At 67.8% G+C, this 55394-nt stretch carries 58 protein-coding genes (2 of these 58 only partly in view); 26 read left to right on the top strand and 32 right to left on the bottom strand.

The features are described 5' to 3' along the window. From kce to dmpG, 10 genes are all read left to right on the top strand, one after another. Positions 1-628 carry the 3' portion of a 3,5-dioxohexanoate:acetyl-CoA acetone transferase gene (gene kce, locus AC1DF3_RS20505; RefSeq protein ID WP_478140716.1) on the top strand. 308 nt of this gene lie to the left of the window's left edge, so only the last 628 of its 936 coding nucleotides appear in the window; the start codon falls outside the window, past its left edge; it ends in the stop codon at positions 626-628. A gap of 10 nt (positions 629-638) precedes the next feature. Then, a complete protein-coding gene (locus AC1DF3_RS20500; RefSeq protein WP_478140682.1) occupies positions 639-1385 on the top strand; it encodes an SDR family oxidoreductase in 747 nt (248 codons plus the stop codon). Between the two features lies 1 nt (position 1386). Then, the gene (locus tag AC1DF3_RS20495; protein WP_478140681.1) at positions 1387-1740 is read left to right on the top strand and encodes an NIPSNAP family protein; all 354 of its coding nucleotides are present in this window, start codon (positions 1387-1389) and stop codon (positions 1738-1740) included. Positions 1741-1743: 3 nt separating this feature from the next. Next, the gene (locus AC1DF3_RS20490) at positions 1744-2457 is read left to right on the top strand and encodes a ThuA domain-containing protein (protein WP_478140680.1); all 714 of its coding nucleotides are present in this window, start codon (positions 1744-1746) and stop codon (positions 2455-2457) included. A gap of 134 nt (positions 2458-2591) precedes the next feature. Continuing rightward, a complete protein-coding gene (locus AC1DF3_RS20485; RefSeq protein ID WP_478140679.1) occupies positions 2592-3764 on the top strand; it encodes an alcohol dehydrogenase catalytic domain-containing protein in 1173 nt (390 codons plus the stop codon). Between the two features lie 167 nt (positions 3765-3931). Beyond that, positions 3932-5560, top strand: coding sequence for an acyl-CoA synthetase (locus tag AC1DF3_RS20480; protein ID WP_478140678.1), 1629 nt, complete (start codon positions 3932-3934; stop codon positions 5558-5560). Between the two features lie 935 nt (positions 5561-6495). Then, positions 6496-6855, top strand: coding sequence for an NmrA family NAD(P)-binding protein (locus AC1DF3_RS20475; RefSeq protein ID WP_478140677.1), 360 nt, complete (start codon positions 6496-6498; stop codon positions 6853-6855). Positions 6856-6972: 117 nt separating this feature from the next. Next, the gene (locus AC1DF3_RS20470; RefSeq protein WP_478140676.1) at positions 6973-7773 is read left to right on the top strand and encodes a 2-keto-4-pentenoate hydratase; all 801 of its coding nucleotides are present in this window, start codon (positions 6973-6975) and stop codon (positions 7771-7773) included. Between the two features lie 17 nt (positions 7774-7790). After that, positions 7791-8744, top strand: coding sequence for an acetaldehyde dehydrogenase (acetylating) (locus tag AC1DF3_RS20465; RefSeq protein ID WP_478140675.1), 954 nt, complete (start codon positions 7791-7793; stop codon positions 8742-8744). 10 nt (positions 8745-8754) lie between these two features. Then, positions 8755-9807: a 4-hydroxy-2-oxovalerate aldolase gene (gene dmpG, locus AC1DF3_RS20460; protein WP_478140674.1), complete on the top strand. Its 1053-nt coding sequence runs from the start codon at positions 8755-8757 to the stop codon at positions 9805-9807. A gap of 185 nt (positions 9808-9992) precedes the next feature. On the opposite strand, the gene AC1DF3_RS20455 is transcribed toward dmpG, so the two are convergent. Continuing rightward, positions 9993-10709 carry an amidohydrolase family protein gene (locus AC1DF3_RS20455; protein WP_478140673.1) on the bottom strand — a complete coding sequence of 239 codons (717 nt, stop codon included), beginning with the start codon at positions 10707-10709 and terminating at the stop codon, positions 9993-9995. A gap of 301 nt (positions 10710-11010) precedes the next feature. Here AC1DF3_RS20455 and argC point away from each other — a divergent pair, with 301 nt between their 5' ends. Then, positions 11011-11943 carry an N-acetyl-gamma-glutamyl-phosphate reductase gene (gene argC / locus AC1DF3_RS20450; RefSeq protein ID WP_478140715.1) on the top strand — a complete coding sequence of 311 codons (933 nt, stop codon included), beginning with the start codon at positions 11011-11013 and terminating at the stop codon, positions 11941-11943. On the opposite strand, the gene AC1DF3_RS20445 is transcribed toward argC, so the two are convergent. Then, entirely contained in the window at positions 11936-12916 is a 981-nt protein-coding gene (locus AC1DF3_RS20445) for an ABC transporter substrate-binding protein (RefSeq protein ID WP_478140672.1), read from the bottom strand. The genes argC and AC1DF3_RS20445 overlap by 8 nt on opposite strands. A 99-nt stretch (positions 12917-13015) precedes the next feature. Between AC1DF3_RS20445 and AC1DF3_RS20440 the strand changes: the two genes are divergently transcribed. Then, a complete protein-coding gene (locus AC1DF3_RS20440) occupies positions 13016-14323 on the top strand; it encodes an adenylate/guanylate cyclase domain-containing protein (protein ID WP_478140671.1) in 1308 nt (435 codons plus the stop codon). On the opposite strand, the gene AC1DF3_RS20435 is transcribed toward AC1DF3_RS20440, so the two are convergent. The 5 genes from AC1DF3_RS20435 to AC1DF3_RS20415 form a co-directional block, all read right to left on the bottom strand. After that, positions 14292-15668 carry an APC family permease gene (locus tag AC1DF3_RS20435; protein WP_286536023.1) on the bottom strand — a complete coding sequence of 459 codons (1377 nt, stop codon included), beginning with the start codon at positions 15666-15668 and terminating at the stop codon, positions 14292-14294. The two genes, AC1DF3_RS20440 and AC1DF3_RS20435, sit on opposite strands and share 32 nt — an antisense overlap. Positions 15669-15707: 39 nt before the next feature. Then, positions 15708-16490: an adenylate/guanylate cyclase domain-containing protein gene (locus AC1DF3_RS20430; RefSeq protein WP_286536022.1), complete on the bottom strand. Its 783-nt coding sequence runs from the start codon at positions 16488-16490 to the stop codon at positions 15708-15710. Continuing rightward, the gene (locus tag AC1DF3_RS20425; protein WP_286536021.1) at positions 16487-17572 is read right to left on the bottom strand and encodes a carboxymuconolactone decarboxylase family protein; all 1086 of its coding nucleotides are present in this window, start codon (positions 17570-17572) and stop codon (positions 16487-16489) included. Before AC1DF3_RS20425 ends, AC1DF3_RS20430 begins: the two co-directional genes overlap by 4 nt. Positions 17573-17687: 115 nt before the next feature. Further along, positions 17688-19259 (bottom strand): Na+/H+ antiporter, encoded by a 1572-nt coding sequence (locus AC1DF3_RS20420; RefSeq protein WP_478140670.1) that lies wholly within the window; start codon positions 19257-19259, stop codon positions 17688-17690. A gap of 19 nt (positions 19260-19278) precedes the next feature. After that, the gene (locus AC1DF3_RS20415) at positions 19279-19851 is read right to left on the bottom strand and encodes a methyltransferase family protein (protein ID WP_478140669.1); all 573 of its coding nucleotides are present in this window, start codon (positions 19849-19851) and stop codon (positions 19279-19281) included. Between the two features lie 133 nt (positions 19852-19984). Between AC1DF3_RS20415 and AC1DF3_RS20410 the strand changes: the two genes are divergently transcribed. Continuing rightward, positions 19985-20431, top strand: a complete 447-nt coding sequence (locus AC1DF3_RS20410) for a universal stress protein (RefSeq protein WP_286536119.1) — start codon at positions 19985-19987, stop codon at positions 20429-20431. 6 nt (positions 20432-20437) lie between these two features. On the opposite strand, the gene AC1DF3_RS20405 is transcribed toward AC1DF3_RS20410, so the two are convergent. Further along, positions 20438-20851, bottom strand: a complete 414-nt coding sequence (locus AC1DF3_RS20405) for a hypothetical protein (protein WP_478140668.1) — start codon at positions 20849-20851, stop codon at positions 20438-20440. A 202-nt stretch (positions 20852-21053) separates the two neighbouring features. Between AC1DF3_RS20405 and AC1DF3_RS20400 the strand changes: the two genes are divergently transcribed. Then, the gene (locus tag AC1DF3_RS20400) at positions 21054-22037 is read left to right on the top strand and encodes a formylglycine-generating enzyme family protein (protein WP_286536016.1); all 984 of its coding nucleotides are present in this window, start codon (positions 21054-21056) and stop codon (positions 22035-22037) included. A 42-nt stretch (positions 22038-22079) separates the two neighbouring features. Here AC1DF3_RS20400 and AC1DF3_RS20395 read toward each other — a convergent pair whose 3' ends face one another. The 4 genes from AC1DF3_RS20395 to AC1DF3_RS20380 all read right to left on the bottom strand — a co-directional run bounded on the left by AC1DF3_RS20395 (position 22080) and on the right by AC1DF3_RS20380 (position 25438). Beyond that, positions 22080-23120 (bottom strand): VWA domain-containing protein, encoded by a 1041-nt coding sequence (locus AC1DF3_RS20395; protein WP_301814273.1) that lies wholly within the window; start codon positions 23118-23120, stop codon positions 22080-22082. Between the two features lie 91 nt (positions 23121-23211). Continuing rightward, positions 23212-24423, bottom strand: coding sequence for an alanine transaminase (gene alaC, locus AC1DF3_RS20390; protein ID WP_478140667.1), 1212 nt, complete (start codon positions 24421-24423; stop codon positions 23212-23214). 111 nt (positions 24424-24534) lie between these two features. Next, the gene (locus AC1DF3_RS20385) at positions 24535-24768 is read right to left on the bottom strand and encodes a DUF2789 domain-containing protein (protein WP_286536010.1); all 234 of its coding nucleotides are present in this window, start codon (positions 24766-24768) and stop codon (positions 24535-24537) included. A gap of 67 nt (positions 24769-24835) precedes the next feature. Next, entirely contained in the window at positions 24836-25438 is a 603-nt protein-coding gene (locus tag AC1DF3_RS20380; RefSeq protein ID WP_286536009.1) for a MarR family winged helix-turn-helix transcriptional regulator, read from the bottom strand. Between the two features lie 171 nt (positions 25439-25609). Here AC1DF3_RS20380 and AC1DF3_RS20375 point away from each other — a divergent pair, with 171 nt between their 5' ends. From AC1DF3_RS20375 to AC1DF3_RS20345, 7 genes are read left to right on the top strand one after another with little or no spacing between them, the layout of a single operon-like run. Beyond that, positions 25610-26785, top strand: a complete 1176-nt coding sequence (locus AC1DF3_RS20375) for an ABC transporter substrate-binding protein (RefSeq protein ID WP_478140666.1) — start codon at positions 25610-25612, stop codon at positions 26783-26785. A gap of 15 nt (positions 26786-26800) precedes the next feature. Continuing rightward, positions 26801-27658 (top strand): branched-chain amino acid ABC transporter permease, encoded by an 858-nt coding sequence (locus AC1DF3_RS20370; protein ID WP_478140665.1) that lies wholly within the window; start codon positions 26801-26803, stop codon positions 27656-27658. Beyond that, a complete protein-coding gene (locus AC1DF3_RS20365; protein WP_286536005.1) occupies positions 27655-28662 on the top strand; it encodes a branched-chain amino acid ABC transporter permease in 1008 nt (335 codons plus the stop codon). Before AC1DF3_RS20370 ends, AC1DF3_RS20365 begins: the two co-directional genes overlap by 4 nt. After that, positions 28659-29405, top strand: a complete 747-nt coding sequence (locus AC1DF3_RS20360; RefSeq protein ID WP_286536004.1) for an ABC transporter ATP-binding protein — start codon at positions 28659-28661, stop codon at positions 29403-29405. The genes AC1DF3_RS20365 and AC1DF3_RS20360 overlap by 4 nt, the downstream gene beginning before the upstream one ends. Continuing rightward, on the top strand, positions 29402-30115 hold the full coding sequence (locus AC1DF3_RS20355) for an ABC transporter ATP-binding protein (protein WP_301814283.1): 714 nt from the start codon (positions 29402-29404) through the stop codon (positions 30113-30115). The genes AC1DF3_RS20360 and AC1DF3_RS20355 overlap by 4 nt, the downstream gene beginning before the upstream one ends. A gap of 41 nt (positions 30116-30156) precedes the next feature. Beyond that, the gene (locus AC1DF3_RS20350) at positions 30157-31251 is read left to right on the top strand and encodes a Rieske 2Fe-2S domain-containing protein (RefSeq protein ID WP_478140664.1); all 1095 of its coding nucleotides are present in this window, start codon (positions 30157-30159) and stop codon (positions 31249-31251) included. Then, entirely contained in the window at positions 31248-32213 is a 966-nt protein-coding gene (locus AC1DF3_RS20345) for a PDR/VanB family oxidoreductase (RefSeq protein ID WP_478140663.1), read from the top strand. Before AC1DF3_RS20350 ends, AC1DF3_RS20345 begins: the two co-directional genes overlap by 4 nt. 9 nt (positions 32214-32222) lie before the next feature. On the opposite strand, the gene AC1DF3_RS20340 is transcribed toward AC1DF3_RS20345, so the two are convergent. The 16 genes from AC1DF3_RS20340 to AC1DF3_RS20265 all read right to left on the bottom strand — a co-directional run bounded on the left by AC1DF3_RS20340 (position 32223) and on the right by AC1DF3_RS20265 (position 47929). Further along, positions 32223-33230, bottom strand: coding sequence for an NAD(P)-dependent oxidoreductase (locus AC1DF3_RS20340; RefSeq protein WP_478140662.1), 1008 nt, complete (start codon positions 33228-33230; stop codon positions 32223-32225). Positions 33231-33249: 19 nt separating this feature from the next. Continuing rightward, positions 33250-34227 carry a Bug family tripartite tricarboxylate transporter substrate binding protein gene (locus AC1DF3_RS20335; protein ID WP_478140661.1) on the bottom strand — a complete coding sequence of 326 codons (978 nt, stop codon included), beginning with the start codon at positions 34225-34227 and terminating at the stop codon, positions 33250-33252. A 290-nt stretch (positions 34228-34517) separates the two neighbouring features. Then, positions 34518-35948 (bottom strand): aldehyde dehydrogenase family protein, encoded by a 1431-nt coding sequence (locus AC1DF3_RS20330; RefSeq protein ID WP_478140660.1) that lies wholly within the window; start codon positions 35946-35948, stop codon positions 34518-34520. A gap of 23 nt (positions 35949-35971) precedes the next feature. Next, a complete protein-coding gene (locus AC1DF3_RS20325) occupies positions 35972-36673 on the bottom strand; it encodes an ABC transporter ATP-binding protein (protein ID WP_478140659.1) in 702 nt (233 codons plus the stop codon). After that, on the bottom strand, positions 36660-37445 hold the full coding sequence (locus tag AC1DF3_RS20320; protein ID WP_478140658.1) for an ABC transporter ATP-binding protein: 786 nt from the start codon (positions 37443-37445) through the stop codon (positions 36660-36662). Before AC1DF3_RS20320 ends, AC1DF3_RS20325 begins: the two co-directional genes overlap by 14 nt. Further along, complete coding sequence (locus AC1DF3_RS20315; protein ID WP_478140657.1) at positions 37442-38392, bottom strand: branched-chain amino acid ABC transporter permease; 951 nt, start codon at positions 38390-38392, stop codon at positions 37442-37444. Before AC1DF3_RS20315 ends, AC1DF3_RS20320 begins: the two co-directional genes overlap by 4 nt. After that, the gene (locus AC1DF3_RS20310; RefSeq protein WP_478140656.1) at positions 38389-39261 is read right to left on the bottom strand and encodes a branched-chain amino acid ABC transporter permease; all 873 of its coding nucleotides are present in this window, start codon (positions 39259-39261) and stop codon (positions 38389-38391) included. The genes AC1DF3_RS20315 and AC1DF3_RS20310 overlap by 4 nt, the downstream gene beginning before the upstream one ends. An 11-nt stretch (positions 39262-39272) precedes the next feature. Beyond that, positions 39273-40436: an ABC transporter substrate-binding protein gene (locus tag AC1DF3_RS20305; protein ID WP_478140655.1), complete on the bottom strand. Its 1164-nt coding sequence runs from the start codon at positions 40434-40436 to the stop codon at positions 39273-39275. Then, entirely contained in the window at positions 40433-41272 is an 840-nt protein-coding gene (locus AC1DF3_RS20300; RefSeq protein WP_478140654.1) for an NAD(P)-binding domain-containing protein, read from the bottom strand. Before AC1DF3_RS20300 ends, AC1DF3_RS20305 begins: the two co-directional genes overlap by 4 nt. A gap of 11 nt (positions 41273-41283) precedes the next feature. Then, entirely contained in the window at positions 41284-42642 is a 1359-nt protein-coding gene (locus AC1DF3_RS20295; protein WP_478140653.1) for an MmgE/PrpD family protein, read from the bottom strand. Continuing rightward, positions 42639-43589, bottom strand: coding sequence for an NAD(P)-dependent oxidoreductase (locus AC1DF3_RS20290; protein WP_478140652.1), 951 nt, complete (start codon positions 43587-43589; stop codon positions 42639-42641). Before AC1DF3_RS20290 ends, AC1DF3_RS20295 begins: the two co-directional genes overlap by 4 nt. Positions 43590-43787: 198 nt before the next feature. Then, on the bottom strand, positions 43788-44792 hold the full coding sequence (locus tag AC1DF3_RS20285; RefSeq protein WP_478140651.1) for a helix-turn-helix domain-containing protein: 1005 nt from the start codon (positions 44790-44792) through the stop codon (positions 43788-43790). 198 nt (positions 44793-44990) lie between these two features. After that, positions 44991-45470, bottom strand: a complete 480-nt coding sequence (locus AC1DF3_RS20280; RefSeq protein WP_478140650.1) for a VOC family protein — start codon at positions 45468-45470, stop codon at positions 44991-44993. A 102-nt stretch (positions 45471-45572) separates the two neighbouring features. After that, positions 45573-46592, bottom strand: coding sequence for a methyltransferase (locus tag AC1DF3_RS20275; protein WP_286535994.1), 1020 nt, complete (start codon positions 46590-46592; stop codon positions 45573-45575). Between the two features lie 74 nt (positions 46593-46666). After that, positions 46667-47455 carry a DUF899 domain-containing protein gene (locus AC1DF3_RS20270; protein WP_478140649.1) on the bottom strand — a complete coding sequence of 263 codons (789 nt, stop codon included), beginning with the start codon at positions 47453-47455 and terminating at the stop codon, positions 46667-46669. Between the two features lie 117 nt (positions 47456-47572). Beyond that, positions 47573-47929, bottom strand: a complete 357-nt coding sequence (locus tag AC1DF3_RS20265) for a hypothetical protein (RefSeq protein WP_478140648.1) — start codon at positions 47927-47929, stop codon at positions 47573-47575. 130 nt (positions 47930-48059) lie between these two features. Here AC1DF3_RS20265 and zwf point away from each other — a divergent pair, with 130 nt between their 5' ends. The 3 genes from zwf to AC1DF3_RS20250 all read left to right on the top strand — a co-directional run bounded on the left by zwf (position 48060) and on the right by AC1DF3_RS20250 (position 50901). Further along, the gene (gene zwf, locus AC1DF3_RS20260; protein WP_286535989.1) at positions 48060-49526 is read left to right on the top strand and encodes a glucose-6-phosphate dehydrogenase; all 1467 of its coding nucleotides are present in this window, start codon (positions 48060-48062) and stop codon (positions 49524-49526) included. 108 nt (positions 49527-49634) lie between these two features. Continuing rightward, positions 49635-49946: a hypothetical protein gene (locus AC1DF3_RS20255; RefSeq protein WP_286535987.1), complete on the top strand. Its 312-nt coding sequence runs from the start codon at positions 49635-49637 to the stop codon at positions 49944-49946. Positions 49947-50181: 235 nt separating this feature from the next. After that, positions 50182-50901, top strand: a complete 720-nt coding sequence (locus AC1DF3_RS20250) for a hypothetical protein (protein WP_478140647.1) — start codon at positions 50182-50184, stop codon at positions 50899-50901. 154 nt (positions 50902-51055) lie between these two features. Here the strand turns inward: AC1DF3_RS20250 and AC1DF3_RS20245 are convergent, their stop codons facing one another. The 4 genes from AC1DF3_RS20245 to trkA form a co-directional block, all read right to left on the bottom strand. Then, complete coding sequence (locus AC1DF3_RS20245) at positions 51056-51292, bottom strand: hypothetical protein (RefSeq protein ID WP_478140646.1); 237 nt, start codon at positions 51290-51292, stop codon at positions 51056-51058. 39 nt (positions 51293-51331) lie between these two features. Further along, positions 51332-51730, bottom strand: coding sequence for a hypothetical protein (locus tag AC1DF3_RS20240; RefSeq protein WP_478140645.1), 399 nt, complete (start codon positions 51728-51730; stop codon positions 51332-51334). 127 nt (positions 51731-51857) lie between these two features. Next, positions 51858-53324 carry a TrkH family potassium uptake protein gene (locus AC1DF3_RS20235; protein WP_478140644.1) on the bottom strand — a complete coding sequence of 489 codons (1467 nt, stop codon included), beginning with the start codon at positions 53322-53324 and terminating at the stop codon, positions 51858-51860. Positions 53325-53342: 18 nt separating this feature from the next. Next, entirely contained in the window at positions 53343-54809 is a 1467-nt protein-coding gene (trkA, locus tag AC1DF3_RS20230) for a Trk system potassium transporter TrkA (protein WP_286535979.1), read from the bottom strand. 131 nt (positions 54810-54940) lie between these two features. Between trkA and AC1DF3_RS20225 the strand changes: the two genes are divergently transcribed. Beyond that, a complete protein-coding gene (locus tag AC1DF3_RS20225; protein ID WP_478140643.1) occupies positions 54941-55111 on the top strand; it encodes a hypothetical protein in 171 nt (56 codons plus the stop codon). After that, a protein-coding gene (locus AC1DF3_RS20220; RefSeq protein ID WP_478140642.1) for a hypothetical protein crosses the window boundary here: on the top strand, positions 55108-55394 show its 5' portion. It continues 97 nt past the right edge of the window; only the first 287 of its 384 coding nucleotides appear in the window; its start codon is at positions 55108-55110; its stop codon lies beyond the right edge, outside the window. Before AC1DF3_RS20225 ends, AC1DF3_RS20220 begins: the two co-directional genes overlap by 4 nt.

The raw sequence follows: 55394 nt of genomic DNA, 5'->3' as shown, positions 1-55394 counted from the left end.
CGAGTTCAAGCCGGAAGTCGCCTCGCTAAACATGGGATCGATGAACTTCGGCATGTACCCCCTGCTGGAGCGCTTCAGCGATTTCAAGTTCGATTGGGAGGTTCCGTTTCTGGAGGGAACCCGCGACCTCGTATTCAGGAACACTTTCAAAGACATCGAACACGTCTTGCGGGTCGGGCACGAGACGGGTACCCGCTTCGAGTTCGAGTGCTACGACACCGCTCACCTTTACAACCTACGCCATTTCCTTGACCGCGGAATGGTGAAGGCTCCTCTCTTCATCCAGTCTGTCCTCGGCATCCTGGGAGGAGCGGGGACGCATCCGGAAGATGTGGTGCACATGAAGCGGACGGCCGACCGGCTGTTCGGGGACCAGTACCACTGGTCAGTGATCGGGGCAGGCGCCGCGCAGCTGCGACTGGCGACCCAGGCGGCAACAATGGGCGGAAACGTGCGCGTCGGCCTGGAAGACTCCATCTGGCTGCGCCCCGGCAAGCTGGCTGAGTCGAATGCGGACCAGGTCCGGGCGGTGCGAAAGCTGATCGAAGGATTGGGGCTGGAGATCGCGTCTGCCGAGGAGGCGCGCGAGCGCCTGCAGCTAAAGGGCGCCTCAGGCGTCAACTTCTGAAGGAACGAACGTGTCAAAAGTGCTTGTTGTGACCGGTTCAAGCCGGGGTATTGGTGCCGCGATTGCGCTCCTTGGTGCGAAGGAGGGTTACGAGGTCGCAGTGAACTACAGGAGTGATCGTGATGGAGCGGAAGCGCTCGTCCTAGATATCGCTCGTCAAGGGGGCAGGGCCGTGGCCATCTGCGCTGATGTGTCGACCAACGCGGGAGCTGCGAAGCTCTTCACCGAAGTTGACCAGGAATTGGGCCCTGTCTCCGCGCTGGTGAACAACGCCGGCATCTCCGGTAGCCGGTGCCCGATCACCGAAATCGACGAGGACAGGTTGCGGCTGATCTTCGAGACGAATGTGTTTTCCGCGTTCTACTGTTCCCGCGAAGCTGTCAGGCGCATGAGCCGCACGAGCGGGGGCGAAGGCGGTTCGATCGTGAACGTCTCGTCAGCCGCGGCACGTCATGGCGGCATGCCCGAGCTTGCGCACTATGCGTCCACGAAAGCCGCATTGGACGGCATGACCATAGCGCTGGCGAAGGAGCTCGGGCCGCTCGGCGTTCGAGTGAACAGCGTTCGACCCGGTGTCATCGTCACCGAAATGCACGAAGAGTTCGGAGGCGCAAAACTCATCGAAAGCATTGCGCCGACGATCCCGATGCGACGTCCGGGCACTGTGGACGAAGTCGCTGATGCTGTGCTCTGGCTGGCGTCGGAACGCTCGTCGTACGTACATGGTGCTGTCATCGACATTACGGGCGGAAGATAAGATGCTCTTCGAGATGCGGACCTACCAGTTGCTGCCCTCACGCCTGAAGGACTACCTCACCACCTACGCAGAGAAGGGCAAGTCGCTTCAGTGTGACGTGCTTGGGCACTTGGCTGGGTGCTACACGACGGAGGTCGGCGACCTGAACCAAGTGATTTTCATTTGGGGGTTCAGTTCGTTCGAGGACCGGATGCGGCGGCGCGCCGCGCTCGCCGGCCTCCCTGCGTGGCAAGCGTACGTCGCGGAGGTCGCTCCTCTATTCGTCCGGCAGGAGAGCAAACTTCTGATGCCGGCCCCTTTCAGCGAGGCGCTGCCGACGGAGGAAGCCATGCGGCACCTCCGGGGCCATGGCTAAGCGATGCCGCGCCCGCTCGTCGCCGCGCTGGTGTGCGGCAGCCCCCACCGCAACCACGACTTTGATTTCGCGCGGCTGCGGCTCGCCCAGGCGCTCTACGACGCGCACGGCATCCGCACCGATTGCTACATCGACTATGAGGATTCGGCCGACATCCTCGGTGCCGACCTGCTCGTCAGCTACACCTCGCAGGTACCGGTGAGCGAAAAGGCCGGCACCGCGATCCGGCGCTTCCTCGATCGCGGCGGGCGCTGGTTCGCGTTGCATGCGACCAATTCGGTCGCGGGCAACCAGGCGATGCCGAGCATCCTCGGCACACGCTTCATCTCGCACCCGAAGTACATGACCTTTCCGGTCAAGGTGACGCGGCAGGGAGAGCCGCTGCTCCAAGGCATCGGCGGCTTCGAAGTGCCCGACGAGCTCTATTGCATCGAGGACGTCACAAAGGACCTCGACGTGCTGCTCCACACGCGCTGGGGCGGCGAGGCGTTCGGCGGAATTCAGTTCGAGGAGGCCGATCGCCCGATGCTCTACCGCCGCGCGGTCGGCGACGGCGGCGTGCTCTATCTCGCGCTCGGCCACGCGAATCGGCCTTATGACAAGCCATTCCCGCACGTGCCCGATCAGCCCGACTATCGTGGCCCCTGGGACCTGCCGGTGTTCCAAGAACTGGTGAAGCGCGGCATCGAATGGGCAGCGCAGCGGCGGCCGTTTTGACCGTCCCGCCGCCCGCGCCTTCAGCATCAAAGGAGACACTGGGATGATCAGATGCTGGATTTGCGCAGCCGCCAGCGCGCTGGCGTGCTGCATGGCATTTAGGCGCTCGTGCTTGGTTTTCGACCGAGCGGGCCTTGCAACCAATTAACCCGGCATTCAATGTGAAAAATCAAGTTCCGGACGCGTCACTTCAACTCCGCTCTGTCGTTACTTCTGAGGGACAGGTCGTTCTCTCTCTTGTCAGAGAGCCGGCACCAGCTCTGAAGCCCGAAGAAGTGCTTATTCGCGTCGAAGCCACTCCGATTAACCCGTCCGACATTGGTTTGATGCTTGGCGCTGCGGACCTCAGTCGGGCGTGGACCGCTGACGGCGCTGATGGCCCCGAACTTGTAGCGCCTGTGCCTGCGACATCATTGAAGGCGATGCAATCGCGCATGGATGCTCCGATGCGGGTCGGTCTCGAAGGTGCAGGTACGGTCGTGGCGGCAGGAAGCTCACATGCTGCGCAGTCTTTGATGGGGCGAACGGTTGCAGCCATGGCTGGGGGCATGTACGCGCGCTATCGCTGTATACCGGCGGCGGAATGCCTCGTTCTCCCCGAGGGCACCAGTCCCGCACAGGCTGCCTCTTGTTTCGTCAATCCCCTGGCCGCGTTAGGGATGGTGGAAACAGCTCGCAGTGAGGGCCACACAGCGATTGTCCAAACCGCTGCTGCGTCAAATCTCGGACAGATCCTCCTTCAGGTTTGTCTTGCTGACGATATCCCGCTCGTCAACGTTGTGCGATCGGAGCAGCAAGCGGAACTCTTGCGCGAGCAGGGTGCACGCTACGTATGCAATTCAAGTTCCGACGATTTCAGAGAGCAACTTATTGACGCTATTGCGGCCACGGGAGCGACGATTGTCCTCGACCCCATTGGCGGGGGCAGCGGGGGACAGATCTTGAGTTGCATGGAAGCGGCCATCAACCGCCGTCCCGGTCAGACGGTCTCCCGCTACGGCTCCGAAGTTCTCAAACAGCTGTATGTCTATGGCACTCTTGATCCTCGCCCCATCGAGATACCGCGCGACATCGGCACCACATGGGCCGCTGGCGGCTGGCTTCTTCTTCGGTATCTCAAGGTGACACCACAGCAGACCCTTGACCGGTTCAAAGCCCGGATTGCTGCAGAAGTCACAACCACGTTTGCGAGCCGGTATACCCGATCTGTTTCGCTGACGGAGGTCATCTCACCCGAAGTACTCCAAATCTGCGCACGTCCCGCGACGGGAATGAAGTTCTTGATCGAGCCGTGGAAAGGCTGCTGATCGAACCATCGCAATTACTGAGTTCAAATCTCCTGACCCTGAGGGCGCACGGCATCGGCGGCCGGGAGCTGGACATCTCCCGCGTCCAGGCGCCACGCCCTCGTCGAAGGGTTTTCGGGGGTCACGATCGAACTCAGCTTTTCCCCACGGCTAAATAGGTGACATCCATGGACACTCCGCTCTTCGACCGGGACCTTCCCCAAACATCCGCGAACTACGCGTCGCTCTCTCCGCTGCCATTCCTCCAGCGAAGCGCCGAGGTGTACCCGCGGCGTTTGGCCATCGTGCACGGGAACCTGCGCCGCGACTGGGCCGAGGTGTACGCCCGCTGCCGCCAGTTGGCTTCCGCGCTCCAGCGGCGCGGCATCGGCAAAGGGGAGACCGTCGCGGTCATGCTGCCCAACACGCCGCCGATGGTGGAGGCGCACTTCGGCGTGCCCATGGCCGGGGCGGTACTCAACGCCCTCAACACGCGGCTGGACCCGGAGACCATCGCTTTCATGCTGGACCACGGTGAGGCCCGCGCGGTCATCGTCGATCCGGAATTCGCGCCCGTGCTGAAGAAGGCGCTGGCATTGCGCAAGAGCCGCGCGCCGCTGCTGCTGGTGGACGTCGAGGACGAAGTCTACGCCGGGCCGGTGGAGCGCACCGGCGAGGTGACCTACGACGCGCTCGTGGCCGAGGGCGACCCGGAGTTCGCCTGGGGCCTGCCGGAAGACGAGTGGGACGCCATCGCCCTGAACTACACCAGCGGCACCACCGGCAACCCCAAGGGCGTCGTCTACCACCACCGCGGCGCGGCCACGAACGCCGTGTCCAACATTCTCGAGTGGGACATGCCCAAGCACGCCGTCTACCTCTGGACGCTGCCGATGTTCCACTGCAATGGCTGGTGCTTCCCCTGGACCATCGCGGCGCGGGCTGGGGTGAACGTGTGCCTGCGCAAGGTGGATGCCGGCGCGATGGTGGACGCGATCCGCGAGCACGGGGTCACGCACTACTGCGGCGCGCCGATCGTGCATTCAATGCTGGTCAACGCGCCCGACGAACTCAAGAAAAGCTTGCCGCGCGGCGTCAAGGCGATGGTGGCCGGCGCGGCGCCGCCCGCCTCGATGATCGAGGGCATGGAGCGGCTCGGCTTCGACCTCACCCACGTGTACGGCCTGACTGAGGTCTACGGCCCGGCGACGGTCTGCCCGAAGCACCCTGAATGGGACGGGCTGGACATCGGCGAGCGGGCGCGGCTGAACGCCCGCCAGGGCGTGCGCTACCACCTGCAGCAGGGCGCCATCGTGATGGATCCACAGACGATGCTGCCCGTACCATGGGACGGCGACACCATGGGCGAGATCATGTTCCGCGGGAACATCACCATGAAGGGCTACCTCAAGAACCCCAAGGCGACGCAGGAGGCATTCGCGGGCGGTTGGTTCCACACCGGTGACCTCGCAGTACAGTACCCAGACGGCTACATCAAGATCAAGGACCGCAGCAAGGACATCATCATCTCTGGCGGGGAGAACATCTCCTCGATCGAGGTGGAGGACGTCCTGTACCGGCATCCAGACGTGCTGGCAGCCGCCGTAGTGGCCAAGCCTGATCCCAAGTGGGGCGAGTCACCGTGCGCCTTCGTCGAGCTTAAGGCGGGCGCGAAGCTTGCGCCCGAAGACATCATCACGCACTGCAAGAAGCACCTAGCCGGGTTCAAAGTGCCGCGAGCCGTGGTCTTCGGCGAACTGCCGAAGACCTCCACCGGCAAGATCCAGAAGTTCGAGCTGCGACGGCTGCTCCAGTAAGGCTCCGCCGTAGTCGTGTGAGTGGCAACCGCTTTGGACATTGAGTCTCTCGGCGTTCGAGCCTTTGCTGGCCTAAGAGGGCAGTTCCCGCGCTCGTCGACCGCTTTATCGACGGGTTGTCCGCTTCGGGCGCTCTGCGAGATCCTTATATTCCTAGGCCGAACGAGCCCACGTCCAAAAGCGGTCAACTTCGGGTGGAAGCGGCGGGTGCTAGGTCTTCTACGCCTTCTTTGCAGCGCGCGGCGTGCGTGAGATCAGGTTGCAGACGCTTGAGGTTGAGGGCGTAGGGGATGTAACTCGAAAACGAGGAGCATCGGCAGCAGTGGGCGCTGGCGGCGTGCTCAATGTCAAAACAAGTACATCGCGATCTGGAGTGCTGTCAGCAAACGCTATGACGATGCTGCTCACATTCCTGAAAGAGCTCGATCGATCGTCGCCAGGCGTTGACGCCGAACTCATTCATAGCATCTTCCTTTTTTATGATCTCGCTCATGGTAGCCGTGAGCCGCGGATGACCGGGCGAAGTTCGAATCGATCCCGCACTGCCGCCGATTGCTATTGGGTCGTGACACCCGGATCGGCATGGGCTCCATGCCGAGAAAGCATTTCTGCCGATATTGCCTCGTTGCTAACCTCTCCTCCAGTCACATTACTACTAGAGAAGACAGTCGTATGAACAGGCGAACGCGGCGAATTCACGGGCAGGGGGCTTGCTTTCCTCGGGCATCGCGAACTCCGACGGGGGCCCGCGGACGAAGGGCAGTGGGCTCGTCGAAGTGACGTGAGAGCATTTCGCGGCAGACCTCGAACCCGTCGCGCGGTGCAAGCCCAACTTCATCATGCTGCCGAAGGTCAACACTTCGCACGAGATCGAGCACACCACGCGCCTGCTGGACGCCCTTGCCCTTTGAACTGAACTCCCTTTAAGAGCCAACATGGAAATTGCCGTCGTCGGGGCCACCGGAAAAATCGGTGTCCAACTAACCCATAAGCTGCTGCGCGCGGGCCACCAGGTAAGGGCCCTCTTGCGGGGCGGTTCGTCCCTCGACGCCTTGGCGCAGGCCGGTGCGGAGCCATTCAAGGAAAGCTTCGGCACGGGTGCAGGAGAACTCGGCAAATTCTTCGAGGGCGCAGATGCCGCCTTCCTGATGGTGAAGACCGACTGGTCCAACGACATCCACGGGCACTATCCGACGGTCGGACGCCGCATCGTCGATCCAACACACACGAGCCCGAGTCTTTCAACACGTGGTGCGCCCGGGAGGCCTGACGCCTGGAAAGCGCGATCGGCATGATCCTGGCGCAAGCCGCGCACCTCGCCGGGAACTCGGTCAGTGTATTGGACCTGACCCAACCTGGCCCAGACCTGCGTTTGCGCTGCCTCAACTAACCCATTTCAACAGAAACCATCCATGCAACACCTGCCCGACCCCGCCGAAACCTTGGCCGCTTTGCTGCGCGATGCCGAGCAGCAACGCGCCCCCTGCACGCCCTTGCGGCACCGCGCCGAATCCCTCGACTGGCCGACCACCCAGGAGAACGCCTACGCCGTGCAGCGCATCAACGAGGCGCGCCGCATTGCGGGCGGCGACCGCGTCACGGGGCGCAAGATCGGGCTCACTGCCGCCAGCGTGCAGCGGCAGCTCGGCGTCGACCAGCCGGACTACGGCGCGCTCTGGAGCTCCACGGCCTTTGGCGACGGCGCGGAGATCCCGCTGGCCGGCTTCATCCGGCCCAAGGTGGAAGCCGAAGTCGCGATCGTGCTCGCCAAGGATGTAACGGCCGCCGACGCAACCTTGGCCGACCTCTTCGCGGCCACGGCCTATGCGGTGCCAGCGCTCGAGATCGTGGACAGCCGCATCGCGGCCTGGGACATTCGCCTGTTCGACACGATCGCCGACAACGCATCGGCCGCCGGCTACGTGCTCGGCGCCGACCCGAAGCGGCTGGACCAGCTGAGCCTGCGCGACGCCGGCATGACGCTGGCCGAAGATGGCCGGGAGGCGAGCTACGGCAGCGGAGGCGAGTGCATGGGCCACCCCCTGAATGCCGCCGTCTGGCTGACGCGGCAATTGGCCCGGCTCGGCACCCCGTTGCGCGCCGGCGACGTTGTGCTCACCGGGGCGCTCGGGCCCATGGTGACGATCAGCGGGCCCTCGTTGTTCGAGGCGCACATCGAAGGCCTCGGCCGCGTCGCGGCGCGGTTCACGTGACCCTACAAGGAAGCTCCATGGACAAGATCAAGGCTGCCATCGTTGGCAGCGGCAACATTGGCACCGACCTGATGATCAAGGCGCTGCGCGGCGCGCGGAACCTCGAGGTAGTCATGCTCGCCGGCATCGACACGAACTCGGACGGCCTCGCGCGCGCACGCCGCCTCGGCGTGGCAACCACCGACCAGGGCGTCGAGGGGCTCGCCCGCCACCCCGCCTTCGCCGACATCGACATCGTGTTCGACGCGACCTCGGCGGCGGCGCACACCCGCAACGATGCCTTCCTGCGCGAGCGCAAGCCGGCCCTGCGCATGGTGGACCTCACGCCGGCGGCCATCGGCCCGTACTGCGTCCCCGTCGTGAACCTCGACGAACACTTGGACGCACCGAACCTCAACATGGTCACCTGCGGCGGCCAGGCGACCATCCCCATCGTGCGCGCGGTCGCGCAGGTTGCGACCGTGCACTATGCCGAGATCGTCGCGTCAGTGTCGAGCCGCTCCGCGGGCCCGGGCACGCGGGCCAACATCGACGAGTTCACCGAGACCACCGCCCGCGCCATCGAAGTGGTGGGCGGGGCCCGACAGGGCAAGGCCATCATTGTCCTCAACCCCGCCGAACCGCCGCTACTGATGCGCGACACCGTCTATACGCTGAGCTCCGGCGGCGACGAGGCCGCGATTGAAGCCTCGGTGCAGGCCATGGTGGCGGCCGTGCAGCAGTACGTGCCCGGCTACCGCCTTAAGCAGGCCGTGCAGTTCGAACACATCCCGCGCGAGCAGGCGCTTCAGATTCCCGGCGTGGGACGGCTCGACGGGCTCAAGACCTCGGTGTTCCTGCAGGTCGAAGGCGCGGCACATTACCTGCCGGCTTATGCGGGCAACCTCGACATCATGACGAGCGCCGCCCTAGCGAGTGGCGAGCGCATCGCTGCGCGCCTGCTGGCCACCCGTGCCACGGCGAACGCGTAAGGAGATCCCCATGAATGGCAGAAAAATCTACATCTCTGACGTGACGCTGCGCGATGGCAGCCACGCCATCCGGCACCGGTACACAGTGGCGCAGGTGGCGCAGATCGCGGCCGCGCTGGATGCCGCAGGCGTCGACTCCATCGAGGTCGCCCATGGCGACGGGCTCGCCGGCTCCAGCTTCAACTACGGCTTCGGCGCCCACACCGACCTCGAGTGGATCGCAGCGGCGCGCCACGCCGTCCGCCGGGCGCGGATCGCCACCTTGCTCGTGCCAGGCATCGGCACCGTGCACGACCTGAAGGCCGCGCACGCGGCCGGTGCCAGTGTCGTGCGCGTGGCAACTCACTGCACGGAAGCCGACGTCGCGAAGCAGCACATCGAGACCGCGCGAGATCTCGGCATGGACACCGTCGGCTTCCTCATGATGAGCCACATGACCAGCGCGGCTGAGCTCGCGCAGCAGGCACTGAAGATGGAAAGCTACGGTGCCACCTGCGTGTACGTCGTTGACTCGGGCGGGGCGCTGGGCATGCAGGACGTGCGCGACCGGTTCCGCGCCTTCAAGGACGTGCTGCGCCCGGAAACCGCGACCGGCATGCACGCCCACCACAACCTCAGCCTCGGCGTCGCCAACAGCATCGTGGCCGTGGAGGAAGGCTGCGACCGCGTAGACGCCAGCCTGGCCGGCATGGGTGCCGGCGCCGGCAACGCGCCGCTCGAGGTCTTCGTGGCGGCGGCCGAGCGGCTGCACTGGAACCATGGCTGCGACGTGAGGGCGCTGATGGATGCGGCCGATGACATCGTGCGGCCACTGCAGGACCGGCCCGTCCGTGTGGACCGCGAGACGCTGTCGCTTGGCTATGCCGGCGTCTATTCCAGCTTCCTGCGGCATGCGGAAGTCGCCGCCGCGCGCTACGACCTGCCGGCCGTCGACATCCTGCTCGAACTTGGTCGTCGCCGAATGGTCGGCGGCCAGGAAGACATGATCGTCGACGTCGCCCTCGACCTTCTACGTTCGCGTGAAGCCGGACCCGTTGCCGCCGTCGCCGCGGCTATCGCCTGACCTCCGAAGATTCGCCACAGTACCTCCTGTCCATCGCCCTGGCCCGCGCCGCTTCGCTGCGCGTGTCGGGCGTCGGCGAGGCGAATTCGACGAACTCGAAGCCCATCAGACCCATGGGGTTGTCAAAAGGATCAGTCATTTTGTGTTGCTCGAAAATCAGGTTAGGGGTCCCAGCCTCGAACGCCTCAGGCATCAAACGAGTCGAACCCATAGACGACGACGGGGTTGTGCACCAGGATCCTGTGGACTTGAGATGGTTTCGCGGAGCGCAGGAGGAAGTCCAGCGTCGCAGCGTCTTCCGGCTTCTCCAACTGGGTGCCATGAGGCCAGTCTGAACCCCATAGCAGTCTTTCCGAGTGGAGCCCGACCACCGTTTCCAACATAGACGCAATGTGATCGTATGAATCAGCACCGCCTCGTGCGAAAAAATAAGGTGCCGAGAGCTTCAACCACACCCTTCCGCTGTCGAGCAGCCGGTGCAAGCATCTTTCGACGTCCGGTTGCAGGCGCTCATCCTCTCCGACACATGCGATGTGATCGAAGACAAGCTCCGCGGGCAGCGTGCCTAGCCTGTGCTCTAGTTCGAGAAGCTCCGACTGCGAAGCGTGAAGCTGGACATGCCAGCCGAATGGCGCCACGCGCTCAGCCACGGCCTGCATCATCTCGACGGCCGTGGTTCCACGCTGAGCCAGGTTGAAGCGAGCACCGCGAACGCCGACGTCACGAAGGTCCGATACCGTGCGCACGGTCGCATGCGCATTCGGCACCGCAACGCCGCGGCCATGGGGCCCGGCATCCCGCAGCGACTTGATCAGCACGCATTTTTCGACGCCGTAGATCGACGGTGTCACATTCACGAATCTCGTGAGTCCTAGGGAGATGGAGCGCGCCCATGTCGTCACTCGTGCTGCGTTGTCGCAGTCAGAGAGGGAAGCATTGCCGTCTACCGGCCGCGAGAAATGCGTGATTGATGGCGGAAGAGGGAACGAGCCTCTGACAAGGCCTCGTCGGTTGAGGAAAGGAAATCCGAGGAGTTCTTGAGGAACTCTCAAATCTTTTGGAAAGGCAAGCTGAGGCCGCCCCGCAAGGGGCGTTCTTGATCACAGCGCAGGGAAAAGTCCGCGGCGGACTTTGCATCGCGCCGGATCACCGGAATATTCATTGCCCGACAAGCACTTAGCGTAGCCGCCTTCGGCGGACTTTATTGTTGCGCAACACCTCAACATATTCATCGACGGCGACCAGGGCACCACCGGCCTGGACCTGCAGAACCGGCTCCGCGGCACGGAATTCCGCATCCGCACCTTGCCGACGGGCCTGCGCAAAGACCCGGCTGCCCGCCGCGACGCCCTCAACGCGTGTGACATCGCCATCCTTTGCCTGCCCGATGCCGCGGCGCGCGACGCGGTGGCGATGATCGAGAACCCTTCGGTGCGTGTCATCGACGCCAGCTCGGCCCACCGCACCAGCCCGGGCTGGGTCTACGGCCTGCCGGAGCTCGATGCACGGCAAGGCGAACGCATCGCCGCGGCATCGCGGGTCACCAATCCGGGCTGCTATCCCACCGCCGCGGTCGCGCTGCTTCGACCTTTGACGGATGCGGGCCTGCTGCCCGCCGACTGTCCGCTCGTCATCCATGCCATCTCGGGCTATTCGGGGCAGGGCAGGGCGGGGGAAGAAGCGCACGAGGCCGGGGCCGGGGCGCATTCGTTCAAGGTCTACGGCCTTGCACTGGAGCACAAGCACGTGCCGGAAATCGAGGCCTACGCCGGCCTGGCGCAGCGGCCTCTCTTCGTGCCGGCCTATGGCAGCTGGCGGCAGGGCATCGTGCTCACCATCGGATTGCACGCCCGATGGCTCTCGTCGGACGCGTCGGGCGCGCGCATCCACGAATGCCTTGCGGAACGCTACCGCGATGCGGCGCATGTGCGCGTGCTGCCGATGTCGACTGCCGAGCCGATCACCGAACTGGACCCGCAAGTCCACAACGGTTCGAACGACATGAGCCTGGCCGTTTCGTGCAATGAACGCACAGGGCAGATCGTCTTGAGCGCAGTGCTCGACAACCTGGGCAAGGGAGCCGCGGGTGCGGCCGTGCAGAACCTGCGTTTGATGGCCAGCGCCGATATCAGCTGATGAGCCGGTCGGCGCGCACCAGCAGCGACTGCGGCAGCTTGAGTCCGATCGCGTTGGCGGTCTTCTGGTTGAGCACCAGCTCGAAGGTCGTCGGCCGCTCGATCGGCAGGTCCGCGGGCCGGGCGCCCTTGGCGATCCGGTCGACATACGACGCCAGCCGCGCATAAGAGTCCACCAGCCGCGGGCCGTAGGTGCACAGCGCGCCGCTGTCCGCGAAGACCGGCCAGCCGGACATCACGGGCATCTTGCGCGCGATCGCGAAGTCGAGGATCTGCCGCCGGTTGGCCACCGCGAAGCTGTCGCTGAAGATCGACACCGCGCGTGCGGGCGAAGCGGCCATGGCATCCAGCGAGGACGCGAGCTCGCTGCGCGTCCGCGCCGGAAAGTACTCGGTACGCAGGCCGAGTTGCCTGGCCGCGCCGTCGGTGTAGTCGCGCTCGATGTGCGAGCCCGGATGTTCGGGGTTGGCCACGATGGCCACGTCGCGCAGCGACGGAACCATCTCGCGCAGGATTTCCAGCAACTTGCCGTTCATCTCGGCGGCCATCAGCGTGAGGCCGGTCATGTTCGACTCGGGGTGCGCGAGACTCTTCGCGAAACCGGCCGAGACCGGGTCACCGCTGAAGACGTAGGCCACCGGCACGGCCACCGGCAGGCCGCTCACGACGTTCACTGCCGGCCCGCCCTGCGCCAGCAGGATGTCGATGCCCAGGCCCTGGAGTTCCGCGACCTGTTCGGGGACGCGGTCGACCGAACCGTCGCCGTACCTGAACGCGATGGCAAGGTTCGGGCCTTCGACATGGCCCAGCCGGGCGAGCGAGGCGCGCAGCGCCGCGACCATCGGCGCCAGGCTGGCGGGCTCCTGGGCCGTGACCCATCCGAGGCGCAGCACCTTGTCGGCTGCGTATGCCCGCGAACTGTTCTGCGTCAACGCAAGGGCGAACGCGGTGCCCAGGACCAAGCGTCGTTTCATGGCGGGAGCGTGCACCATTGGTGGCGCCTGCGCAAGGCGCACCATCCACCTTGACGCGCCCCGGGTCGGCGCATACTGTGCCGTCGGTGAAGGACTCCCATGACGACGATCGTTTACCTGGGTGACGACAAGACGGTCTCGGTGGCCGATCCCGGCATGACGGTCCTCGACATCTCGATCGCCCACAAGATCCCGCATCTTCGGGAATGCGGCGGCAACGGGCGCTGCACGACCTGCCGGGTGCGCATTTGCGACGGCATCCAGAACGTCTCGCCGCGCACGCCGCGCGAAGCCGAGGTGGCCGAAGCGCGTCGCTGGGACAGGTTCACGCGGCTGGCTTGCCAGGCGCGCGTGGGCGGCGACGTGACGCTCGAGCGGCTGGTCAGGCATTGCGCGGATGTGTCGCGCCTGCAGCTGGAGCAGGCTTCGATCGCGCCGCCCGAGGAGCGATCGCTGGCGATCCTGTTCTGCGATATCCGCGGGTTCACGTCCTTCGTGGACAGCAACCTGGCCTACGACGTGGTGCACATCCTCAATCGCTTCTTCACGGCGATCGGCGATGCGATCCTGGTCAACAACGGCATCATCCACCAGTATGTCGGCGATCAGGTGGTCGGCCTGTTCGGGGTTGGCGCAGACCCCCTCGAAAAGAGCTGTCTCGACAGCCTGCGGGCCGGCTTGGGCATTCTCCAGACGCTGACTGATCTCAACGCTGCGCTGTCAGCCGAGTTCGGCGTGACCCTCGACATCGGCGTCGGAGCGCATTGCGGGCCGCTCGTCGTCGGGATGATGGGGCATCCGAGCCAGCTGCAGTTCACGGCCGTCGGGGACGCCATGAACGTCGCCAGCCGGATCGAAGACGCGAACAAGACGCTCGGGACCCGATTCCTGGTGTCGGAGATTCTGTTCGACCACGTCGCTCAGGTGCCCGTGCAAGCGCGGCGAACCCAGGCCGTGCTCAAAGGCAAGCGCGACACGTTCAAGCTGGTGGAAGTCATCGGCTTTGCCGCGCCGGACCCCGCGCTGCTGGTCCAGTCGACCATCGGCGTCCTGCTGCAACACCAGAAGCAATTCACGGCGCACCTCTATCGGCGCTTGTTCGAGCTGGACCCCGGGACGCAGCCCCTCTTTCGAGGCAACCTGGAGACCCAGGGCCAGATGCTCTCCCACATGCTCCAGTTCCTGGTCTACGCCATGAGCCGTCCCGAGACCATGAGGCTCGGCTTGCGGGACCTCGGACGGCGGCACGATGCCTACGGCGTCGCCGCCGGGCACTATCCGGCCTTCCGCCGGGCGTTTCTCGATTCGGCGCGGGAGGTGCTGGGCGAGAAGTACACGCCGCAAGTCGAAATGGCCTGGACGGACACGATCGACGTCATCGTCCAGGCGATGCTCGCTCGCCGCTGACTCGCCTGCGGTTCAACAGCAGCGGCACCAGCCCGATCGCGATGCCGCCCATGCCGACCGCGTTGGTCACCGCATCGAAGGTGGGGATGCTGTAGAGCGCAATGAAGAACAGGAACACGCCGCTGGCCGCCGGCCACCACACGTGGGTCACGGCCGCCCAGCCGGCCGAGGCCAGCGCACGGTAGTGCCAGGCGCAGGCCAGGCCCGTGAGGCCCAGGTAGAAGCAGATCTGGAAGCCGATCGCGGTGATCGAGTCCTGCAGGATCACGTTGATGGTGGGCAGGTACGAAGACACGAGCAGCAGCGCCAGCCCGGCGGCCCAGATGAAGAAGATCGCGACATGCGGCGTCTGCCAGCGCGGGTGCAGCCGCGCGTATCGCTGGTGCAGCGCGCCGTCGCGGGCCTTGGCGAACAGCATGCGCGTGAACTGCAGCATCTGGGTCTCGACCGTGCCCACCGTGCTGAGCAGCACGGCGAGGATCGCCACGTAGCCCCAGGTCTTGCCGAACAGCTTCTCGGCGATCGCGAAGATGACGTTGGTGTTGTAGTGCTGGATCTCCTCGTCACTCAGGCCCAGCAGGGTGATCGTGATGAACACGAGAAAGAACGCCATCAGGAACACCATGGCCCAGAAGGCCGCGCGGCCCGGCGTGCGGCCCGGGTCCCGGGTCTCCTCGCTGAGGTTCAGCGTCACGTCCCAGCCGTAGTAGAAGAAGATCGCCACCAGCGCGCCGTTGGCGAACAGCTTGGGCGAGAACTCAAGCGGCGAGAACCAGCGCCACGAGAAGGGGTGCGCCGGCGCCTTCGTGAAGACCGCGAACGCCGCCACGATGATCGCCAGCAGGATCACGGCCTCGATCAGCGTCAGCCCCACCTGCACGTAGCTGGTGAGCTTGATGCCCTTGACGACCACGGCGCTCACCGCGGTGAGCCACAGCGCGGCGATCAGCGTGACCCAGTGGACGTCGTTCATCAGCGCCGGCGCGAAGACCAGCAGGGTTGCGTTGGCGGCCGGGATCATCGCCGACACCATGAACACGCAGCACAGCACCAGCAGCGCCCAGCCGGCGAAGAAGCCCAGCGTGCGGCCGAACACCATGGCGACCCACGCATAGGAGGTGCCGGCACTGGGCAGCGCCCGGTTCATCTGGATGAACGCGAACGCGATGCCGAACATGATGAGGCCGCAGACCAGCACGCTGGCCGGCGACAGCACGCCCGCGGTCGCGATGATCGTGGAAGTGGTGATCTCGATGCTGTAGGCCGGCGCCGTGCCGGCGACGCCCATGACGACCGCCTCGGTCATGCCGAGCGAATTGGCTTGAAGACCGGCGGACTCGCGCATGCCCTGGTTGTACGCCGGCTGCGAGGGCGCCGCAACAGGCTATCTCTCGGCCTCCACGTGATAGGTCTGGATCGGCTCCGCCTTGCCCTTGACCAGCGCCGGCGGCATGGGCCGCAGCCGGAACTGGTCGTCCAGCGCGCGCCGGATGTCCTCCGTGACCAGCAGGTCGACTTCGTACCTGGCGGTCAGTCCTTCGACCCGGGAGGCGACATTGATGGGGTCGCCGGTCACGCTGAATTTGGAGAGGCCGGCGGTGCCGATCACGCCCGCCACCACCTCCCCGCCGTGGATGCCGATGCCGAAGCGCAGTTCGGGCAGGCCCCGCTCCCGCAGGGTGGCGTTGTAGCGCGCCAGGGCCGCGCGCATGTCCAGCGCGGCCAGCACGGCGTCGCGGGCCTGCCAGGGGTTGGCTTCCAGGGCGCCGAACAGCGCCAGCAGGCCGTCGCCCACGAACTCGGTGACATGCCCGTGGTGGTGGCCGATGGCGATCGTCATGTGGCGGAAGTAGTCGTTCAGGATGCCCACCGTCACGGCCGGGTCGAGCCGGTCGCACAGCGCCGTGAAGCCGCGCAGGTCGGCGAACAGCATCGTCACCTGGCGCCGCTCGGGCGCCAGGACGTCGCTGGCCTCGGTGAGCCGCTCCACCACGTCGGCCGGCACGAAGCGCTCGAACTGGCGCTGCAGCTGCTCGAGCCGATCGTCGGCGGCGAGCAGCAGCTTCTCGAGCTGCTCGTTCTGCCGGCGGCCGTGCAGTACGAGCACGGCCAGGCCCGACAGGGCGATGGCGCCGAGCGCGACGAGGATCCAGTCCAGCGCCGTCACTCCAGCAGCATGGCCAGCCGCACGGTCGCGTTGGCCAGCGACGCCACGCCGATGGCTTCCAGCAGCGCGGCAGCGCCCAGTTCGGCGCCGAGGGCGCGCGTCTTTTGCTGGATCGACGAAGGCTCGTAGTAGACCGTGTCGCGCGCCCACGCCAGGAGGCCGGCTTCGCCCTGCGCCAGCCGGGGCGAGCGCAGCGTCGCCATGGCGCTGTCGATGTCCGCCTGGCCGAAGCCGTCTTCGAGCAGCAGGCGCGTCGCCGCGGCTTCGCAATGCGGGCAGCCCAGCGTGCGCGCGACGACGGCGAACATCAGCGCCTTGGCGCTGCGGCTCAGCAAGCCGGACTCGAACGAGCCATCGAGCGCCGCCTTCATGATGGTGCCTGCCTGCAGGCCGGCCAGCGGCGCGACCACCACGCCGAAGGGGCCGGCCGCCAGGGTGGCCCGGTCCAGGGCCGCCGTTTCAGGCCGGCCCGGGCCGAACTTTTTCATCAGCGGCATGGCGAGCGCGAGCAGCCAGCGAAACGGTCCGGCGGCCATGCGCTCGAACTTCTTCTCGGGTGGGCAGGCCAACAGCGTGCTGACCCGGTTGAAGAAGCAGCCGAACGAGATCGCAAAGGCGATCTCGCCGATCTGCGCCGGGGTATAGCCGAGTTCGAGCAGGGCAGCCCGCTCGGCCGCGGCCGGGCGCGGCCTCGACCGCGCCAGGCTGCGGCAGAAGGCGATGTAGGCGCGTTCCTTGGCGTCCAGCTCGGCCATCTGGACGTCGCGTTCGACCTGCTGGATGAACGACTCGGAATAGCCCAGCAGCTTCATGTAGGCACGGTTCGCGCCGTAGCAGTAGCGGCACGAATTCTCCTGGGCCGTCACCATGCTGCCCATCCGGTGCAGCCGCTCGGGCAGCGCGGCGGGCATGTAGTTCGTCGCCTGGTAGGCGGCCTCGCGCAGCCAGCGGCTGGCCGCCACCCGGCGGTCGACCTCGAGCACCGGGGCGCCGCGGCGCTTGAGTTCGGCTTCCCATGCCGCGTCCGGCGCCGCCGGCAGGACGGGGTCGCTCCACTGGATCTCGCTCAGCAACACGGCCATGCACCACTCCACAGGAAACCGGACACCATGGCCGATCGTCGACCGGCCGGCCTGGATGGTAGCCAATACGGGCCGCCTTCGCTCGCCTCGCCGGCACCCGCGGACGGCCGCCGCCTCACTGCGGGCTGCCGCCGCCGGCGCTGAGTTCGGCCCAGTCGAGTTCCTGCACCAGCACCCGGTAGGCATCGTCGCCGATCACGTCGTCGCGGCGCATCTCGAAGGCGCGCTGGCGCGCCACCGCGATGGCGCGGCGCCGCAGCGGCCCGCCGGGTACTTCGTCGATCGGCGCCTCGTCGGCATGGCCCGAGTTCAGCTCGACGATCGCGCCGTACTCCTTGCGCAGCAGCTTGCCGGCCAGGCTGTCGTCGTGCGCGATCGCATCGAGCAGCGCGCGATAGGCATGCGTGCGGCCGAGCCGGATCTCGCGCCCCACCGGGTCGTCGTCGCTGAGCCCCATGCGGCGGATCAGCGGCGCCATCGTGAGGCCCTGCAGCACCAGCGTGCCCAGCACCACCGCGAAGGCGCAGAGCAGGATCAGGTCGCGGTGCGGGAACGGCGTGCCGTCGGGCAGGGTCTCGGGAATCGCGAAGGCGGCGGCCAGCGTCACGATGCCGCGCATGCCGGCCCATGAAAGCACGATGCCGCTGCGGAAGGCGCCCCGCCCATGCCCGGCCTGCGCGGCGCCGGCGGCGCGATGGCGTCGCAAGCTCAGTGCCTTGTAGCTCATCACCCAGACGAAGCGCGCGGCGACCGTCGTGCCAAGCACCACCAGCGCCGTGAGCACGGCGTCGGTGCGCGCGCCGCCAGCCTCGAGCCGCTGCCAGATCGGCCGCAGCTGCATGCCGATCAGCACGAAGGCGAACGCATTCAGCACGAACACCACCGCCTCCCAGACCGCGAACACCGGTACGCGCTGGCGCGCCGGCAGCTGGGCACCGCCGCTGCGCGCGACCGTCATCGCGTAGGCGACCAGCGTGAGGATGCCCGAGAGCCCGATCGCCTCGGCCGCGATCCAGACACCGAAGGTCAAGGCGAACTGCATGATGAGCAGCACCGGCACCTCGCGCACGCCGCTCATCAGCCGGCGCAGCGCCCAGGCGCAGCCCACGCCTGCCGCCAGGCTGCCGAAGAGGGTCAGCAGGAACACCGGCGCGAAGCTCGCGAAACCCAGGTGGCCGGCCATCACGGCCATGATCGCGAGGCGGTAGACCAACAGTGCGCTGGCGTCGTTCAGCAGGCTCTCGCCCTCGATGATCTTGAGCAGCTTGTGCGGCAGCTTGACCTGCCGCATGACGGCGGTCGCCGCCGCCGCATCGGGCGGCGCGACGATCGCGCCCAGCGCGATCGCCACCGGCCAGGACATGCCGGGCACCAGCCAGCGCGCCACCAGCGCGACCGCGATCACCGTGGTGCCGACCGCGGCGATCACCAGCCCGGCGATCGGCCGCCAGTGGGTGCGCAGGTCGCGCAGCGAGGTGTCGTAGGCGGCATCGACCAGCACCGGCGCCACGAACAGCGTCAGCGCCAGGTGCGGGTCCAGGGTCCAGTTGGGACTGTCGGGCACGAAGGCGAGCAAGGTGCCGCCGAGCGCGAGGAAGGTCGGATACGGCGCACCCAGCCGGCGCGCGAGCGCAGCCAGCAGCGCGGCGCCGAGCAGCAGCACGATGATCCATTCGAAGGTGGCCATGGTCGGGGCCGAGTATCCCTCACAGCAGATACGGAACCAGCGCCGCCACCCGCCGGCTGTAGGCCACGTAGGCTTCACCGAACTGCTCGCGCATCCAGCGCTCTTCCATGCGCAGCTTTCGCCACAACGCCCACAGCACCAGCGCGATCGCGGCGACGCCACCGAGGTCCCCGCGTGCGAAGCCGGAGCCCAGGAACGCCAGCAGCAGGCCCGTGTAGATCGGATGGCGGACGAAGCGATAGGGGCCGCCGGTGACGAGTTCGTGGTCCTGCTTGAGTGTCACCGTGCCGCTCCAGTTCCGGCCCAGGTACGCGCGCGCGGCCACGCTGAACAGCAGGCCCGCCAGCGTGACCGCCGCGCCGGTCCAGAAGGACCATGCGGCGCGCGGCAGGATGCGCACATCGAGCAGCGGGATCGGCGCATTCGGGCGCCACAGCAGGCCGATGGCCAGCGCCAGGGGGACGATGTGCAGCAGCCGGGAGCCCGGCGATTCGCGGCGCACCGTGGGCTTGACGTCGCGCGACATCACCCACCAATAGAGCGCCCAGCTCAGCCACATCGCCGGAAACAGGTACCGATAGACGAGGAGCATGGGAAACGCCAGCTGGTAACTCTCCTGGCCTGATTCTGCCCCTTCGCGGCCGCTTTCCTTGCTCGCCGAGGCCGCGCGCGGTACGCTGGGACCCGCGGGCGGGTGTCCCTGCCCGGGAGGCAAGGTCATGGCCATGTATGAACGCATCCTCGTTGCCACCGACGGCTCCGAGCTCTCGCAGCTGGCGGTCCACAGCGCCATCGATCTGGCCCTTTTGATGCAGGCCGAGCTGGTCGCCATCAAAGTGGTGCGCCGCGACCCCACCGGCTACTTCGAAGGATCGGTGCTGCTCGACCAGGCGGATGCCGATCGCCTGGGCGAGCAGTTCAACTTCGAGGCGCAGCGCGTGGTCGACGCGGTGAAGGCCACGGCCGATGCCAGGGGCGTGAAGAACACGCGCGCGGTCGTGGTTCAGTCGGAGCTGGTCTCCGAGGCCATCATCGAGACCGCGAGCCTGCACCACTGCGACCTGATCGTGATGGCCTCGCACGGCCGGCGCGGCGTGCAGCGCCTGCTGATGGGCAGTGAAACCCTGCAGGTGCTGACGCACTCGCGCATACCGGTGCTGGTGCTGCGCTGAAGGCTCTCATGTCTTGCTCGCGGCCTTCCTGCCGAGCCACCACCTGGCGATGCGGTCCGCCGGCCCGCGCACCAGCAGGTAGGGCAGGAACGCCAGGAAGAACACGACCACGATCGCCTCGCCGAGGTAGAAGGTGCCGACAGTCTTGAACTGGTAGACGGCGTCCAGCGCGAAGCCCAGGGCGATGATGCGCGAGGTGGCCTTGAAGCCTTCGCGCAGGCGGGCGCCGCGCTGGGCCGGATCACGCAGCAGGGCCCGGAAGTACGGCGTGCGGCCGGCGCGGGCATCCTTGACGCCGTCGAGGGTCGCGACCACGGCCGCCATGATCGGCTGGAAGATGAAGCGGAACGACTCGGGCCCGCTCGGACGCGAGAGCAGATCCGTCCAGACGCGGTGCAGCACCTCCTGCATTTCATTCATTCATTGACTCCGTGGCTTGCCGGCTTCACCCGCGCGCGGGTCAAGGCGGTCGAGCATGCCGGCGCGGCAGGGGTGCGTCAACGCCATTGTTGCGGCGTAGGAATTCGCTGACAGCAGAGGCGTCGACGGCGCGCGCAAAGCGATGGTCAGGGGCCTTGGGCCCGCCTATCATGCGGGCGACCCATCCTCCGACCCAAGACGCATGGACACCTCGAACACGCCTCTCGCCCCGACGCCGGCCACCGGCGTCAAGCCGCCCGCGCCCGGCATGGCCTGGATACCGGGCGGCACCTTCCTCATGGGATCTGACCGTCACTATCCCGAAGAGGCACCCGCGCACAAGGTCGCGGTCCAGGGCTTCTGGATCGACACCCACGCCGTGACCAACGCCGACTTCAAGCGCTTCGTCGACGCCACCGGCCACGTGACGCTGGCCGAGAAGCCGGCGCGGGCGGAAGACTATCCCGGTGCCGACCCGGCGATGCTGGTGCCCTCGTCGGTGGTCTTCCGCAAGACCGCGGGGCCGGTCGACATGGGCAACGTCCACAACTGGTGGACCTACCAGCAAGGCGCCGACTGGCGCCATCCGCGCGGTCCCGGCAGCTCGCTGCAGGGGCTCTGGAAGCACCCGGTGGTGCATGTCGCCTTCGAGGACGCCGAGGCCTATGCGGCCTGGGCCGGCAAAGCCCTGCCGACCGAGGCCGAATGGGAATTCGCGTCCCGCGGCGGCCTCGACGGTGCGGAGTACACCTGGGGCGACGAGTTCACGCCGGGCGGCAAGCACATGGCCAACACCTGGCAGGGCCAGTTCCCCTGGCAGAACCTGCTGGTCGACGGCTACGAGGGCACGGCGCCGGTCGGTTCGTTCCCACCCAACGGCTACGGCCTGTTCGACATGGCGGGCAACGTCTGGGAATGGACCACCGACTGGTACCAGGAGCACGGCAAGATCGAGCACGCCTGCTGCACGATGGACAACCCGCGCGGCGGCACGGCCGACGCGAGCCACGACCCGCGATCGCCCGAGCCGCGCATCCCGCGCCGGGTCATGAAGGGCGGCTCGCACCTGTGCGCGCCGAACTACTGCCATCGCTACCGCCCGGCAGCCCGGATGGCGCAGCCGATCGACACCATGACCTCCCACCTCGGCTTCCGCTGCATCGTGCGCGAGGAGCGCGCCCTGTAGGAAGGGGCGTGGCTGCCGCGACAGCGGGGTCGTCGATCGCGTTCAATACAGCCGGCTTCCGGACCAGAGCAGCGACAGCGCCGCCGCCGCGATCGCGACCACCGCCGAGACCAGCGCCACGACGCCCGTGAGCTCGGTGTCGCGGGTCAGCACCTGGACGCGCGAGCCGAGCTTCTCGTAGACGCTGCGCAACGCCTCCGCGGTGCCGGCATGGAAGTACTCGCCGCCGGTCATCCGTGCCACCTCGCGCAGGGTCGGCTCGTCCAGCTTCATGTAGATCGCCAGGCCGTCGGGCGTGGCGGTGTCGCCGTCCACCGTACCGAGCCCGACCACATAGATCCGGACGCCGCGATCGGCGGCCATCTTCGCCGCTTCGAGGGTGTCGATGCCGGTGGTGCGGCGGCCGTCGCTCAGCAGGATGATCGCGGCGGAATCGAAGGAGCCCGGCGCCACCGGCGTGATCTGCCGGGGCGGCGGCTTCGCTTTCTCGTCCAGGCTGCGCCCGCGCGGCCGGCTGCCGAATGTCATCTCGCCGAGGTCGATGCCCTGCTCCGGAAACAGCTCCGCCAGGCACAGGACGATGGCATCGCCCACCGCGGTTCCCATCTGCATCTGGAAGCCGTCGATGCTCGTCACGAGGCTGGCGCGGTCCAGCGTCGCCCGCTGCGCCACCTGGCTGCTGCCGGCGAAGGTGACGAGGCCGACCTCGATGTCCTTGGGCAGTTCGCGCAGGAACAGCTTCGCCGATTCCTGCGCGGCGGCGAGCCGGGTCGGCAGGACGTCGCTCACGCGCATGCTGAGCGACACGTCCATGGCCAGCATGATCGACGACCGTGCCCAGGGCAGCGGCACGCGCGCCACCGGCCGTGCCGCCGCGAGCAGCAAACCCGCGCAGGCCAGCAGGAACATCGCCGGCGGCACGTGCCGCCGCCAGTTGCGGCCTGCCAGCGCGTTGCGGACCAGCGCCAGGCTGCTGTAGTGCAAGGCTCTCTTGCTGCGGCGGCGCAGCAGCCAGACGTAGGCCGCCGGCAGCAGCGCAAGCGCCGGCAGGAACCAGAGGCAATCGGGCCAGAGGAAGGACATCGGCGGCGCCTTGGAGTTGGGCGGTGCGGCACTATCGTGCCCGCGCGGACGCGGTTTCGCAAGAACCGCGCCGCGGCGCCCGTCCGTCGCCTCAGGCCGCCCGCGTCGCCCCGTCGGCCTTGAACATCGCCCGGATCCCGCGCACGGCCTGCCGGATGCGGGCTTCGTTCTCGATCAGCGCGAAGCGCACATGGTCGTCGCCGTGGTCGCCGAAGCCGATGCCGGGGGAGACGCAGACCTTGGCCTTCTCGAGCAGGCGCTTGGCGAATTCCAGCGAACCCAGTTCGCGGTACGCGGGCGGGATGCGGGCCCAGATGTACATCGAGGCCTTGGGGAGCTCGACCTCCCAGCCGGCTTCGGTCAGGCCCTTGTGGAGCACGTCGCGCCGGGCCTGGTACTTGGCGGCGATTTCGCCGACGCAGGCCTGGTCGCCCTCCAGCGCCGCGATCGCGGCCACCTGCAAGGGCGTGAACATGCCGTAGTCGTGATAGCTCTTGATGCGCGCCAGCGCGGCCACCAGATCGGGGTTGCCGACCATGAAGCCGACGCGCCAGCCGGCCATGTTGTAGCTCTTGCTGAGGGTGAAGAACTCGACCGCGATGTCCTTGGCGCCGGGCACCTGCATGATCGACGGCGCCTTCCAGCCGTCGAACACGATGTCGGCGTAGGCGAGGTCGTGGACGATGAAGATGTCGTGCTTGCGGGCCAGCGCGATCACGCGCTCGAAGAAGTCGAGCTCCACGCACTGCGCGGTGGGATTCGACGGAAAGCCCAGCACCATCATCTTGGGCTTGGGGTAGCTGCCGCGGATGGTGCGTTCGAGTTCGGCGAAGAAGTCGACACCCGGCACCAGCGGCACCGAGCGGATGTCGGCACCCGCGATGACTGCGCCGTAGATGTGGATCGGATAGCTCGGGTCGGGCACCAGCACCGTGTCGCCGCGATCGAGGGTGGCGAGCATCAGGTGGGCCAGCCCTTCCTTGGAGCCGATCGTGACGATGGCTTCGGTGTCCGGATCGATCTCCACCTGGTAGCGCTGCTGGTACCAGTGCGAGATGGCGCGGCGCAGCCGCGGGATGCCCTTCGAGGCCGAGTAGCCATGCGTATCGGGGCGCTGGGCGACCTCGGTGAGCTTCGCCACGATGTGGGGCGGCGTGGCCCCGTCGGGGTTGCCCATGCTGAGGTCGATGATGTCTTCGCCGCGGCGGCGGGCGGCGAGCTTCAGCTCGGCCGTGATGTTGAAGACGTAGGGGGGCAGGCGGTCGATGCGCGCGAAGCGGCGCTTGCCGACAGAAGAGGACATGGTTGAATCTCACGTAAGCGCCCGGAACCGTCCGAGCGACGCAGGCCGCCATGTGGCGGCCCGATTCGATCATAGCCGCAGGTCAGCGGCGCCCTGAAACCAGCGGACCGCTCAGGCGCGCAGCGCCAGGTTGAGCTGGTCGACCACCTCGGCCCAGTCGGCATCCTCGCGGATCTCCTCGCGCAGGAACTGGGCCTGGGCGGGCGTCCAGAAGCTCGCGTCGGCCAAGGCCACCGCGTCGCTCAGCGGCCGGTGCTCGGCGATGAAGCGCTGGATCTCTGACTCCGTGCTGGGAAGCCCGAGCTGATCGAACAGGCTGTGGAAGGTGTGGTTGCTGAGGTCCATGGCGTGCGAGTCCGTGAGGTCGTTGCCCGAACCATAGCGCAAAGTGCGGCCCGCGTTGCGCGCGTTGTCAGGCGCCGCTGTGCTTGTCGGCACGGGCGAAGCGCTGGGCGACATAGCGCTCGGTCGCCGACTCGACTTCCGGCAGGTTTTCGTGCAGGCGCTTCAGCAGCCGGATCAGCGTCTCGTGCTCGGCCTCGCTCAGCACGGACAGGAAGACGCGCTCGCGTTCGAGCGCCACGCCGACGATCTGGTCGTGCAGGCGGCGTCCCTTCGGGGTCAGGGTCGCCATGCGCAAGCGGCCGTCCTTGGCATCGAGTTCGAGGGTGATCAGTTCGCGCTCCTGCATGCTCTTGAAGCAGCGGCTGACGGACGACTTGTCCATGCCGATGACCCGCGACACCTGCTGGGCCGAGATCGAGCCTTCGGTGGCCAGCAGCACCATGCAGCGCCAGGTCTCGATGCCGACATCGAACACGCGCAGGTAATGCTGGGAGGCACCGCGCGACAGCTTGTTGGCGATCCATGTCAGGAACGCCGGAACGTAGCGCTCGAGGTCCACGACCTCGCCGCCGGCGCCCATGTCCGGCGTGTCGGCTTCGGCCTGCGATGCCCGCGGGGGGCGTCGTGCCGTGGTGTTCGATGCTTTCGCCAAGCGCTTGCTGGCAGACATGGATGGCCCTCTTGGTTGTCTTGGATGTCGTTGCGATTGGAACATGCGGGTCGGCGCCGAGGCAGGGAAAACCCCATTTAGTTGGCATATCAACTAATTGATACGCCAACCATCCAAGGGGCAGCCGATCCGACGCCCCGCTTGCACGCCCATCCCATCAGGAGACCCCACATGCCCTTGTCCCGCCGCGCGCTCGTCTGCGCCCTCGCTGCTTCGTCCTTTGCTCTCGCCGCGGCGCCAGCGCAGGCCCAGAGCGTCAAGATCGGCATCGTCGGCCCCTTCTCGGGGCCGTTCGCCCACTACGGCGCCTTGTTCAAGGCGGCCGCGGAGGCCTATGTGGCGGGGCAGGGCGGCAAGCTCGGCGGCAGGGAGGTCGAGCTGATCTACCGCGACACCGGCGGACCGAATCCGGCCCAGACCAAGAGCCTGGTCCAGGAGCTGATCGTCAAGGACAAGGTCGACTACCTCGGCGGCTTCGTCTTCACGCCCAACGCGCTGTCCGTGGCTCCCCTGATCCAGCAGTCGCAGACGCCGACGGTGATCTTCAACGCCGCCACGTCGTCCATCACCGAGAAATCCGACTACTTCGTGCGCACCGGCTACACGCTGTGGCAGGTGACGGTGCCGCTGGCCCGGTGGGCGGCGAAGCAGAACATCGCCAGGGTCGTGACGGCGGTCACCGACTATGGCCCGGGGCTGGACGCCGAGGCCGCGTTCAAGAGCGAGTTCACCAGGCAGGGCGGCACGGTGGTGGAGTCGATCCGGATGCCGATCGCGACCACCGACTTCAATCCCTTCGTCCAGCGCATCAAGGCCAGCGGGGCGCAGGCGGTCTACACCTTCCTGCCCGGCGGCCCGCCCAACCTGGGCTTCATCAAGGCCTACAACGAGAACGGACTGGCCAAGTCGGGCGTGCGCTTTCTCGGCACCGCGGAGACCGACGAGTTCGACCTGCAGAAATTCGGCGACAGCGCGGTGGGGCTGACCACCGCCTTCCACTACTCGGGCGCGCACGACTCGGCCGCCAACAAGGCTTTCGTGGCCGCCTTGAAGAAGCAGGATCCGGGCGCCGCCGCCAACTACGCCTCGGTCGGCGCCTGGGACGGCATGCACGTCATCCAGAAGATGATCGAGGCCACCGGCGGCCGGAAGGATGGTCCGAAGGCCATCGCCACCGCGCGCACGCTGCAGTGGGAGAGCCCGCGCGGACCCGTGCGCATCGACGGCAAGACCCGCCACATCACGCAGGACGTGTACCTGCGCCAGGTCGAGAAGGTCGGCGGGGTGCTGGTCAACAAGGAAGTCGAGAGCTTCGGTCCGCAGGTCGACCACGGCCTCGCCCAGTGAGCCCGCTGCCCTGACATGACCGTCCTCTTCAACATCGCCGTCGACGGGCTGGCCTACGGCATGGTGCTGTTCGTCATCGCCGTCGGGCTATCGCTCACGCTCGGCCTGATGCGCTTCATCAACCTGAGCCATTGCGCCTTCGCCATGGTCGGCGGCTACTGCGCCGCATTCCTGGTGCGCCAGGCGCAATGGAACTTCTGGCTCGCGGTGCCGGCGGCCGTCATCGCCACCGCGGCGCTGGGCGCCGTGCTCGAGCTGCTGGTGCTCAGGCACCTGTACCGGCGCAAGGAGCTCGACCAGGTGCTCTTCACCATCGGACTGAGCTTCTTCCTGATCGCGGCCACCAACGCGCTGGCGGGTCCGCAGGTGCAACTGATCCCGCTGCCGCCCGGGCTGGCCGGCTCGGTCGACCTGGGCTTTCGCACCCTGCCGGCGCAGCGCCTGCTGGTGATCGGCGCCGGACTGGCGGTCGCGGGCGCGGCGGCATGGACCGTCGCGCGCACCCGCTTCGGCATCTGGCTGCGGGCCGCGGTCGATCACAGCGGCACGGCCTCCAGCCTCGGCATCCCGATCCGCGTCGTGCAGTGCGCGAGCTTCGCCGCCGGCGCCGCGCTCGCGGGCTTCGGCGGCATCCTCGGTGCCGAGCTGATGCCGCTGGAGCCGTACTACGCGCTCAAGTACCTCGTGCTGGTGCTGGTGGTGGTGGCCGTGGGCGGCATGGGCAGCATCGCAGGGTCGCTCGCGGCGGCGGTCGTGCTCGGCCTGATCGAGACCGCCAGCAAGTACCTCGCCTCCGACTGGGGCAGCCTTTTCTTCTTCCTGGCCATGGCGGCGCTGCTGGCCTGGCGTCCCGACGGATTGCTCAAGCGATGAACACCTCCACCACGCTGCAGGGGCCGGCCGAGGCCCCATCCGAAGCGCGGCACGCCGCCGCGCCGCGCTGCCGGCCGGCCTGGCGCGCCCCCCTGATCGTGCTGGCGCTCGGCGCGCTGGCCTGTGCGCTGCTGCCGGAGCAACTGGGGCTGATGACCCGCATCTTCGTCGCCGCCCTGTTCGTGCTGTCGCTCGACCTGGTGGTCGGCGTGGCCGGACTCGCGACCCTGGGGCATGCGGCCGTCTTCGGCACCGGCGCCTACGCGGCCGGGATCTTCGCGCTCAAGGTGATGCCCGACCCGTTGGCGGGTCTGGCCATCGGCATCGGCGCCGGCGGCCTGCTGGCGCTCGCCAGCGGCGCCTTCCTGCTGCGCTACCGGGGCTTCACGTTCCTGATGCTGACGGTGGCCGTGGCGCAGATCGTCCTGAGCCTGGCACAGAAGGCGCGCGACTGGACCGGTGGCGACGACGGGCTGTCCGGCTTCACGGTCGGGCCGCTGCTGGGCCGCTTCGCGTTCGACCTGGAGGGCCGCGTCGCCGCCTTCTATGCGCTGGCCGTGCTGGTGCTCCTGTACTACGTGGCGCGCCGCCTGGTGGACTCGCCCTTCGGCCTGGCCGTGCGCGGCATCCACGAGAACCGGGCCCGCATGGCGGCGCTGGGGACGCCGGTCTACCGGCGGCTGCTCGCCATGTACACCGCCGCGGGTGCGATCGCCGGTGCGGCCGGCGCGTTGTCGGCGCAGACCAACGCCATCGTGGGTCTCGACAGCCTGTCCTTCGCGCTGTCGGCCGAAGCCCTGGTGATGCTGATCCTCGGCGGCGCCGGGCGGCTGAGTGGCGCACTCGTCGGTGCGGTCGTGTTCACCCTGCTGCACCACACGGCGGCCTCGATCAATCCGTACCACTGGCTGTTCGTGGTGGGCTTCATGCTGATGGCGGTGGTGCTGGTTTCGCCGGCGAAGGCCTGGGGCTGGCTGCGTCGCCGCGCGGGAGCTGCATCATGAGCCTGCTGCTGGACATCCGCGATCTGGACAAGCGCTTCGGCGGCCTGCACGTCACGCGCGGCGTGTCGTTCCAGCTCCACGCCGGCGACCGGCTGGCCCTGATCGGCCCGAACGGCGCCGGCAAGACGACGCTGGTCAACCAGGTCAGCGGCGTACTGCGGTCCGATGCGGGCGAGATCTGGCTGCGCGGCGAGAACGTCACCCGCCTGGGGCAGGCCCAGCGCGTTCGACTCGGCCTCGCGCGCACCTTCCAGATCACGACGCTGGCGCCGCAGCTCCCGGTGCAGCGGCAGATCGAGATGGCGCTGTTCGAGCGCGAGGGCCTGGGCGGCCGTGCCTGGCGCAGCGTGGACGCCTATCCGGCGCTGAACGCCGAGGCGCAGGCGCTGCTGCAGCGCTTCGGCCTGCGCGCCCATGCCGCCACGCCGACCGAGGACCTGGCCTACGGCGAGCAGCGGCTGGTCGAGATGGCACTGGCGCTCGCGCTGCGTCCGAAGGTGCTGCTGCTCGACGAACCGATGGCCGGGGTGCCCAGGGGCGATGGCGCGCGGCTGCTCGCGGCGCTCGATTCGCTGCCCCGCGACCTGGCCGTGCTGATCATCGAGCACGACATGGACCTGGTGTTCCGCTTCGCCAGCCGCATCGTGGTGCTGGCCGAGGGGGCCGTGCTGGCCGACGGCAGCCCCGACGACATCCGGCGCGACCCGAAGGTGCGGGCCGCCTACCTGGGGACTCCCGCATGACCGAAGCGATGCTGAAACTGGAAAGCCTGAAGGCAGGCTACGGCCCGACGACGGTGCTCGACGGCCTGTCGCTGGCCGTGGCGCCGGGCGAGCGGGTGGCGATGGTCGGACGCAACGGGGTGGGCAAGACCACGACCTTGCGCGCCATCATGGGCCTGGTGCCGCTGGCCGGCGGCCGCATCGAGTTCCTGGGCGAAGACATCTCGCGCCTGAGCCCCCACCAGCGCGCCCGGCGCGGCCTGGGCTACGTGCCCCAGACGCGCGACATCTTTCCGTCGCTCACGGTCGAGGAGAACCTGCTGGCCGGGCTCAAGCACCGTCCGCGCAGCGCCGTCGACGAGGCCTATGCGCTGTTCCCCCGGCTGGCCGAGCGGCGGCGCAACGGCGGCACGCAGCTGTCCGGCGGCGAGCAGCAGATGCTGTCGGTGGCTCGCGCGCTGCTGGGCCGACCCCGGCTGATCCTGCTCGACGAGCCGCTCGAAGGGCTGGCGCCGCTCATCCGCCAGGAGTTGCTGAACGCCTTCCAGGCGATGAGCCGCGAGACCGGCATCGCCGTCGTCATCGTCGAGCAGCAAGTCGACGAGGCCCTCAGGTATGCCCGTCGGGCGCTCGTCCTCGACCACGGCACGGTCGTCCACGAGAGCGATGCGCAGGTCCTGCTGCGCGACACCGAGACGCTCGACCGGTGGGTCGGCATGGCCGTGCATTGAGCAGCGTCGACTCCCATCCCAACCCATCTCAGGAGATTTGCATGAACACCGCCTCCATCCCGATCGGCAGCATCCGCAAGAGCGGCGCTGTCGCCCGTTTTCCGCTCGACCGCTGGTACGTCGCCGGCTTCTCGTCGGAGCTCCAGGACCAGCCGATCGGCCGCACTTTCCTGAACCAGAAGGTGGTGCTGTTTCGCACCGGCAGCGGCGAGATCGCCGCGCTCGAAGACCGCTGCTGCCATCGCTCGCTGCCGCTGTCGTGCGGCACGGTGGAAGCCGACGGCGTGCGCTGCGGCTACCACGGCCTGCTGTATGCGCCCAGCGGACAGTGCCTCGAGATCCCCGGGCAGGAGCGCATTCCGTCCAAGGCCAGGGTGAGGTCCTACCGGGTGGTCGAGAAGGACCGGATCGTCTGGATCTGGATGCCACGGGACGAAGACTCGGCCCCGGCCGTGGAGCCGCCCGACTACCCCCACCATGACGATCCGCGCTACAAGTTCGGCAGCGGCATGTACCACTACAAGGCGCCCTGGCAGCTGATCCACGACAACCTGCTCGACCTGAGCCACCTGGGGTACGTCCACCTCAAGACCATCGGCGGCAATGCGCGGCTGCACATGAACGCGCCGATGAAGGTGACGCAGGACGGCGACACGGTCAAGGTGGTCCGCCTGATGCCCGGCTCGACGCCACCCCCCACCTACCGCGCCGCCTGGCCCTTCGGCGACACCTGCGACCGCTGGCAGGAGATCGAGTTCCACGTGTCGCACCTGGCGATCTGGACCGGGGCCATGGAGCCCGGATCGGGCGCCATCGACGATCCGCGGCGGGGCGGGTTCCACATGCGCGGCTTCCACGGCATCACGCCGGAGACCGAAGACACCTGCCACTACTTCTGGAGCATGGCCAGCAACAAGCACCCCGACATGCCCGAGAACATCGACACGGTGGTCGAGCAGACCGCCTACACCTTCGACGAAGACCGGGTGGTCATCGAAGACCAGTACCGCAACATCGCCGATTTCGGCGATCGCAATTCGTGGATGGACATCCACGTGGATGCCGGCGCCAACCGGGCCCGCCGCATCGTGGAGCGGCTGCTGGCGGACGTCCGGCCCGAGGAGGTGGCCGGATGACGACCGCGACGCTCAGGGTCCGGGTGAGCGCCAGGCGCGAAGAAGCCAGGGACATCGCGAGCTTCGAGCTGGTCGCGGCCGACGGGCGGGCGCTGCCCGCCTTCTCGGCCGGCGCGCACATCGACGTCAAGGTGGGGGACGGACTGGTGCGCCAGTATTCGCTCTGCAACGATTCGTCCGAGACCCACCGCTACCTGATCGCGGTGCTGAAGGACTCGGCGACGCGCGGCGGCTCGAAGGCGATGCACGAGCGTGTGCGGGTCGGCGACGAGCTCGAGATCAGCGCGCCACGGAATCACTTTCCGCTGGCGCACGAGGCTCGCCGCAGCGTCCTGCTCGCGGGAGGCATCGGGGTGACGCCGATCCTCTGCATGGCCGAACGGCTGGCGGCGGCGAGCGCCGATTTCGAGCTGCACCATTGCACCCGCTCGCCGGAGCGCACCGCGTTCCGCGAACGGATCGCCGATGGCCGGTTCGGGTCTCGCGTCCACCATCATTTCGACGACGGCCCGCCAGAGCAGAAGCTCGACCTGGCGGCCTTCGTCGCGCGCCAGGAGGGCGACACCCACCTGTATGTCTGCGGGCCGAAGGGCTTCATGGACGCCGTATTGAACGAGGCGCGCTCGCAGGGCTGGCCCGAGACGCGGCTCCACTACGAGTTCTTCGCTGCCGGCCCGGTCGACCGCGCGAACGACCACGGCTTCGAGGTGCAGGTCGCCAGTTCGGGCCAGGTGGTGGCGGTGGCGAAGGACGAGACCGTGGTGCAGGCGCTGGGCAGGATCGGCATCGAGGTCCCGACCTCGTGCGAGCAGGGGGTCTGCGGCACCTGCATCACGCGCGTGCTCGAAGGCGTTCCGGATCACAAGGACGTCTACTTCACGGCCGACGAGCAGGCCGCCAACGACCAGTTCACGCCGTGCTGCTCGCGCTCGAGGTCGCAGCGGCTGGTGCTCGATCTCTGAGCACGCGGATCAGGGCTGGCTGGGCCAAGATCGAGACGGCGAGCAAGTAGCCGGCGCCCGCGCTGCCTCTGTTTGCGGACTGCGGATCTCGACCTGCATCTGGGTCTCGACCCAACGCACCAGCTCGCTCACGCTGACGCCCGGTCCGCGCGCCAGGCTCGCGGCCTGCCACAGTTGCTGGCCGGCGCTGCTGATCGGCGCCGGCAGGCCCTGTTCGCGCGCCAGGTCGACCGCGATGCCCATGTCCTTTAGCATCAGTTCGAGCTTGAACGGATCGTCGAAGCTGCGGTTCAGCACGCGCTGGTGGATGTGGGTCCGCGTGATCCACGAGCCGGCGGTGCTTTCGTTCATCACCTCGGTCATCACGGCCGGATCGAGACCGGCGCGCGTGCCGATCGCCAGGCCTTCGGCCGTGGCCGTGAGCGTGATTGCGGTGACGAGATTGTTCAGGCACTTCATCGTGTGGCCGGCGCCGAGAGGGCCGAGGTGGAAGGTCGCGCGGCCCATCACTTCGAGCAGGGGACGCACCCGGTCGACCGCCGCCTGCGCGCCGCCAACCATGAAGACCAGCTCGGCCGCCTGCGCGCCCCAGGCCGCGCCCGAGACCGGCGCGTCGACCATCGCGATGCCGTGGGCATCGAGCCGCGCCGCGGTCTCGCGCGTGATCCAGGGCTCGGCCGACGAGGTGTCGAGCAAGAGTGCGCCCGGCTGCCAGCCGGACAGCAGGCCGTCGCTCGCGAACACCACCTCGCGCACCACGCGGCCATTCGGCAGCATGGTGACGACGATGTCGCTGTGGCGAGCGACATCGGCCGTGGTCGCGCGCGCGCTGATGCCGGCCTGCGATTCGGCGAGCGCCTGCGAAACGCTCGCGAGTGTGTCGAAGACGGAGACCGCATAGCCGGCCTTGGCGAGATGCCCGGCCATCGGCCCGCCCATCACGCCGAGGCCGATGAAGCCGATGCGGGGGCGGGCGGCGTCGCTGCCGGCCACCATCGAGGAAGAAGTCGAAGTCATCGAAGCGGTACCCATGGCGTCAGTCCAGGCGCACGCCGGAGCTCTTGATGACCTCGCCCCAGTGCATGCTCTCGCTGCGCGCCAGGTCGCGAAATTCCTTCGGCGTGCCGGGGAGCGCCTCGAAGCCCCACTCGCCAAACACCTGCTGGATGCGAGGCGCTTGCATCGCCTTGCGCAACTCGGCGTTGAGGCGGTCGACCACATCGGGCGGCATGCCCGCGGGCCCGATCAGGCCGTGGAACGCAAAGGCATTCACCTGTGGATATCCGAGCTCTGCGAACGTGGGCACATCGGGCAGCGCCTTGGCGCGCTGCGGTAGCGCGATGGCCAGGGCTCGCAGCTTGCCGTCCTTGAGATAGGGCAGCGCGGCCGTGAGGTCGAGCATCATGACCTGCACCTGGCCGCCCATCATGTCCTGCATGGCGGGCGCGCCACCCTTGTAGGCGACGTGAGTCAGGCCGAGGCCCGCCTTCTGCTTGAAGAGCTCCATCGCCATCTGGTGCGGCGTGCCGATGCCGGGCGAGGCGTAGTTGAGTTTGTCGGGGTTGGCCTTGACGTAGCTCACGAACTCCGCGAGCGACTTGCCGCCCGTGAAGTCGGGCCGCACCACGAGCGCCAGCGGGATGCGGCCGATGGCGCCGATGTAGGTGAAGTCGCTGGCCGGCTTGTACGGCAGCTTGCCGAACATGTGCTCGTTGAACAGCAGCGCCGCATTCTCGGCCTGCATGATCGTGTAGCCGTCGGGCTTGGCTTGCATGAGGGCCGCGACCGCGATGTTGGTCGAGGCACCCGGCCGGTTGTCGATCACGATCGGCTGGCCCAGCGACTGCTGCATCGCCTCGGCGAGCTGCCGCGCGATGCTGTCGGTGCCGCCGCCGGCGGCATAGGGAACCAGCCACTTGACAGGCTGGTTCGGGTAGTTGCCCTGAGCCAGGCCAGAGCTGGCGGCGGCGGACAGCAGCAGGCTCGAGGCCAGCAGGCGGATCAGTCTCTTCATGGTGCTTTGTCTCTCGTGGATGGAATGGATGAACGAATGCGTGGGGTCGTTCGGCAGGTGCGGGCAAGCTGCGTCAGTGGAGGCCGCCCACGGGCACGGGCGTGTCGACGGACGGGCTCGATGCGGTCGGGTACACGAATGTCTCTCTCTGCTTCTCCGAAAGGGCGACAGCGATTGGGCCTTCCTTCTGCTTATGAAGCAATCGAAGAAATTTCATCGATTGATGAAGCCGTCATATGAATTCGAGCTCGCGCCGGCGGCCACCTTCGTGGCCCGGCGCTGCGCCCCGTTCACTTCGGAATGCTGATCACCTGCGGCTGCGTCACCGCCTTGAGGCCCTCGGCGCCGAACTCCACGCCCCAGCCCGAGCCCTTGACGCCGCCGAAGGGCACCATCGGGTGGATCGCGCCGTGCTGATTGATCCACACGGTGCCCGCCTGCAGACGCACGGCAACCCCGCGCGCCTTCTCCACGTCGGGCGACCACACCGATGCGCCGAGCCCGACGTCGAGCCGGTTCGCGCTCGCGATGGCATCCTCGACCTCCCGGTACTTGATGATCGGCAGCACGGGTCCGAACTGCTCTTCGTCCACCAGCGCGGCACCGTCGGCGAGGCCGGTCACGAGCGTGAGCGGATAGAAGTTGCCGGCGCCTTCGCGCGCCTGGCCGCCGCAGACGATCTCGCCACCGCCGCGGCGCGATGCCTCCACCAGTCGGCTCACCTTGTCGAACTGCATCCGGTTCTGCACCGGCCCCATGACGACGTCGGCGCCGAAGCCGTCGCCCATGGGCATCGCGGTTGCGATCTTCCTGAGTTCGTCCACCACCGCATCATGCAGTGATTCCGGCACGTACAGGCGCTTGATGGCCGCGCAGGTCTGTCCCATGTTGATGAAGGCGCCCCAGAAGAGGCCCATCGCGATGGCCGCAGGGTCCGCATCGGCCAGCACGATGGCCGCGTCGTTGCCGCCCAGTTCCATGGTCGTGGGCGTCAGATGGCGCGCCGCGATCGCGGTGATCTTGGCGCCGGTCGAGCCCGAACCCGTGAACATGATCTTGTCGATCTGCGGGTTGTCGACGAGCGCGGCACCGACTTCGCCCGGACCACTCACAGTGTTGAGCACGCCCGGCGGCAGTTGTTCGGCCATGATCCGCACCATCTCGAGCGTGCCGATGCTGGTGTATTCGGATGGCTTGATGACCACCGTGTTGCCGGCCCGCAGCGCCGGCACGATCTGCCAGATGGCGATCAGCAGCGGCCAGTTCCAGGGCGCGATGGCGGCAATCACGCCGTAAGGCTTGCGGTGCACCTCGTAGCGGCGACCATCGTCTTCGAACACGGTCTCGACCGGCAGTTCGAGGCTGGCGGGCACACGGGTCCAGGCCTCGCAACCGGCCAGTTCGAACAGCGCGCCCGGCACCTGGTCCGGCCCCAGTCCGCCCAGCGGCTTGCCCTGTTCGCGCGTGACCCATTCGGCGAGGTAGGTTGCATTGCTCTTCAGCGCGTCGGCCACGCGTTCGAGATGCTCGCGTCGCTTGGCATCGGGAAGCGCGCCCCATCCCGGCTGAGCCGCCTTGGCGGCAGCGATCGCCTGAGCGATCTGCGCCGGCTCGGAATGCGGCACCAGCCCGATCGCCTCGCCGTTGGCAGGGTTCTTCGATTCGAAAGTCCTGGTCGATGGGACGGCGTGGCCGTCGATGGTGTTCGTGAACGATTTCAATTGCTTCTCCGGTTGAGTGTTTTTCAGACGCCCAGGTAGGCGTTGCGGACCGCTGGGTCCGCGAGCAGCGCACGGCCGGTGCCGCTGTGCACGATGCGGCCGGTCTCGAGCACGTAGCCACGGTCGGCCACGGTCAGGGCGGCGGCGGCGTTCTGCTCGACCACGAGAATGGTCACGCCCTGTTCGCGCAGCCGCGTGAGGACCTCGAAGATCTGGTCGATCAGCAGCGGTGCCAGACCGAGCGAGGGTTCGTCGAGCAGCAGCAGCTTGGGCCGGCTCATGAGCGCCCGGCCGATGGCCAGCATCTGCTGCTGGCCGCCCGAGAGATCGGAGGCGACGCGGCGGCGCATCTCGCCCAGCACCGGGAACATGGCGTAGACCATGTCGGTGTCGGCCTCGATCTCAGGGTCCTTGCGCCGGTAGGCGCCCAGGCGCAGGTTGTCGGCCACCGAGAGGGGCTTGAACACCTGCCGGCCCTCGGGTGCATGGCCGAGACCCAGACCGACGCGACGGTGCGGGCTGATCGCGTCGAGCTTCGCGCCTTCGAGCCAGACGCTGCCGCTCTGCTGCAGGTGCAGGCCCGAGATGGTGTGCATCAAGGTGGTCTTTCCCGCGCCGTTGGCGCCGAGCAGCGCCACGATCTCGCCGGCGCGCACCTCGAGCGTCACGTCCTTGAGCACCGACACCCGCCCATAGGCGGTACACAAGCCTTCAACCCGCAGCATGGGCCAGCTCCTTTCCGTGGCTACCGAGGTAGGCCGCGATCACGTCCGGGTTGTCGCGCACCGCTTGCGGCGTACCCTGGGCCAGGATGCGGCCCTGGTTCAGCACCAGCACCTGGTGCGAGAGCCGCATCACCATCTTCATGTCGTGCTCGATGAGCACCACCGACACTTCGCCTGCGATGCCGCGCAGCATGTGTTCGATCTCCTCGGTCTCGACTGCGTTGCAGCCGGCCGCCGGCTCGTCGAGCAGCAGCACCTTGGGCTCGCTGGCCAGTGCGCGCGCGATCTCGAGTCGCTTGAGCACGCCGTACGAGAGGCTGCCGGCCAGCGCGTGCGCATGGACGGCGAGGCCGGTGCGCTCGAGCGCCGCCATGGCGCGCTCGCGGCTCTGCCGGTTTTGCCGGCCCACCGAAGGCAGGCGCAGCAGATCCTCGAGCAGCGTCGTGCTTTCCCAGCGCGCGCGGCCGACCATGACGTTGTCGAGTGCGGTCTGCTGTGGAAAAACCTGCAGGTTCTGGAAAGTGCGCGACATGCCCTTGCGTGCGAGCCGGAACGGCGGCAGGCCGCTCACGTCTTCGCCGCCCATGCGCACGCTGCCCGAGCGCGGCGTGTAAAGGCCGGACACCATGTTGAAGAGCGTGGTCTTGCCCGCGCCGTTGGGCCCGATGATCGACAGGATCTCGCCGCTCGGTGCGTCGAAGGAGACGCCGTCCACCGCGACTACGCCGCCGAAGGCGATTCCCAGGTCCCTGACTTCGAGTGCCGCGTTCATTTCACGGCCCTCCGCAGCAGTTGGCTCAGCGCGGGCACGATGCCCTGCCGCAGGAAGATCATCGACAGCATGATGATCAGGCCGACCGCGATGTCCTGATAGTCATGGAAGGATGCAAGAAGCTGCGGCAGCAGGGTCAGCAGCGCCGCGCCGACCAGCGCGCCGAAGGGCGTCGCGGCACCGCCGATCACCACCATCGCGACGAATTCGACCGAAGTCATGAAGCCCGCGAGGTCGGGCGTGATGAAGCCGTTCATGAGGGCGAGCGTGCTGCCGGCCACCGCCGCATAGACCGATCCGATCACGAAGGCCTGCAGCTTGCGCCGCGCCACGTCCACGCCCATGCTCGCGGCCGCCACCTCGCTGTCGAGGATCGCGCGCAGGGCGCGGCCGGTAGGGCTGTCGCGCAGCACCACCGCGATGGCGACGCCGGCGATCATGAGCGCGGCGCTGATCCAGTACCAGACGATGGGCGATTCGAGCGCAAAGCCGGCGACGCTGAGCCGCTTGACGTCCATGCCGTCGGGGCCGCCGGTGAGCGCGACCTCGCTGGTGATCACGAGCCCGATCAGCAGCGAGAAGCCCAGCGTCGCGATGGCCAGATAGTGGCCTTTGAGCCGCAGGATCGGCTTGCCGACCAGGTAGGCGATCAATCCCGCCAGCACGATGCCGCCGAGCGCCGCCACCATCACCGGCACGCCGTAGCGCGCCGGCAGCACGGCGCTGGCATAGGCGCCGATGCCGAAGAAGCCCGCATGGCCCAGGCTGATCTGACCGGCCATGCCCATGAGGATGTGCAGGCCGATGGCGGCCAGCCCCATGATCCACACCAGCGCCGCGATGCGCATCACATAGCTGGAGCCGGCGACCACGGGCAGCAGCGCCACGATCACCACCAGCAGCGCGAGGCTGCGCCAGCCGGCGCCGGAACCTTGAAGTGCTTTCATACGCGGTCCACCAGTTTGCTGCCGAGCAGGCCGTTGGGCATCACCAGCAGCATCAGGATCAGCGCGATGAACGCGACGCCGTCCTTGTAGACGGAAGTCACGTAGCCGGCCGCGCCCGCCTCGAGCAGGCCCAGCAGCAGGCCGCCAAGCACTGCCCCCACCGGATTGCCGAGGCCACCGAAGATCGCGGCCGAGAAGCCCTTGAGCGCCAGCAGCGCACCGATGTCGTAGCGCGTCAACGTCACGGGCGTGACCAGGATGCCCGCGATGGCGCCGAGCGCGGCCGAGAGGCCGAAGGCGAGCACCAGCACGAACGAGATGTTGATGCCCACCAGGCGCGCCGCCAGCCGGTTCGCCGCGCTCGCACGCAGGGCTTTGCCGGTGAGGGTCTTGTCGAGGAAGAGCCAGAGCGCGAGAAACATCACGATCGCGCTGCCCAGCACCCAAAGGCTCTGCGGCAGCACGGTCGCACCGCCGACCGCGATCGGCGTGTTGCCCGAGAAGGGCGCGAGGTTGTGGAACTGCTTGTCGAACAAGAGCCCCGCGACGCCGCGGATGAAGATCGAGGCGCCCAGCGTGATGATGATGAGCGTCACGGGCGAGGCATCGCGGGCCCGCTCGATGGCGAGCTTCTGCAGCAGGATGCCGACAATGACCGCGACGGCCACCGCCAAGGCGCCCGCCAGCCACACCGGCAGGCCCATGGCGATCAGGAACACCGTCGTCATGCCGCCCAGCATGACGAACTCGCCCTGCGCGAAATTGACCACATCCGAGGCGGCGTAGATCAGCGTGAAGCCGATCGCCACCACCGCGTAGACGGCGCCGACCGTGAGGCCGGAGAAGACGAACTGGAGAAACTGGGACATGGGGCGCTTCGTCAATCGATCAGCAGCCAGTCGCCGTTCTTGACCTCGAGCATCCGGAAGGCCTCGACCGTGAGGCCCAGGTGGTCCTGCGGCGTCATGTTCACCACGCCCGAAGTGCCGACGAAGCCGTGGGTCTGCTCGAGCGCGTCCCGGATCTTCTTGGGATCGGCGCTGTTGGCGCGCTTGATCGCCTCGACCACCATCATCAGGCCGTCGTAGGCCCCGCCGCCGAAGGTGGAGACCGGCTGGCCCGTGGCCTTCTCGTAGGCCGCCATGTAGCCCGTCACCACCGGCTTCTGTGGATCGTTGGCCGGCAGCTTCGAGGCCACCAGCAGGGCGGCAGCGGGCAGCCGCACGCCTTCGGCGGCAGCGCCCGAGAGCTCGATGTAGCTTTTCGACGCCACGCCGGGGTTCTGGTAGAGCGGGATGCTCTTCATGTCGAGCTGGCCGTAGTTGCGCGTCAGCACCGCCGGGCCCTGGCCCGAGGCGCCGGTGTTGAGGATCGCTTGCACGCCCGGCGTGGCCTTGATCTTGGCCAGTTGCGGTGTCATGTCGGTGTCCTGCGCGCCGTAGGTCTGGTCGATCAGGATCTTGATGCCGTACTTGTCGACCACCTTGAGGCACTGCTCGCGCATCGAGGTGCCGAACCCGTCGGTGCCGGCGATCAGCGCGATCGAAGTGAAGTTGCGCTTCTTCATGTCCGAGAACACGCGCTCGCAACCCATGCGGTCCGTGTGCGGGCTCTTGAAGACATACTGGCGCACCGGCTCGATGATGTTCACGCTGCCGGCGATCGACATGAATGGCAGTTTGGCCGCTTCGAAGACCGGGATCATCGCCATCGTCGTGCCGGTGGTGGAGCCGCCGACCATCGCCACCACGTTGTCGCGTTCGACCAGGCGCTGGGCGAAGGTGCGGGCCTTGTTGGCATCGCCAGCGTCGTCGTAGGTGACCAGTTCGATCTGTCGCCCCAGCACACCGCCGTCAGCGTTGATCTGGTCGGCGTAGAGCTTGAGCGTCTTCGCTTCGGGGTCGCCGATGTAGGAAGCCGCTCCGGTGATCGAGAGCACGGAGCCGATGCGGATCGGCTCGGCCGCCTGCGCCGGGATCGAGAAGCCGAGGGGCAGGGCGAGGGCAAGCGCCCAGTTGCGAAGGGGCGCGGGAATTCTGTTCATTGGACTGTCTCCTTGTCGTTGACGGGGCTGGTGAATTCGATGAGCAGGCGCGTGAGGCCGGGTGCTGGCGAAGGCGCTGACAGTCGGCCGGTACGGCTCTCGGCGAACAATCCGAGGGCCAGTCCGGTCGCGAAGCCCTGGCCCGAGGTGCCGCCCTGCTCGAGCGCATCGGGATCGGCGCCGCGGCGGATCGCGGCCGCGATGCGGGCGCGAAGGCCGGCGGGCGCGAGCCCTATACGGTCGCCGACCAGAAGCGCTTCGGCACGTGCGGCAAGCACGCCGGCATGCACATGTGCCTCGACCAGACGCAGCGCCTGGCCGCATCCCAGCGCCCCGGCGGCAACGAGCTCTCGACCCAGCGCGCGCAGCACGGGCAGCGCGACGTCGAGCGCGGAGTCGTCGTCGCAGCCATGGACGATCGCAGCGGCATCGGTGTCGTGCGCGCCGCCGCGCAGCGGTGCGTCGATCAGCGCGATGCCGCGCTGCGCGATCTGGGCGCCGAGACTGCGGGTGAGAGATGGATCGGCATCGCCGAGATCGACCACGATCGCACCCGGGCGCAGACCCTGCGAGACGGAAGCGACGCGCTCGCCTGCCGCGAAGCCCGGCGGCGCGAAGAGCAACAGGCCAAGCGCAGACAGCCCGGACAGGTCATTCGCCACGCGGCACTGGAACTCCTGCGCGAAGGCGTGGGCCCGAGCCGCGTCGTCGTCATGCACCACCAGCAGGTGGCCGGCGCGCGCGAGGCTGGCCGCCAGCGCCCAGCCCACGCCGCCGAGGCCATCGAAGCCGACCGCGGCGCCGGGGGCGCCGGCCAGCGCACTGGAGCCGGTCACGCCCGTGTCCATCAGGCGACCAGCAGCGGAATCAGGCTGCGCACGTCGGCGACTTCAGGCAACGCGCGGAGCGCCTGCAGGTATTGCTCGACGCGCTCTGCGGCGACGGGTCGCGGCGCATAGGCCAGGCAGTCGTCGAAACGCGCGCGATGCTGCATCTCGTCGAGGTCGGCGCCCGGAAAGCCCGGCGCAATGTCGAGTGAGCGCTTCAGGCTGCGGCCGTCGACGGTGTGGACCGTGAGGTCGACCGCGGTGTGGCCGCGGGCATCGAGCGCGGCATCGGGCACCACCGTGATGCGGTCAATCAGGGTGCGCAATGCGGGATCGAGCACCTGCTCCGGCGCGAAGTGCGCGAGTTTCGACGAACGGCGCGCGAATGCGTTGGCCACGCAGTAGGCGGCGCTGAACTGGCCGTCGACGCGCGGGTTGGTGCCTGGATCGAAAGGCTTGCCGACCAGCCGGAAGGCATAGGGTGGCAAGCGCACTTCGGCCGCGCGCAGGTCTGCGGCCGAGAAGCCGTCCTCGAGCAGCGACAGTGCCAGCTCGGTCACGCCCTGGGTGACGCCACAACTCGGATATTTCTTGAAGACCACGCGGTGCAGCCGCCAGATCGTGCCCAGTCCTTCGCCCACAGCGTCCAGGTCCAGCGTGCCGCGGCCATAGAGGTGGCCATAGCCGTAGTGGCCCGACAGGAAGTTGACCGGCCCGGTGACGCCGCGGCGCGCCAACTCCGCGCACTGCACGCCGGCCTGCGCAACCCAGCCCTGCACGACCCGCACGCCCAGCGAGCCGTCGACATGGCTTTGGAAGCTGCCGCCGCAGCGGTTGAAGGCCAGCGCCAGCGCATGCAGGGTCTGCTCGCTCGTGAGCCCGAGAATGCGCGAGGCGGCCGCGGCGGCCGAGAACACGACCGCGATGCCGGTGGGATCGAAGCCGTCGTACTGGGCTTCGCTGAGGTTGAGCCGCGAGCTCAGCTCGGCGCCGGCGGTCAGCGCAGCCAGAAACTCCGATCCGCTGCAGCCGCCCGCCAGTTCCGCGGCCGCGAAAGCCGCCGGCAGCAGGGCTGAGCCGATGTGCGGGCCGGGCGCCATCGCGTCGCAGTAGTCGAGCGCACGGCACATGGTGGCATTGAACTGCGCTGCGGCGTTCGCGGGCAGGCGGTCGCCGTAGACCAGCGTGGTCGCTTGCGGCGCACCGCCGGACGCGGCGAGCACCTCACGCAGAGCGTCGATGCCGTCCTCCGCCGCGCCCGCGATGCCGGTGCCGGTCACCGCCATGGCCATCCAGCGCAGGATGCGGCGTGCATCCTCGGGCACCTCGTCAGCGCGCAGCGTGACGACGAAGTCGGCGAGCCGACGCTCCAGCTTCATCGCGCCTCCTCGGGCTTGCGCGGCGTCGCACCGGGCTCGATCACCGTGCCGGACTGCTGCTCGACCCAGCGGCCCAGCTCGCTCACGCTAGCACCCGGTCCGGCGAAGCGCGAAGCCGCCATCCACAGCTGCTGGCCCAGTGCCGAGATCGGCGCCGAGGTGCCGGTCTCGCGTGCCAGCGCGTTGGCGATGCCGATGTCCTTGAGCATCAGTTCGAGCTTGAAAGGATCATCGAAGGCGCGGCTCAGGATCCGCTTCTCGATGTGGGTCTTGCTGATCCAAGACATGCCGGTGGAGACATTGAGCACGCGCACCATCTCGGCCGGATCGAGGCCGTAGCGCTTGCCCATCGCCAAACCTTCGCAGGTGGCGCTGAAGGTCATGGCCGTGATCAGGTTGTTGATGCACTTCATGGCATGGCCGCAGCCCAGATCGCCCAGGTGGAACACCGAGCTGCCCATGCGATCGAGCAAGGGGCGCACGCGCTCGATGTCCTGCGCCGCGCCGCCGGCCATGAAGACCAGCGCAGCCTCCTGGGCGCCCCATTGCGCGCCCGACACCGGCGCGTCGACCATCGCGATGCCGGCCACGGCCAGCTTCTTCGCGGTCTGCTGGGTCAGCCAGGGTTGCGAAGAAGAGGTGTCGAGCAACAGGGTGCCGGGGCGCCAGCCGGCCAGCAGGCCGTTCTCGCCGAGCGTCACCGCCTGCACCACTTCGCCATTGGGCAGCATCGTGATCACGATGTCGCTGCGGGCCGCGACTTCCTTTGGTGTCGCCACCGCGCACGCCTCGCCGCCGAGCGTGCGTGCCAGTTCCTGCGCGGCCTCCAGGTTCGCGTCGTTGAGTGTCAGGCGATGACCGGCGCGCGCCATGTGCGTTGCCATCGGCGAACCCATCACGCCCAGGCCGATGAAGCCCACGTTCAAACTCTCGCCAGCTGTTTCCATAGGGTCCTCGAGATCAGGTTCACGGAGTCAGATGCTGGCGATGCGCCAGTCATGCCTGAGCCCCGTCGAACGATGGATCGAGGTTATGAAAAGGAGGGCGAACGGGCTTGCACGGCGATGCGGCGCCTTGGCTGCCCGTGCACAAGCGCCCCGGTGTTTACCCTGGGTCCGACGCGGGCCGGCCCGCGCGTGTTCGCGTCAGCGGATGGCGATCTGCTGGTGACGCCATTTGCTCGGGCTCTGGCCGAACTTCTCGCTGAACACGCGCGAGAAATGCGCCGCATCAGAGAAGCCGAGTTCGTAGGCCACCTGCGTGATGGTCGTTTGTTCGGGTTGCTCGACCAGTCGCTGCGCCGCCACGGCCAGGCGGCGATTCATGATGAAGCTGCTCGGCGTCTGGCCCAACGCGTTGAAGGCCGCATAGAGGCTGCGGCGCGACATCCCGCATTCGCGCGCCACGACTTCGGGACCCAGCTCGGGGTCGGTGAGCCGGCTCTCGATGAAGGCCTGCACCTTCTGCAGCCGTTGCGAAACCGCGCCTTCCTGCCGCGGCGAGCTGCCGTGGATCTGCGCCACCGCCGTGCCGATCAGTGCGCTGATCGAGTCCTGCATTACGATCGCGCCCTGCTGTTCGAGCTCGACGAAGCCCGACAGCATGCCGGCGAGCGCTGAACGCGCGATCTCGGCGGTGCCGCGCGTCGGAAGCACCTTGCCGGTGACGAACTCGATGCCCGGGTTCCAGCGGCCCATCTCGGACACCGGCACCAGCAGCACCATGAAGCGCGACCCATCCGAGGTGTCGACGGTGTAGGGATGCGAGGTGTCGTAGATGGTCCATTGACCGGGATCGATGGTCACCGAGTGGCCGTTGTGCTCGATCAGGTTGCGACCCTGGATCTGCCAGATCACCTTGAAGTAGCGGTCCTGGTCAACCGACGCCAGGGCGCGCGTTCGCATGACGCGGTGCGCGCTGCAGCGGATATCCGCCACCACGCAGCGGTGAAAGCGCGCGATGCAGGCCTGTCCCGAAAAATGCTCCGACGGCTGGAGGTTCTGGGCCTGCAGCGTGAGAATCTTCGACGACATCGTCTCGCCCCAGCGGCTGAAGACGGTGGTACTCAGCGGCTCGGGTTCGAAGGGTCTGGAGGTCGTCGGCGCCGGCAGCGACACATAGGACTCCGGTACGGTTCGGGGCAAGATCATTCGGTCTCCAAACGCCCGGGGCGGTACATCTGCCGCGGGGCTGGCCTGTCGGCTGTGGCGCAAAAGCTTAACAGGACGGGTTTTTCCTGGCCGGTCGTGGGCGCCTACCATAGGTTGCATTCGATGGAGGGGCAGGCGATGGAGGCGCACCTGCTCGGGGGGATCACGCGGCTGTTCGGCCCCTGACCCGTCTGATCCCTAGCCGCGCCGCGCCGCCTCGATCGCCGCGATGTCGATCTTGCCCATTGTCATCATCGCGTCGAACGCGCGCTTGGCGGCCGCGCGGTCCGGGTCGGCCAGCGCCGCGGTGAGCGCGCGCGGCGTGATCTGCCACGACAAGCCCCAGCGGTCCTTGCACCAGCCGCACTCGCTGGCCTGGCCGCCGTTGCCGATGATCGCATTCCACAGCCGGTCGGTCTCGGCCTGGTCGTCGGTCGCGATCTGGAACGAGAAGGCTTCGCTGTGCTTGAACGCCGGGCCGCCGTTCAGGCCGAGGCAGGGGATGCCGACAACGGTGAACTCGACCGTCAGCACATCGCCTTCCTTGCCCGCCGGATAGTCCCCCGGCGCACGAAAGATGGTGCCTACGGCACTGTCCGGGAAGGTGGCGGCATAGAACTTCGCGGCGTCCACGGCGGTGCCGTCGTACCACAGGCAGAGGGTGTTCTTGGGGGTCATGTCATGTCGGGTCTCCTGGAGTGTTGAACATCCGGCATCGGCCGAGCTCGCATTGTCGGATCGGTCCGATGCCGCTGTAGGCGCTCGTTGGCGGAAGCCGCTTCAGGTGTCCGCGGCAACAGCCTCCAGGACGCAGAAGCCGCCGGCATCGAGCACTCGCTCGAGCTGCAGCGCGGCATGCTCGAGCAGTGCGACGAAGTCCTCGCGTGTCCGCTCGCGGCCGCCCGGACCCACCAGCATGTTGAGGTCGGAGAACTTGGCGTCGCGTCCTTCATCGGGCGGTGCGATCACCCGTTCGACGATCAGCACCTTCCCGCCTTCGCCCAGTGCGCGCCGGACCTGCGCGAGGATCCGGATCGCATCCTCGTCTTCCCAGTCGTGGATCACAGCGCGCAGTACATAGGCATCGGCGCCTTCGGGCACGGCCTCGAAGAAGCTGCCCCCGACCGTGCGGCAGCGTTCGGCGACGCCGGCGCGGGCCAGCAATGCGGCGGCGGCCGACACGACGTGTGGCTGGTCGAACAGAACGCCCTGCAGGCCCGGATGCGCGGCGAGGACCGCCGCGATCAGGGCGCCGTTGCCGCCGCCGACGTCCACCAGCATGCGGAAGCGGCCGAAGTCGCAAGTCGCGAGCAGGGCGGCGTTGGCGCGGCGCGAGAGCGTGGTCATCGCGCGGTCGAACACGGCGCTTTCTTCGGGATGGGCGGACCGATAGGCCCAGACGTCAGTGCCGTGGACATGCCGGAAGGCGTTCTCGCCGGTACGCACGCTGTGCAGAAGGCCGGACCAGGCCTGCCAGTAGTAGGGCCGGCCGACGAACGCGGCCCAGCCGGCCACCGAATCCGGCACGTCGCTGCGCAATGGCTGGCCGAGCGCCGCGAGCTCGAAGCGGTGGCCTTCGAGTTCATGCAGCAGGCCCAGGCTCGCCAGCGCGCGCAGCAGGCGATAGAGCGTGGGAGGATGGGTGCCGGTCGCCGCGGCCAGCTCGTCGCTCGTGCGGCGGGTGTCGGCCAGCAGATCGGCGATGCCGAGCGTGGCGGCGACGTGAATCGCCTGAGACACCTGGTAGCCCTCGACCATGCGGCGAAGGGTGTTCGCCGAATCCGGATCCGCATGTGCCACGGGAGCCCCCTGTCGGTTGTGTCCAGCGGGTCATTCTGGGCGCGAAAGGCGCCGGCTGCCACGTCTTTCGACCGCTACGTCCTCGGCTGCCCGTCGCGGAACGCCGCCTCCCCGGCCTCCGACACCTCGACCCAGCGCTGGTCGGGCGCCGCGTCCGCGGCGTAGTTGTCGTGCCAGTTCCACCACTTGTAGGGTGCCGTCTGGGGATAGCCTTCGGGCGAGTCCTCCCACGACTCCTGCCGGCCGAGCGGCGTGATGTCGAGGTAGTTCCAGGTGCCTCCCATCTGCTCGTCGCCGCGGCTCTGGATGTAGTAGGTCCGGAAGACGCGGTCGCCGTCGCGCAGGAACACGTTGGTGCCGTGCCATTCGTCGACACCGAAGTCGGCGTCGAAGCGGTCGGTGAGCGTGAACCACGGCATCTTCCAGTCCATCCGCGCCTTGAGTCGCGCGATGTCCGCCTGGGGCGCCCGGGAGACGAACACCAGCGTGGTGTCGCGGGCGTTCAGGTGCGCCAGGTGGGCGACCTGGTCGGCCACCATCGAGCAGCCCCTGCAGGCCTGGTCGGGCCAGCCGAACACGCCCGGCTCGAAGAAAGCGCGGTAGACGATCAACTGGCGCCGGCCGTCGAACAGGTCGAGCAGGCTGACCCTGCCCGCGGGTCCTTCGAAGGCATAGCCCGTGTCGACCGCCATCCAGGGCATTCGCCGGCGCTCGGCTGCCAGGGCGTCGCGAGCGCGGGTCTGGGCCTTCTCTTTCACGAGCAGCTGCGCCCGGGCCGCCTCCCAGTCCTGCGGCGACACGATCGGTGGCCGCTGCATGGCGGGCCGTGGGCCCTTGCGTTCGTTCTGGGTGGTCGTCGCCATGGGTGTGGTCTCCTGGTGGGCCGCTGCGCACCATGCGCATGCGGTTCGGGGACAGTCTGGCACCGGAGGGCGAATACGGGGAGTAACAAGTGTGGCGGGGTTCCCGCCTGCGAGTGCCTACAACCGGGTCCCGAGGTCCTGTCGCCGGCGGTTGGCCCAGAGATTGACCAGCGCGTCGAGTTCCGTCGCGTAGATGCCCCGCTGAGGCAGACCCGGGGTGCCGTCGTCCTGGGGCTTGCTGCGCAGGGACGCGTGCCAGAAACCATCCGAGAGCTGTCTGTACTGGCCCATGATTTCGCAGCCGAGCGGCGTCGTGAGCGAAAACCCACAGCGGCGGATGAGCATCCCGTCGCTGCGCGATCCTTCGACGCCCTTGGTCGATACGAGCATGTAGATCCCATCGTCCTGGAGCACGTTTTCTCTCGGGAGCTGGGTCAGGAGCTCTGGCGGCTGGCTTGAATGTGGCTTGTCCATGGCTCCCTGTGTATCGGCCGACCAGAGGCAAGTTGTAGGCGGGATGTCATGAAAAATGTGTAAGTGTTCCAGACCGCTGGCATCAAAATCGCTTGCCTCCCGGCTCGGCAACGAAGCAAGGTGACACGAAATGGCGAAGATCCCTCCCGGCGTCGGTCCGCGTTTCCCGCAGGTGGTGATGCTGGTGGGCGCGACCGGCGACCTGGCCCGGCGCAAGCTGCTGCCGGGCCTGTTTCACCTCTGCAGTTCGGGCTTCATCCCCGGCTGCCGGATCATCGGCGTTTCGCTCGACGAACTCGACACCGAGGGCTTCCGCGCCGCCGCGCGCAGCGCGCTCGACGAATTCGGCAGCCGCAAGGTCCTGCCGGCCGCGTGGGACGCCTTCGCGGGGATCCTCGACTACGTGCCGCTGTCGGGCGGAGCGCAGGCGCTCAAGCAAGCGGTGGAGCGCGCCGAGAGCTCGCTCGGCGCACCCGAATGCCGGCGCCTGCACTACCTGAGCGTGCCGCCGAGCGCAGCCCTGTCGGTGGTGCGCATGCTGGGTGCGGCCGAACTGGTCGAGCGCTCGCACATCGTGATGGAGAAGCCCTTCGGCACCGACCTGGCGAGCGCGGTGATCCTCAACAGGCAATTGCACGAGGTGTTCGACGAGGAGCAGATATTCCGCATCGACCACTTCCTCGGCAAGGAGCCGGCCCAGAACATCCTGGCCTTCCGTTTCGCCAACGGCCTGTTCGAGCCGATCTGGAACCGCAACTTCATCGACCACGTGCAGATCGACGTGCCCGAGACCCTCGGGCTGGGCAAGCGTGCGGGCTTCTACGAGCAGACCGGCGCCTACCGCGACATGGTGGTGACGCACCTGTTCCAGATCCTCGGCTTCATGGCGATGGAGCCGCCCACCGCGCTCGAACCGGCGCCGATCAGCGAGGAGAAGAACAAGGTCTTCCGCAGCATGCTGCCGATCGTGCCGGCGGACGTGGTGCGCGGGCAGTACAGCGGCTACCGCCAGGAGGAGGGGGTCGACCCCGACTCCGACACCGAGACCTTCGTCGCGCTCAAGTGCCACATCGACAACTGGCGTTGGGCCGGCGTGCCCTTCTTCCTGCGCACCGGCAAGCGACTGGCCGAGGGCCAGCGCATCATCTCCATCGCCTTTCGCGAACCGCCCAAGAGCATGTTCCCGCCCGGCTCCGGGGTCGGCGCGCAGGGGCCGGACCACCTGACCTTCGACCTGGCCGATGCCTCGAAGATGTCGCTGTCCTTCTACGGCAAGCGGCCCGGGCCGGGCATGCGGCTGGACAAGCTGAGCCTGCAGTTCGCGATGCGCGACACCGGGCTGGTCGGCGAGGTGCTGGAGGCCTACGAGCGCCTGATCCTGGACGCCATGCGCGGCGACCGCACCTTGTTCACGACCGCCGAGGGCATCGAACGCCTGTGGCAAGTGTCGACGTCGCTGCTCGAAACGCCGCCGCCGGTGCGGCTCTACGAACCGGGCTCCTGGGGACCGAAGGCGATCCACCAGCTGATCGCGCCGCACGCCTGGCGGCTGCCTTTCGAGCGGGTCTGGCGGGATCCGAACAAGGCGGGCAGCTGAGGCCGGACCCAGGGGCGGAGGGCGCCTCGTACCCACGACCTGAGTAGGCACACTGGCGCTGGCGGCCGTGGCAACGATACTGGGCCTCTCGGAGAATGGAGGTCGCGTATGGCTCAGCATGCAATCACGGCGGTCCACTACGCGGGCGACAAGATCGACCTCGTGGCGGTTCATCCGGTCCTGGACAAGGAGTTCGGTTCGACCGGGCTGGCGCTGGGAGCGGCGCAGCGGATCAGCGTCGGCGAATGCGCCGACCTGCTGGCGGCCGGCGAGGAGGTCTGCCTCGCGCGGCGGACCGAAAACCACGCCTGGGAGATCGTTTGCGATGTCGAACTGCTGCCCGGCCGGCGCGAGATCACCGGCGTCGACATCGTGAATCGGCCCAACGACGCCTTGCGGAGCATGCCCAGCTGGGGATAGCGGCAATCGTTGCGCCTGCGCGACAGACTGCGTGTTCGGTTTCGAGGGCCTGGCGACCCCATTCGCCCATCTCACGGCTGGCAGACGCCGTTGACTCACGCTTTTGCCGGTCTTGCCTCGTCGCGCCGAAGGCACGCGCGTGCTTGACCTGAGCCGAGTCTGACCATAAAAATGTGATAAACGTATAAGTATGTAACTTTCCGCGGGCGCTCCAGGACCCGCACCAGGAGGGCCCATGAGGAAAATCGCCGGCATCGCTTGCGCTGCCATGCTCTTGAGCGCCTGTTCGACAGGGCCGCAGCGACCGCCTGCCGGCCCCGGCTCGGGCGTGGGCGCGGCCTACGTGCCGATGGTCGAGCCAGGTCCTGCCAGCGGCCCGCCGACGGGCGAGTCCTACGAGGCGCTGGTCGCAAAATGTCAACGCGAGGCGAGCGGCCTGCCGTTCATCAAGACCGAGGACCATGACGCCGCCCTGATCGTGGTCGGTGTCGGCGTGGGTGCCGCGATCGGATGGAACATCGGGCACACGTACTGGGACGATCGCGCGTTCGCCATCCCCCTCGTCGCCGCCGCGTCGCTGCCCATCGCGGGGCTCATGGGCCTCTTTGCCCAGTGGGTGTATTCGCCACAGACGGCTGTCTGGCGCAAGAAGCAGGAGACGCAGGTCGCCAACTGCATGGCCCGCTCCGGCTACAAGAACGTCGACCCCACGGTCCTCGTGACCTGGCTTGCGGTGCCGGCGAGCAGCATGGCGACCCGACCGACCGGGCGCGACACCTTCACCGCGGAAAAACTGGCGAAATCCCGCAACTGCGCGGCCACGCCGATGGCCACGCTGGTCGCCAAGGGACCGGGCTTCGAAGACTATCGCGTCGCCTGCACGAACGCGCCCGAGATCGCCATCCATTGCGAGTTCGGCCAGTGCCGGGCCAGCAGCGACTACGCCGCCCGATAGGCCGTCCAGTCCGGGCAGTCGGTGCCGGCCCTGAGTCTCCTGGGGCGCGTGCCGAGGGCACCGGGTGGCCCCCTCCGCGAATGTCCCCTGCCTTCGGCGTGCGCCCGCCCCGACCCACGAATGTGCCTTTGCACCGATGCCGCTGAACGCCCGCTCAGACCAGGCGTGCCTGGATCAGAAGGGCCAGGGCGATCAAGGCGCCGATCGTGCCGATTCCCAGCGCGATGCTGCGGGCCTTCCGCCGGGCCGCCCGGCGCCGCCGGTCGCCGATTTCCTCCAGCCGATCGAGCACCGATGCAATCAATGCGTCGTCTTCTTCGGGGTGGGCCAGGCGCTCTTCGACCGCCAGCGCCTGCAGCTTGTCGATCGCTTCCCGTCGTTGATTCGGCATGGTGGCATTCTGAAGCATGCGCCGCAGGGCAGGGCCGTGCTATCGCGTGACGTAGTAGGCGGAGAACTGACCGGAGCTGTGCGTGCAGCGCTGAAACCCGACCCGCAGAAGCCAACCTTCGAACCTCGGGCTCGCGATGTTCTCGAGGTAAAGCACGCGGGCCTGCAGGCCGTCGCTGCCGTCGAGGAAGCGATCGACCAGCCGCGCGAAGTAGCCTTGGCTTCGGGCGTCTTCCGAGACCTGGATGTGGGCCAGGCAGAGCGCCGGCTCTCCCGGCGTGGAGGCCTTGAACCAGGAATAGCGCATGTACGCCTGCAGCGCCGCGCTCGTGTACCAGCGCGAGACGATGTCTTGCGCCTGGGGGATGCTGGCCTCGAACCGTGCGAGCCATGCGAAATAGAGGTCCAGCTCGGCCTCCAGTTTGGTCGTGCAGTCCATGAGCCCATCGTAGCGGGCGTTGGCGGGCGGGTATTGCGCTGCAGCAACACCGGCGCCCTTGGAAAGCGGTTTCTGGCCTGGGGACTTTCCCCAGCCGAAAATGCCCGCTGGCGTCTCTTTGGCGCCCTCACTTGCGCCAGAACGAGGGGGTCAGCAAGGCGATGAAGCTGAGCAGTTCGAGCCGGCCAAGCACCATCGCGAAGGTGCAGACCCAGACCTGGAAATCGGTCAGGACGCTGAAGTTGCCGGCCGGCCCGACGCTGCCGAGCCCGGGGCCGGTGCAGTTCACGCTGGCCAGCACCGCACTGAAGGCGGTGACCGGGTCGAGGTCGCTCAGCACCAGCAGCATGCTCAGCGAGATCGTCGTCACGCCATAGACCAGCATGAAGGCCAGCACCGAGAAGATCACGCGGTGGTCGACCACCATGGCGCCGAGCGTCACCGGCTGCACCGCGCGCGGATGCACGAGGCGCGTCATCTCGCGCCGCGCCTGCTTCACCAGGATCAGGACCCGCACCATCTTGATGCCGCAGCCGGCCGAGCCGGCACTGGTCGCCACGCTCGACAGCAGCAGCATGAAGAGCGGCGCGAACACCGGCCAGGCCAGGTAGTCGACGGTCGCGAAGCCGGTCGTGCTGCCGACCGAGATGGCGTGGAACATGCCGTAGCGCAAGGCATCCACCGGTCCGTAGACGCCCTTGGCCCACAGCACCAGCGCCACCAGCAGGCCGCCGCCGACCAGCGCGGCGAGCGTGCCGCGCAACTCCGGGTCGCGCCAGAAGCCGCGCCAGTGGCCCTTTCGCAAGGCGATGAAATACAGCGCGAAGTTGCAGCTGGCCGCAGGCATGAAGATCACGGCGATGCCGTCGAGCAGCGGCGACGCGAAGTACGCGAAGCTGGTGTCGTGCGAGGAGAGCCCGCCCAGGCTCACGGTCGTGAACATGTGCATCATCGCGTCGATGGCGCTCATGCCGCCGGCCCAGTAGGCGAGGAAACATGCGGCCGAGAAACTCGCGTAGATGCCCCAGAGCCCCTTGGCGGTCTCCTTCACGCGCGGCGTCAGCTTGCTGTCCTTGATCGGGCCGGCCACCTCGGCCTTGAAGAGCTGGCTGCCGCCCACGCCCAGCAGCGGCAGGATGGCCACCGCCAGCACCAATATCCCCATGCCGCCGAGCCATTGCAGGAAGGTGCGCCAGACGTTGATCGACACCGGCAGCGCGTCCAGCCTGGCGAGCACCGTCGCGCCCGTGGTCGTGAGGCCGGACACCGACTCGAAGTACGCATGTGTGAAGTTGACCGGCCGCCCGACGTCGTGCAGGGCCCACATCATCGGCAGCGTGGCGAACAGCGGCAGCAGAACCCAGGTGAGCGACACCAGGAAGATGCCGTGGCGCGGCTGCAGTTCGCGCTTGTGGCGGCGCAGGCCGCCCCACAAGGCCGCCCCGCAGGCGAACGAGATCGCCGCCGAAAAGGCCCACACATGGCGCAGGCCGTCGGTGTGGGTCCAGGAAATGAACCACGGCACGAACATGCCGAGCGAGAAGAAGGTCAGCAGCGCGCCGAGCACGCGCAGCACCGGGAAGAAGTCGCTCATCGAAAAGGGCCGGTGCCGTCAGAAGAAGGTGGCGCTGACGCGGAACAGCTTTTCCACGTCGCGCACCTGGCGCTTGCGCGGCACGAAGATCACCACATGGTCGTTGCTCTCGATCAGGGTGTCGCCGCGCGCGATGATCACCTGCGCCGGCGTCGGCGGCGCCCCTCCGGCCGGGGCCGCGCCTTCGCCGATCTCGGGCAGGCCGCGCATCACCAGGCCGAACTGCGCGCCCTTGGGCAGCTGGATCTCCGAGATCCTGCGGCCGACCACGCGCGAGGTCTTGCGGTCGCCGCGCGCCACGATCTCCAGTGCCTCGGCCACGCCGCGGCGCAGGCTGTGCACCGCCTGCACGTCGCCCTGCCGGACATAGGCGAGCAGTTCGCCGAGCATGGTCTGCGCGGGCGACAGCGCGATGTCAATCTGCGTGCCGTGCATCAGGTCGGCATAGCTGCGCCGGTTGATCAGCGCCAGAACGCGGCGCGCGCCCAGGCGCTTGGCCAGCAGGCTGGCCATGATGTTGTCCTCGTCGTCGCTGGTGAGCGAGAGGAACAGGTCGATGCCCTCGATGCCTTCGTCTTCCAGCAGGTCTTCGTCGGTGCCGTCGCCGTGCAGCACCAGCACGCTGCTCGGCAGTTCGGCGGCCAGCTGCACGCAGCGCGCGTGGTCGTGCTCCAGGACCTTGATCTGGTAGGGGCGGCCGGTCTCGACCAGCTGCCTGGCGAGCCGCAGCCCGACCCGGCCGCCGCCCGCGATCATGATGCGTTCGACGCCGCGCTGCTTTGCCCGGTCGTCGCGGTGCAGTGCCGACAGCACCAGGGGCAGGTGCTCGCGTGCCGACAGCACGAAGACCTCGTCGCCCGGCTCGATGAGAGTCTGGCCGTCGCAGACGATGAAGCGGTCGGGCTCGTTGTCGAGCCGGCGGTAGATGCCGACGATGCGCATGTCGGCGCCGGGCACGCGCTCGCGCAGCTCGGCGATGCTGTGGCGCACCAGCGGTGCGCCCGCCACCGCGCGCACCGCCACCAGGCAGGCCAGCCCGTTGGCGAACTCGCGCACCTGCAGCGCCTCGGGGTACTCGACCAGCTTGCCGATGTAGCGCGTGAGCGATTCCTCGGGGCAGATCACGCAGTCGACCGCGAAGCCGTCCTTGCCGAGCAGCGGGCTGTCTTCCTTGTAGGCGCTGGAGCGCACGCGCGCGATGCGCGTCGGGATGCCGAACACCTGGTAGGCCACCTTGCAGCAGACCAGGTTGGTCTCGTCCTGCGCGGCGCAGGCGATCAGCATGTCGCAATCGCGGGCACCGGCCTCGGCCAGCACGTCGGGCTCGATGCCGCTGCCCACCACGCCGCGCAGCTCGAACCGTTCTTCGAGCTCGCGCAGACGCGCCGCGTCGGTGTCGATGACGGTGATGTCGTTGCTCTCCGACACGAGCGTGCCGGCCACGCTCTCGCCGATCCGGCCGGCGCCGAGGATGATGATTTTCAAGTGATGGTGTCTCCCGGCAGGCTTTATACGCTGGAAGGCGGCGCGTGAGAGTGGCCGCCACCCCGGGGTGGCGGGGATTTGCGGTGTCCGGGATTCGCCGCTRGACTGGTTTAACGAAAGCCTTAACGGACGTGGCACTGGTCGACGCGCATCGCCTGGACTACTACCATGCCCTCGAGCAGGAGCACGCGAGCCTGGTGCTGGCCGACGATGCCGTCACGGGATTGCGGCAGGCCTTGGCTGGCCAGTTAGCAACCGACGACGAACTGGACCAGGCACTCGGCGTCCCGCCTGCACCGTGAGCATTTCGGTCGACGCCAGAGTCCGCGCGGTTCCGAATTTCCTGGTGTGCCTGAGCGCGGCGCGCGAATTCATGCACGCGCAAGACGCCGAGACGCCGCCTGCGCGCTTCAAGAAGCTGCAGCATGAACTGGCGCGGGCGCGCGAACTCCTGTCTTTCGCCCCGTCGAGCGGGCGCCCCGCGAGGTTTCTCGCTGCCCGGTCCGGCTGGGGGCGCTTCCAGGCCGAGCAGGCCACGCAGCTGGCCACGGCGCTGGGCATGGCCGATCTGCGGGAATTCATCCT

The organism is Variovorax sp. 10N432, from assembly GCF_056394465.1.
This window is presented reverse-complemented; position numbering and strand designations above follow the sequence as displayed.

Coding starts and splice junctions, on each gene's coding strand:
- alaC (WP_478140667.1), bottom strand. CDS start 24,423: ATGTCCTCTTCTGTCGGCAAGCGCCGCTTCGCGCGCATCGACCGCCTG.
- AC1DF3_RS20465 (WP_478140675.1), top strand. CDS start 7,791: ATGGACAAGATCAAGGCTGCCATCGTTGGCAGCGGCAACATTGGCACC.
- AC1DF3_RS20400 (WP_286536016.1), top strand. CDS start 21,054: ATGGACACCTCGAACACGCCTCTCGCCCCGACGCCGGCCACCGGCGTC.
- AC1DF3_RS20240 (WP_478140645.1), bottom strand. CDS start 51,730: ATGGACTGCACGACCAAACTGGAGGCCGAGCTGGACCTCTATTTCGCA.
- AC1DF3_RS20475 (WP_478140677.1), top strand. CDS start 6,496: ATGGAAATTGCCGTCGTCGGGGCCACCGGAAAAATCGGTGTCCAACTA.
- AC1DF3_RS20365 (WP_286536005.1), top strand. CDS start 27,655: ATGAACACCTCCACCACGCTGCAGGGGCCGGCCGAGGCCCCATCCGAA.
- AC1DF3_RS20440 (WP_478140671.1), top strand. CDS start 13,016: ATGACGACGATCGTTTACCTGGGTGACGACAAGACGGTCTCGGTGGCC.
- AC1DF3_RS20290 (WP_478140652.1), bottom strand. CDS start 43,589: ATGGAAACAGCTGGCGAGAGTTTGAACGTGGGCTTCATCGGCCTGGGC.
- AC1DF3_RS20335 (WP_478140661.1), bottom strand. CDS start 34,227: ATGAAGAGACTGATCCGCCTGCTGGCCTCGAGCCTGCTGCTGTCCGCC.
- AC1DF3_RS20340 (WP_478140662.1), bottom strand. CDS start 33,230: ATGACTTCGACTTCTTCCTCGATGGTGGCCGGCAGCGACGCCGCCCGC.
- zwf (WP_286535989.1), top strand. CDS start 48,060: ATGGCGAAGATCCCTCCCGGCGTCGGTCCGCGTTTCCCGCAGGTGGTG.
- AC1DF3_RS20410 (WP_286536119.1), top strand. CDS start 19,985: ATGTATGAACGCATCCTCGTTGCCACCGACGGCTCCGAGCTCTCGCAG.
- AC1DF3_RS20295 (WP_478140653.1), bottom strand. CDS start 42,642: ATGAAGCTGGAGCGTCGGCTCGCCGACTTCGTCGTCACGCTGCGCGCT.
- AC1DF3_RS20315 (WP_478140657.1), bottom strand. CDS start 38,392: ATGAAAGCACTTCAAGGTTCCGGCGCCGGCTGGCGCAGCCTCGCGCTG.
- AC1DF3_RS20280 (WP_478140650.1), bottom strand. CDS start 45,470: ATGACCCCCAAGAACACCCTCTGCCTGTGGTACGACGGCACCGCCGTG.
- AC1DF3_RS20325 (WP_478140659.1), bottom strand. CDS start 36,673: ATGCTGCGGGTTGAAGGCTTGTGTACCGCCTATGGGCGGGTGTCGGTG.
- AC1DF3_RS20310 (WP_478140656.1), bottom strand. CDS start 39,261: ATGTCCCAGTTTCTCCAGTTCGTCTTCTCCGGCCTCACGGTCGGCGCC.
- AC1DF3_RS20235 (WP_478140644.1), bottom strand. CDS start 53,324: ATGAGCGACTTCTTCCCGGTGCTGCGCGTGCTCGGCGCGCTGCTGACC.
- AC1DF3_RS20495 (WP_478140681.1), top strand. CDS start 1,387: ATGCTCTTCGAGATGCGGACCTACCAGTTGCTGCCCTCACGCCTGAAG.
- AC1DF3_RS20415 (WP_478140669.1), bottom strand. CDS start 19,851: ATGCTCCTCGTCTATCGGTACCTGTTTCCGGCGATGTGGCTGAGCTGG.
- AC1DF3_RS20490 (WP_478140680.1), top strand. CDS start 1,744: ATGCCGCGCCCGCTCGTCGCCGCGCTGGTGTGCGGCAGCCCCCACCGC.
- AC1DF3_RS20320 (WP_478140658.1), bottom strand. CDS start 37,445: ATGAACGCGGCACTCGAAGTCAGGGACCTGGGAATCGCCTTCGGCGGC.
- AC1DF3_RS20445 (WP_478140672.1), bottom strand. CDS start 12,916: ATGAAACGACGCTTGGTCCTGGGCACCGCGTTCGCCCTTGCGTTGACG.
- AC1DF3_RS20250 (WP_478140647.1), top strand. CDS start 50,182: ATGAGGAAAATCGCCGGCATCGCTTGCGCTGCCATGCTCTTGAGCGCC.
- AC1DF3_RS20420 (WP_478140670.1), bottom strand. CDS start 19,259: ATGGCCACCTTCGAATGGATCATCGTGCTGCTGCTCGGCGCCGCGCTG.
- AC1DF3_RS20245 (WP_478140646.1), bottom strand. CDS start 51,292: ATGCCGAATCAACGACGGGAAGCGATCGACAAGCTGCAGGCGCTGGCG.
- AC1DF3_RS20305 (WP_478140655.1), bottom strand. CDS start 40,436: ATGAACAGAATTCCCGCGCCCCTTCGCAACTGGGCGCTTGCCCTCGCC.
- AC1DF3_RS20385 (WP_286536010.1), bottom strand. CDS start 24,768: ATGGACCTCAGCAACCACACCTTCCACAGCCTGTTCGATCAGCTCGGG.
- AC1DF3_RS20345 (WP_478140663.1), top strand. CDS start 31,248: ATGACGACCGCGACGCTCAGGGTCCGGGTGAGCGCCAGGCGCGAAGAA.
- AC1DF3_RS20355 (WP_301814283.1), top strand. CDS start 29,402: ATGACCGAAGCGATGCTGAAACTGGAAAGCCTGAAGGCAGGCTACGGC.
- AC1DF3_RS20405 (WP_478140668.1), bottom strand. CDS start 20,851: ATGAATGAAATGCAGGAGGTGCTGCACCGCGTCTGGACGGATCTGCTC.
- AC1DF3_RS20380 (WP_286536009.1), bottom strand. CDS start 25,438: ATGTCTGCCAGCAAGCGCTTGGCGAAAGCATCGAACACCACGGCACGA.
- dmpG (WP_478140674.1), top strand. CDS start 8,755: ATGAATGGCAGAAAAATCTACATCTCTGACGTGACGCTGCGCGATGGC.
- AC1DF3_RS20480 (WP_478140678.1), top strand. CDS start 3,932: ATGGACACTCCGCTCTTCGACCGGGACCTTCCCCAAACATCCGCGAAC.
- AC1DF3_RS20350 (WP_478140664.1), top strand. CDS start 30,157: ATGAACACCGCCTCCATCCCGATCGGCAGCATCCGCAAGAGCGGCGCT.
- AC1DF3_RS20375 (WP_478140666.1), top strand. CDS start 25,610: ATGCCCTTGTCCCGCCGCGCGCTCGTCTGCGCCCTCGCTGCTTCGTCC.
- AC1DF3_RS20265 (WP_478140648.1), bottom strand. CDS start 47,929: ATGGACAAGCCACATTCAAGCCAGCCGCCAGAGCTCCTGACCCAGCTC.
- AC1DF3_RS20395 (WP_301814273.1), bottom strand. CDS start 23,120: ATGTCCTTCCTCTGGCCCGATTGCCTCTGGTTCCTGCCGGCGCTTGCG.
- AC1DF3_RS20435 (WP_286536023.1), bottom strand. CDS start 15,668: ATGCGCGAGTCCGCCGGTCTTCAAGCCAATTCGCTCGGCATGACCGAG.
- AC1DF3_RS20425 (WP_286536021.1), bottom strand. CDS start 17,572: ATGGCCGTGTTGCTGAGCGAGATCCAGTGGAGCGACCCCGTCCTGCCG.
- AC1DF3_RS20270 (WP_478140649.1), bottom strand. CDS start 47,455: ATGGCGACGACCACCCAGAACGAACGCAAGGGCCCACGGCCCGCCATG.
- AC1DF3_RS20255 (WP_286535987.1), top strand. CDS start 49,635: ATGGCTCAGCATGCAATCACGGCGGTCCACTACGCGGGCGACAAGATC.
- AC1DF3_RS20370 (WP_478140665.1), top strand. CDS start 26,801: ATGACCGTCCTCTTCAACATCGCCGTCGACGGGCTGGCCTACGGCATG.
- AC1DF3_RS20470 (WP_478140676.1), top strand. CDS start 6,973: ATGCAACACCTGCCCGACCCCGCCGAAACCTTGGCCGCTTTGCTGCGC.
- AC1DF3_RS20360 (WP_286536004.1), top strand. CDS start 28,659: ATGAGCCTGCTGCTGGACATCCGCGATCTGGACAAGCGCTTCGGCGGC.
- AC1DF3_RS20285 (WP_478140651.1), bottom strand. CDS start 44,792: ATGATCTTGCCCCGAACCGTACCGGAGTCCTATGTGTCGCTGCCGGCG.